At 57.7% G+C, this 57,671-nt stretch carries 51 protein-coding genes (1 of these 51 only partly in view); 36 read left to right on the forward strand and 15 right to left on the reverse strand.

What is annotated here, in order from left to right:
- The 6 genes from ACMYSN_RS23210 to ACMYSN_RS23235 form a co-directional block, all read left to right on the forward strand.
- Positions 1-524, forward strand: partial view of a mandelate racemase family protein gene (locus ACMYSN_RS23210; RefSeq protein WP_426617530.1) — the 3' portion only. It extends 631 nt beyond the left edge of the window; only the last 524 of its 1,155 coding nucleotides appear in the window; the start codon falls outside the window, past its left edge; its stop codon occupies positions 522-524.
- 105 nt (positions 525-629) lie between these two features.
- Positions 630-2,252 carry an ABC transporter substrate-binding protein gene (locus ACMYSN_RS23215; protein ID WP_462496316.1) on the forward strand — a complete coding sequence of 541 codons (1,623 nt, stop codon included), beginning with the start codon at positions 630-632 and terminating at the stop codon, positions 2,250-2,252.
- Positions 2,249-3,286, forward strand: coding sequence for an ABC transporter permease (locus tag ACMYSN_RS23220; protein WP_123755094.1), 1,038 nt, complete (start codon positions 2,249-2,251; stop codon positions 3,284-3,286). Before ACMYSN_RS23215 ends, ACMYSN_RS23220 begins: the two co-directional genes overlap by 4 nt.
- On the forward strand, positions 3,283-4,188 hold the full coding sequence (locus tag ACMYSN_RS23225; RefSeq protein WP_462496317.1) for an ABC transporter permease: 906 nt from the start codon (positions 3,283-3,285) through the stop codon (positions 4,186-4,188). The genes ACMYSN_RS23220 and ACMYSN_RS23225 overlap by 4 nt, the downstream gene beginning before the upstream one ends.
- A complete protein-coding gene (locus tag ACMYSN_RS23230; RefSeq protein WP_462498319.1) occupies positions 4,160-5,023 on the forward strand; it encodes an ABC transporter ATP-binding protein in 864 nt (287 codons plus the stop codon). The genes ACMYSN_RS23225 and ACMYSN_RS23230 overlap by 29 nt, the downstream gene beginning before the upstream one ends.
- A gap of 10 nt (positions 5,024-5,033) precedes the next feature.
- A complete protein-coding gene (locus ACMYSN_RS23235; protein WP_462498320.1) occupies positions 5,034-5,807 on the forward strand; it encodes an ABC transporter ATP-binding protein in 774 nt (257 codons plus the stop codon).
- A gap of 45 nt (positions 5,808-5,852) precedes the next feature.
- Here the strand turns inward: ACMYSN_RS23235 and yegS are convergent, their stop codons facing one another.
- The 8 genes from yegS to ACMYSN_RS23275 all read right to left on the reverse strand — a co-directional run bounded on the left by yegS (position 5,853) and on the right by ACMYSN_RS23275 (position 19,821).
- A complete protein-coding gene (gene yegS, locus ACMYSN_RS23240) occupies positions 5,853-6,746 on the reverse strand; it encodes a lipid kinase YegS (protein ID WP_462496318.1) in 894 nt (297 codons plus the stop codon).
- Between the two features lie 362 nt (positions 6,747-7,108).
- Positions 7,109-8,470: a peptidase U32 family protein gene (trhP, locus tag ACMYSN_RS23245; protein WP_462496319.1), complete on the reverse strand. Its 1,362-nt coding sequence runs from the start codon at positions 8,468-8,470 to the stop codon at positions 7,109-7,111.
- A gap of 250 nt (positions 8,471-8,720) precedes the next feature.
- On the reverse strand, positions 8,721-9,443 hold the full coding sequence (gene baeR / locus ACMYSN_RS23250) for an envelope stress response regulator BaeR (RefSeq protein ID WP_123755090.1): 723 nt from the start codon (positions 9,441-9,443) through the stop codon (positions 8,721-8,723).
- Positions 9,440-10,951 carry a two-component system sensor histidine kinase BaeS gene (gene baeS / locus ACMYSN_RS23255; protein WP_462496320.1) on the reverse strand — a complete coding sequence of 504 codons (1,512 nt, stop codon included), beginning with the start codon at positions 10,949-10,951 and terminating at the stop codon, positions 9,440-9,442. Before baeS ends, baeR begins: the two co-directional genes overlap by 4 nt.
- Positions 10,948-12,372 (reverse strand): MFS transporter, encoded by a 1,425-nt coding sequence (mdtD, locus tag ACMYSN_RS23260; protein WP_462496321.1) that lies wholly within the window; start codon positions 12,370-12,372, stop codon positions 10,948-10,950. The genes baeS and mdtD overlap by 4 nt, the downstream gene beginning before the upstream one ends.
- A gap of 1 nt (position 12,373) precedes the next feature.
- Positions 12,374-15,451 (reverse strand): multidrug transporter subunit MdtC, encoded by a 3,078-nt coding sequence (gene mdtC / locus ACMYSN_RS23265; protein WP_462496322.1) that lies wholly within the window; start codon positions 15,449-15,451, stop codon positions 12,374-12,376.
- Positions 15,452-18,574, reverse strand: coding sequence for an MdtB/MuxB family multidrug efflux RND transporter permease subunit (locus tag ACMYSN_RS23270; RefSeq protein ID WP_154144237.1), 3,123 nt, complete (start codon positions 18,572-18,574; stop codon positions 15,452-15,454).
- Positions 18,574-19,821, reverse strand: a complete 1,248-nt coding sequence (locus tag ACMYSN_RS23275) for a multidrug efflux RND transporter subunit MdtA (protein ID WP_462496323.1) — start codon at positions 19,819-19,821, stop codon at positions 18,574-18,576. The genes ACMYSN_RS23270 and ACMYSN_RS23275 overlap by 1 nt, the downstream gene beginning before the upstream one ends.
- A gap of 347 nt (positions 19,822-20,168) precedes the next feature.
- Between ACMYSN_RS23275 and ACMYSN_RS23280 the strand changes: the two genes are divergently transcribed.
- From ACMYSN_RS23280 to ACMYSN_RS23300, 5 genes are all read left to right on the forward strand, one after another.
- Complete coding sequence (locus ACMYSN_RS23280; protein WP_462496324.1) at positions 20,169-21,710, forward strand: EAL domain-containing protein; 1,542 nt, start codon at positions 20,169-20,171, stop codon at positions 21,708-21,710.
- A 186-nt stretch (positions 21,711-21,896) separates the two neighbouring features.
- Positions 21,897-22,658: a dimethylarginine dimethylaminohydrolase family protein gene (locus ACMYSN_RS23285; RefSeq protein ID WP_123755082.1), complete on the forward strand. Its 762-nt coding sequence runs from the start codon at positions 21,897-21,899 to the stop codon at positions 22,656-22,658.
- Between the two features lie 29 nt (positions 22,659-22,687).
- The gene (locus ACMYSN_RS23290) at positions 22,688-23,461 is read left to right on the forward strand and encodes an ABC transporter substrate-binding protein (protein ID WP_123755081.1); all 774 of its coding nucleotides are present in this window, start codon (positions 22,688-22,690) and stop codon (positions 23,459-23,461) included.
- A 64-nt stretch (positions 23,462-23,525) separates the two neighbouring features.
- Positions 23,526-24,218 (forward strand): ABC transporter permease, encoded by a 693-nt coding sequence (locus ACMYSN_RS23295; RefSeq protein WP_462496325.1) that lies wholly within the window; start codon positions 23,526-23,528, stop codon positions 24,216-24,218.
- Positions 24,215-24,940, forward strand: coding sequence for an ABC transporter permease (locus ACMYSN_RS23300; RefSeq protein WP_462496326.1), 726 nt, complete (start codon positions 24,215-24,217; stop codon positions 24,938-24,940). The genes ACMYSN_RS23295 and ACMYSN_RS23300 overlap by 4 nt, the downstream gene beginning before the upstream one ends.
- Here the strand turns inward: ACMYSN_RS23300 and ACMYSN_RS23305 are convergent, their stop codons facing one another.
- Positions 24,941-25,396, reverse strand: a complete 456-nt coding sequence (locus ACMYSN_RS23305; protein ID WP_123755517.1) for an Lrp/AsnC family transcriptional regulator — start codon at positions 25,394-25,396, stop codon at positions 24,941-24,943.
- 14 nt (positions 25,397-25,410) lie between these two features.
- Between ACMYSN_RS23305 and ACMYSN_RS23310 the strand changes: the two genes are divergently transcribed.
- The 9 genes from ACMYSN_RS23310 to ACMYSN_RS23350 all read left to right on the forward strand — a co-directional run bounded on the left by ACMYSN_RS23310 (position 25,411) and on the right by ACMYSN_RS23350 (position 34,412).
- The gene (locus ACMYSN_RS23310) at positions 25,411-26,526 is read left to right on the forward strand and encodes a succinylglutamate desuccinylase/aspartoacylase family protein (RefSeq protein WP_462496327.1); all 1,116 of its coding nucleotides are present in this window, start codon (positions 25,411-25,413) and stop codon (positions 26,524-26,526) included.
- Positions 26,527-26,927: 401 nt separating this feature from the next.
- Complete coding sequence (locus ACMYSN_RS23315) at positions 26,928-28,991, forward strand: BglG family transcription antiterminator (protein WP_462498321.1); 2,064 nt, start codon at positions 26,928-26,930, stop codon at positions 28,989-28,991.
- Complete coding sequence (locus tag ACMYSN_RS23320; protein ID WP_331850280.1) at positions 28,988-29,245, forward strand: HPr family phosphocarrier protein; 258 nt, start codon at positions 28,988-28,990, stop codon at positions 29,243-29,245. Before ACMYSN_RS23315 ends, ACMYSN_RS23320 begins: the two co-directional genes overlap by 4 nt.
- Before the next feature lie 51 nt (positions 29,246-29,296).
- Positions 29,297-29,743, forward strand: coding sequence for a PTS sugar transporter subunit IIA (locus ACMYSN_RS23325; RefSeq protein ID WP_462496328.1), 447 nt, complete (start codon positions 29,297-29,299; stop codon positions 29,741-29,743).
- A gap of 13 nt (positions 29,744-29,756) precedes the next feature.
- Entirely contained in the window at positions 29,757-30,068 is a 312-nt protein-coding gene (locus ACMYSN_RS23330; RefSeq protein ID WP_331850279.1) for a PTS fructose transporter subunit IIB, read from the forward strand.
- Between the two features lie 26 nt (positions 30,069-30,094).
- Positions 30,095-31,168, forward strand: coding sequence for a PTS fructose transporter subunit IIC (locus ACMYSN_RS23335; RefSeq protein WP_174507907.1), 1,074 nt, complete (start codon positions 30,095-30,097; stop codon positions 31,166-31,168).
- A 42-nt stretch (positions 31,169-31,210) separates the two neighbouring features.
- Positions 31,211-32,929: a phosphoenolpyruvate--protein phosphotransferase gene (gene ptsP, locus ACMYSN_RS23340; RefSeq protein WP_462496329.1), complete on the forward strand. Its 1,719-nt coding sequence runs from the start codon at positions 31,211-31,213 to the stop codon at positions 32,927-32,929.
- 112 nt (positions 32,930-33,041) lie between these two features.
- A complete protein-coding gene (locus ACMYSN_RS23345) occupies positions 33,042-33,893 on the forward strand; it encodes a class II fructose-bisphosphate aldolase (RefSeq protein WP_217426870.1) in 852 nt (283 codons plus the stop codon).
- Positions 33,894-34,043: 150 nt separating this feature from the next.
- Entirely contained in the window at positions 34,044-34,412 is a 369-nt protein-coding gene (locus ACMYSN_RS23350; RefSeq protein WP_462496330.1) for a cupin domain-containing protein, read from the forward strand.
- Between the two features lies 1 nt (position 34,413).
- On the opposite strand, the gene ACMYSN_RS23355 is transcribed toward ACMYSN_RS23350, so the two are convergent.
- From ACMYSN_RS23355 to ACMYSN_RS23365, 3 genes are all read right to left on the reverse strand, one after another.
- The gene (locus ACMYSN_RS23355; RefSeq protein ID WP_462496331.1) at positions 34,414-35,625 is read right to left on the reverse strand and encodes a pyridoxal phosphate-dependent aminotransferase; all 1,212 of its coding nucleotides are present in this window, start codon (positions 35,623-35,625) and stop codon (positions 34,414-34,416) included.
- Positions 35,626-35,688: 63 nt separating this feature from the next.
- Positions 35,689-36,612: a dihydrodipicolinate synthase family protein gene (locus ACMYSN_RS23360; RefSeq protein ID WP_174507912.1), complete on the reverse strand. Its 924-nt coding sequence runs from the start codon at positions 36,610-36,612 to the stop codon at positions 35,689-35,691.
- A 131-nt stretch (positions 36,613-36,743) separates the two neighbouring features.
- Entirely contained in the window at positions 36,744-37,520 is a 777-nt protein-coding gene (locus ACMYSN_RS23365; RefSeq protein ID WP_174507913.1) for a LamB/YcsF family protein, read from the reverse strand.
- Between the two features lie 125 nt (positions 37,521-37,645).
- Here ACMYSN_RS23365 and ACMYSN_RS23370 point away from each other — a divergent pair, with 125 nt between their 5' ends.
- The 9 genes from ACMYSN_RS23370 (at position 37,646) to ACMYSN_RS23410 (ending at position 47,018) form a co-directional block, all read left to right on the forward strand.
- Positions 37,646-38,695: an ABC transporter substrate-binding protein gene (locus ACMYSN_RS23370; RefSeq protein WP_174507914.1), complete on the forward strand. Its 1,050-nt coding sequence runs from the start codon at positions 37,646-37,648 to the stop codon at positions 38,693-38,695.
- 85 nt (positions 38,696-38,780) lie between these two features.
- Positions 38,781-40,490, forward strand: a complete 1,710-nt coding sequence (locus ACMYSN_RS23375; protein ID WP_462496332.1) for an ABC transporter permease subunit — start codon at positions 38,781-38,783, stop codon at positions 40,488-40,490.
- Positions 40,471-41,472, forward strand: a complete 1,002-nt coding sequence (locus ACMYSN_RS23380) for an ABC transporter ATP-binding protein (RefSeq protein WP_174507916.1) — start codon at positions 40,471-40,473, stop codon at positions 41,470-41,472. The genes ACMYSN_RS23375 and ACMYSN_RS23380 overlap by 20 nt, the downstream gene beginning before the upstream one ends.
- On the forward strand, positions 41,469-42,185 hold the full coding sequence (gene pxpB, locus ACMYSN_RS23385) for a 5-oxoprolinase subunit B family protein (protein ID WP_462496333.1): 717 nt from the start codon (positions 41,469-41,471) through the stop codon (positions 42,183-42,185). The genes ACMYSN_RS23380 and pxpB overlap by 4 nt, the downstream gene beginning before the upstream one ends.
- A complete protein-coding gene (locus tag ACMYSN_RS23390; RefSeq protein ID WP_462498322.1) occupies positions 42,185-43,144 on the forward strand; it encodes a 5-oxoprolinase subunit C family protein in 960 nt (319 codons plus the stop codon). The genes pxpB and ACMYSN_RS23390 overlap by 1 nt, the downstream gene beginning before the upstream one ends.
- Positions 43,141-43,818: a GntR family transcriptional regulator gene (locus ACMYSN_RS23395; protein WP_462496334.1), complete on the forward strand. Its 678-nt coding sequence runs from the start codon at positions 43,141-43,143 to the stop codon at positions 43,816-43,818. The genes ACMYSN_RS23390 and ACMYSN_RS23395 overlap by 4 nt, the downstream gene beginning before the upstream one ends.
- A gap of 16 nt (positions 43,819-43,834) precedes the next feature.
- The gene (locus ACMYSN_RS23400) at positions 43,835-44,773 is read left to right on the forward strand and encodes a dihydrodipicolinate synthase family protein (RefSeq protein ID WP_462496335.1); all 939 of its coding nucleotides are present in this window, start codon (positions 43,835-43,837) and stop codon (positions 44,771-44,773) included.
- Positions 44,773-45,558: an SDR family oxidoreductase gene (locus ACMYSN_RS23405; RefSeq protein WP_462496336.1), complete on the forward strand. Its 786-nt coding sequence runs from the start codon at positions 44,773-44,775 to the stop codon at positions 45,556-45,558. The genes ACMYSN_RS23400 and ACMYSN_RS23405 overlap by 1 nt, the downstream gene beginning before the upstream one ends.
- A 14-nt stretch (positions 45,559-45,572) precedes the next feature.
- Entirely contained in the window at positions 45,573-47,018 is a 1,446-nt protein-coding gene (locus ACMYSN_RS23410; protein WP_462496337.1) for an N-acyl-D-amino-acid deacylase family protein, read from the forward strand.
- Between the two features lie 60 nt (positions 47,019-47,078).
- Here the strand turns inward: ACMYSN_RS23410 and ACMYSN_RS23415 are convergent, their stop codons facing one another.
- Both ACMYSN_RS23415 and ACMYSN_RS23420 read right to left on the reverse strand, forming a co-directional pair.
- A complete protein-coding gene (locus ACMYSN_RS23415; RefSeq protein ID WP_462496338.1) occupies positions 47,079-47,981 on the reverse strand; it encodes an alpha/beta hydrolase family protein in 903 nt (300 codons plus the stop codon).
- Between the two features lie 83 nt (positions 47,982-48,064).
- Positions 48,065-48,817, reverse strand: a complete 753-nt coding sequence (locus ACMYSN_RS23420) for a helix-turn-helix transcriptional regulator (RefSeq protein WP_462496339.1) — start codon at positions 48,815-48,817, stop codon at positions 48,065-48,067.
- A 203-nt stretch (positions 48,818-49,020) separates the two neighbouring features.
- Here ACMYSN_RS23420 and ACMYSN_RS23425 point away from each other — a divergent pair, with 203 nt between their 5' ends.
- The 7 genes from ACMYSN_RS23425 to ACMYSN_RS23455 all read left to right on the forward strand — a co-directional run bounded on the left by ACMYSN_RS23425 (position 49,021) and on the right by ACMYSN_RS23455 (position 56,710).
- Complete coding sequence (locus ACMYSN_RS23425) at positions 49,021-49,920, forward strand: proline iminopeptidase-family hydrolase (RefSeq protein ID WP_123755075.1); 900 nt, start codon at positions 49,021-49,023, stop codon at positions 49,918-49,920.
- Positions 49,920-50,858 (forward strand): ABC transporter permease, encoded by a 939-nt coding sequence (locus ACMYSN_RS23430; protein WP_462496340.1) that lies wholly within the window; start codon positions 49,920-49,922, stop codon positions 50,856-50,858. The genes ACMYSN_RS23425 and ACMYSN_RS23430 overlap by 1 nt, the downstream gene beginning before the upstream one ends.
- Entirely contained in the window at positions 50,855-51,700 is an 846-nt protein-coding gene (locus ACMYSN_RS23435) for an ABC transporter permease (protein WP_462496341.1), read from the forward strand. Before ACMYSN_RS23430 ends, ACMYSN_RS23435 begins: the two co-directional genes overlap by 4 nt.
- Positions 51,697-52,677: an ABC transporter ATP-binding protein gene (locus ACMYSN_RS23440; RefSeq protein ID WP_462496342.1), complete on the forward strand. Its 981-nt coding sequence runs from the start codon at positions 51,697-51,699 to the stop codon at positions 52,675-52,677. The genes ACMYSN_RS23435 and ACMYSN_RS23440 overlap by 4 nt, the downstream gene beginning before the upstream one ends.
- Positions 52,678-53,712: an ABC transporter ATP-binding protein gene (locus ACMYSN_RS23445; protein ID WP_462496343.1), complete on the forward strand. Its 1,035-nt coding sequence runs from the start codon at positions 52,678-52,680 to the stop codon at positions 53,710-53,712. It abuts the gene before it with no gap.
- Positions 53,693-55,207, forward strand: coding sequence for an ABC transporter substrate-binding protein (locus ACMYSN_RS23450; RefSeq protein ID WP_462496344.1), 1,515 nt, complete (start codon positions 53,693-53,695; stop codon positions 55,205-55,207). Before ACMYSN_RS23445 ends, ACMYSN_RS23450 begins: the two co-directional genes overlap by 20 nt.
- Positions 55,208-55,483: 276 nt before the next feature.
- On the forward strand, positions 55,484-56,710 hold the full coding sequence (locus ACMYSN_RS23455; protein WP_462498323.1) for a dicarboxylate/amino acid:cation symporter: 1,227 nt from the start codon (positions 55,484-55,486) through the stop codon (positions 56,708-56,710).
- A gap of 368 nt (positions 56,711-57,078) precedes the next feature.
- Here ACMYSN_RS23455 and ACMYSN_RS23460 read toward each other — a convergent pair whose 3' ends face one another.
- Positions 57,079-57,216, reverse strand: a complete 138-nt coding sequence (locus ACMYSN_RS23460) for a small membrane protein (protein ID WP_462496345.1) — start codon at positions 57,214-57,216, stop codon at positions 57,079-57,081.
- Positions 57,217-57,671: the final 455 nt, after the last annotated feature.

Genomic DNA, 57,671 nt, shown 5'->3' on the forward strand with positions numbered 1-57,671 from the left:
ACAGCCGCGCCGAGGCGTTATGGATCGGTAAGGAGCTGGAAAAACTCGACTTCGCGTGGTTTGAAGAGCCGATGGAAGAGGACTCGATGTCGTCCTACGCCTGGCTGGCTGAAAATCTGACCATCCCGATCGTCGGCCCGGAAAGCTTCGGCGGCAAACACCATATGCGTGCGGAGTGGGTCAAGGCCGGCGCCTGCGACATTCTGCGTGCCGGGGCTAATGGCGTGGGCGGGATTACGCCAACCATGAAGGTGGCGGCGCTGGCGGAATCCTTCGGCATGGATTGCGAAGTTCACGGCAACGGCGCCGCGAGCCTTGCGGTGGTCGGGGCGATCCGCAACTGTCGCTGGTACGAGCGCGGTTTACTGCACCCGTTCCTCGATTATGACCAGCCGGCGGCGTACCTGAACAGCATCGTCGACCCGATGGACGACGAGGGCTTTGTGCATTTGTCCCAGCGTCCGGGTCTTGGCGAAGATATCAACTTTAACTGGATTGAAGCGCATACCGTCAGCCACGACTGAGTCATAACCAGCAGCACCCTATAACAATAAAACCAGCCCTCCTTGCTCGTGCAGCGTAACCGCAGGCATGAGCGACGGCGGGCATACCCTACAGGCGATACCGACATGAAAAGAACTTCCCTGATGGGAGCGTGTTTACTCGCGCTCGCCATAAGTATGGGGGGTGGGGGGGCGTACGCCAAAACGCCGCCCGACCAGCTCATTATCGGCATGAACATGAATAACCTGCTTACCCTCGACCCGGCGGCGATGACCGGCAACGAAGTGGTGGGGATCGTGGTAAACCTCTACGATTCGCTGGTGGAGCTCGACCCGCAGCAGCTGACCCATGTGCGCCCGGCGCTGGCGGAGTCCTGGGACATTGCCCCGGACGGCAGTTCCCTGACTTTCCACCTGCGCAAGGACGTAAAATTTCACTCGGGTAACCCGCTCACCGCCGCGGATGCGGTGTGGTCGATGCGGCGTATCCTGCACCTCAATCTTGCCCAGGCCTCGGTGTGGAAATCGTACGGCTTTAGCAAAGATAACATCGATAAGCAGGTGACGGCGCTGGATGACTACACCCTGCAAATCGCTCTGCCGAAAGCCAACGATCCGCAACTGGTGCTTTACTCGCTGGGCGCGCTGGGCAATCTCGGCGTGCTCGACAGCAAAACGGTGCAAAGCCACGAGAAGGATAACGACTGGGGCAACCGCTGGCTGACCACCCACGAAGCCGGTTCCGGGCCGTTTATGCTGGAAACCTGGCAGGCCAAAGACGTCCTTCGCATGCAGCGTAACCCGAACTACTGGCGCGGTGAGGCGAAGATGAGCCGGGTGGTGCTGCGCCATTTCCAGGAGTCGCAAACGCTGCGTCTGATGGTTGAGAAGGGCGATCTGGATATTGCCAGCAATATGGCGGTGTCGGATATCAATGCACTGCGCCATGACCCGGCCCTGAGCATCGATGCGGTCCAGCGCGGGACGATGTACTACGTGGCGATGAGCATGAAGGAGCCGCATTTCGCGAACCCGAAAGTGCGTGAGGCGCTGCGCTATCTGATTGACTATCAGGGCATAAATAAAGCGCTGATGCCGGGCTATGGCGTGTTGCATCAGCGCCCAATCAAAGCTGGAATGCCCTCGACGCTGCCGGACCCTGGCTATCGGCTGGATATTCCTCGGGCGAAAAAACTACTGGCCGAAGCCGGCTATCCCGAGGGGTTTGACACCACCTTGCGGGTACTGTCCGACCAGCCGTTCCTCAATATTGCTATCGCCGTACAGTCGACGCTGATGCAGGCGGGCATTAACGCCAAAATCATCACCGGTACCGGCAACCAGATCTACGGCGCGATGCGCGAGCGTCAGTTCGACCTGCTGGTGGGCCGCGGCGGCAGCGGCATGGAGCCGCATCCGCACTCCAGCCTGCGCGCGCTGGTCTACAACCCGGATAACAGCGATGCCGCCCGGCTGACCAACTTCCAGGGCTGGCGTACCGGTTTCTACGATAAGCCGCTCAACGAGATGATCGACCGCGCGTTGCTCGAACGCGATCCGCAAAAACAGGTCGCTGACTACCAGGCGATTCAGACCCGCTACGATCAGCTGGTGCCGGCCCTGATCCCGTTGTCACAAATGGTGGATTCGGTGGTGGTGCGTCATGAGGTCAAGGACTATCAGCCGCACCCCTCCGCCACCACTTTTTTACGCGACGTCTATAAAGTCAGCGAAGGAGAGAAAGGATGAGCACCATGCTGTTTTCCCCCGGCTCTCGCGCCCGGCGCTTTTCAACCCGTCTGCTGCAGGTTGCGATCACCCTGTTTGGCCTGCTGCTGCTGACCTTCACCATCGGTCGGGTGATGCCCATCGATCCGGTGCTGGCGATTGTTGGCCCGGATGCCGATCAGAGCACCTATCAACAGGTCTATCAGCAGATGGGCTTTGACCGCTCGCTGCCCACGCAGTTTGCGATCTACTTCTACAACCTGATGCACGGCGATTTAGGCAATGCGTTGCTGACCGGTAAACCGGTGATGGACGATATTATCCGCGTCTTCCCGGCCACCATGGAGCTGGCGACCATGGCGATTATCGTCGGCGCTGGCCTCGGTATTCCGCTGGGCGTGCTGGCGGCGGCGCGGCGCAACAGCCTGAGCGATTACGTGGTACGTATTATCAGCCTCGCTGGCTATTCGACGCCGATCTTCTGGGTCGGGATGGTGGGGCTGCTGGTGTTCTATGCCTGGCTGGGATGGGTCGGTGGTGCCGGGCGGGTGGATCTCGGCCTCGACGGCATCGTGCCGCGCCGCACCGGGCTGATGACCGTCGACGCGCTGCTGGCGGGCAACAGTCAGGTGTTCTGGAACGCCATCAACCACCTGATTCTGCCGGCTTCTTTACTGGGCTTTCACTCGCTGGCCTACATCAGCCGCATGACCCGCAGCTTTATGCTGGCGCAACTGTCTCAGGAGTTCATTATCACCGCCAGGGTGAAGGGCTTAACCGAGCGCCAGGTTATCTGGAATCACGCGTTCCGCAATATCCTGGTGCAGTTGCTCACCGTGGTGGCGCTGGCCTACGGCGCCTTGCTGGAAGGGGCGGTGCTGATTGAAACCGTCTTCTCGTGGCCGGGCTTCGGCTCCTATCTGACCGGCAGCCTGTTGCTGGGCGACATGAATGCGGTGATGGGCTGCGTGCTGCTGGTCGGGGTGATCTTCGTCATGCTCAACCTGCTCTCTGACATGTTGTATCAATGCTTTGACCCGAGGACCAAATCATGACCGTTTCTCTGGAGACGCCGCTGCAACGCGGCGGTACTGAAGGCCGCCGGCGGGTCATGCGTACCCTGGCGTGGGGTGCCGGATTCATCGGTAAAATGGCGTGCAATCCGCTGACAGCGGTGGGCGGCGGGATTATCAGCCTGCTGCTGATCGTGGCAATCTTCGCCCCGTGGATCGCCCCCTACAACCCGCTGGTTCAGGACCTGAACAATGCGCTCAGCGCGCCGGATTCTCAACACTGGTTCGGCACCGATGAGTTTGGCCGCGATATCTTCAGCCGCCTGGTCTACGGTTCGCGGATCACCCTGTATATCGTGCTGCTGGTGTCGGTCACCGTTGGGCCGCTGGGCCTGCTGTTGGGGGTGAGCGCCGGTTACTTCGGCGGCAAGGTGGATATGGTGCTGATGCGGGTGACCGATATCTTCATCTCCTTCCCGAGCCTGGTGCTGGCGCTGGCGTTTGTGGCGGCATTAGGGCCGGGGCTGGAGCATGTGGTGATTGCCATCACCCTGACCGCGTGGCCGCCGATTGCGCGTCTGGCAAGGGCTGAAACTCTGTCGCTGCGCCAGGCGGATTTTATCTCCGCCGTGCGTTTGCAGGGCGCTTCTCCGGCGCGGGTGCTGTGGAAACACATCGTCCCGCTGTGCCTGCCGTCGGTAATTATCCGCATCACCATGAATATGGCCGGGATTATTTTGACCGCCGCCGGTCTGGGCTTCCTCGGCCTTGGCGCACAGCCGCCGGAGCCGGAGTGGGGGGCGATGATCTCCAGCGGTCGCACCTACATGATGGAGTGCTGGTGGGTAGTAACGATTCCGGGGCTGGCGATTCTGATTAACAGCCTGGCATTCAACTTCTTAGGAGATGGCTTACGTGACATCCTCGATCCTCGCAGCGAATAATGCACCACTACTCGACGTCGGCGATCTGTGCGTCGATTTTGTCAACGGCGGCGCGGTGACCCACGCGGTGCGCGGCGTCACCTTCCAGCTGGGTCGGGAAAAACTGGCGATCGTCGGGGAGTCCGGCTCGGGAAAATCCACCGTCGGGCGGGCGCTGCTGCATCTGCACCCGAAAAAGGCGCGGATCACCGCCAGCCGCATGCAGTTTGGCGATATCGATTTGCGCCAGCAGAGCGAAGCGCAAATGCGCACCATCCGCGGCAAGCGCATCTCGATGATTATGCAGGACCCGAAATACTCGCTGAACCCGGTGGTGTGCGTCGGGGATCAGGTGGCCGAAGCCTGGCTGACCCACAACCCCGGGCGTAAAGCGCAGGCCAGAACCAAGGCGCTGGAGATGCTGGACGTCGTGCGTATCCGCGATCCGCAGCGGGTCTATCGCCTGTATCCGCACGAGATTTCCGGCGGCCAGGGGCAGCGGATCATGATCGCCATGATGTTAATCACCGATCCGGAGCTGATCATCGCCGATGAACCGACGTCGGCGCTGGACGTCTCCGTGCGCCTGCAGGTGCTGGGGCTGCTCGATGACCTCGTCAAGTCGCGCGGGCTGGGGCTGATTTTTATCAGCCACGACATCAACCTGGTGCGCAGCTTTTGCGACCGGGTGCTGGTGATGTACGCCGGACGGGTGGTGGAGTCCATTGCGGCCAACGAACTCGATAACGCCCGCCATCCCTACACACAGGGGCTGATTAACGCGTTACCGGATATGCAACATCGTCGCCCGGTGCTGCCGGTGCTACAGCGCCAGGCCAGCTGGCTTACGGAATAAGGAGCGGATGATGATTGAAGTTAACAACCTGAACCTGGTGTTTGGCGAAGGCGAGAAGCGTAACCAGGTGCTGTATGACGTCAGTTTTCAGGTGCAGCCGGGGGAGATTTATGGGCTGGTGGGAGAGTCTGGTTCCGGAAAGACCACCGTGCTGAAGTGCCTGGCGGGGCTGTTCACCCACTGGCAGGGCGCGCTGTCGATTGACGGTCACGCGCTGGATCATCAGATTCGCCGCGAGCGCTGTCGGCAGGTGCAGATGGTGTTTCAGGATCCCTACGGATCGCTGCATCCTCGGCATACCATCGGCGATATCCTCGAAGAGCCGCTGCAGATCCACGGCGTCGGCGATCGCGACCGGCGGGTGAATACCCTGCTGGATCGGGTGGGGCTGAACCGCGCTTTTCGTGACCGTTATCCGCACCAGCTTTCCGGCGGTCAGCGCCAGCGAGTGGCTATCGCCCGGGCGCTGATTCTGGAGCCGCAGGTGCTGCTGCTGGATGAGCCGACCTCGGCGCTGGACGTATCTGTGCAGGCCGAAATCCTCAACCTGCTGGCGGAGCTGCAGCAGGAGTCCCGCTTAACCTATCTGATGGTGACTCATGATTTAGGGGTGATAGCGCATCTGTGCCAGAAGGTGGCGGTGATGCAGCACGGCAAAATCCTTGAGACGCTGACGGTGGATGCCCTGGTCAACGGTGATGCGCAGACGGCCTATACGCAAATGCTGGTTACCGCCAGCCAGCGCTATACCCGGGAGATGGCGCGCGAAGTGGCCGCCTACTGAGGAGTGTGCCGGTGCATCAGGGATGAGGCACCGGCACAATTTGTGTTATTTCAGCAATGCACAGTCCGGCGGCAGGCGGCAGCGCAGGGCACCGGGCAGCACTTCCATGCGGAAATGTGTGCCGCTGAGCGGTTCACCGTCGAGGTTAAAAGTCATCTCATGGGGGGCGGAAATCTCAAACCATGACGATACGCCATCCACCAGGTTCGGGGAGTTGTCGGGGTTCGCCAGGGTGGTGAACAGCGCCGGAAGGAGCTCTTCGCCGGTAAAGACCCGCACGTGCAGCAGGCCGTCGTTAATCAGCGCCTGCGGGCAAAGCTGCTGGCCGCCGCCGGCCTGACGACCGTTGCCGATACCGATCACCAGCGCGTTCCCTTGCCAGCTGAAGTTCTCGCCGCGAATTTCGCAGCGGTCGGGCTTCAGGGTATCCATGCGCATCAGGCCATGAATCAGATAGGAGATGCCGCCGAGCGCGGCTTTAAGTTTTTCCGGCGTTTCGGTGGTGATCCGGGTACCAAAACCGCCGGTGGCCATATTAATAAAGCCGGTCTTGTCGTTAACCCGCGCGACGTCTATCGCCACTTCACGGCCAACAATTGCCAGCTTCAGCGCGCTGGCTAAATCCTGCGGGATGCCGACGCTGGTGGCGAAGTCGTTGGCAGTACCCAGCGGCAAAATTCCGAGTGCGGCCTGACATTCACGCTGGACCAGCGCGGTGGCGACTTCATTGATGGTGCCATCACCGCCGCCAGCAATCACCGTGCCGACCTCAAGCTGTATGGCCTCGTCGACATACCGGACGGCATCGCCTTTTTCCCAGGTCACGCGGACATGGATGTCGACGCCTTCTTCGCGTAACAGGGTGATTGCTTCACGTAGCTGGGGATCGTTCGCCCCTTTGCCGTTGAGAATCAGTAAGCTGGCTGGAAACGTGGACATGGGTATGGCTTCCTTTTTGCACAAGATGCAGAAAGTGTACCGCATGACGCCGGGGATGGATATTTTGCGCCACTTATGGTGAGAAGTACGACAGGCCTGGGTTGTGGCAGAGGGCAAAAAAATAAGCCCGCGTAAGGGAGATTACGCAGGCTAAGGAGGTGGTTCCTGGTACAGCTAGCATTTATGGGTTATGTTTTTCAGCAGACTGGATGATACCCGCTTCAAGCGAAGCGGTGTGTGATCCGTTTCTAATATCTTTGTTCCGTGAAAAAATAACCCTACTAAACCCTAAATAATTCGAGTTGCATTTGCGTTGGCTTTGCTCCTCGGCCTCCGCCTGCAGCTCGAATTATTCGGGTACCTTAGTTGCCGTGCGGGTTACGGGTGCTCTGTCCGGTAAAGTTACGCATCAGCAGCGCGTATTGCAGCTCCATCTCTTCCGGAACCGGCAGCCAGACGGTGTAGCCATCGCCAGGGGCGACCGGCATCGCTTCGCCTTTGGCATTCACCATATGTTCGAGGGTGAAATTGACATTGCCCTGCGGCGTCATCAGTTCCAGGCTGTCACCGACGGAGAACTTATTTTTCACCGCGACGGCCGCCAGTTGACCATTGCGCTCGCCGGTAAATTCACCGACAAACTGCTGGCGTTCGGAGAGGGAATAGCCGTACTCGTAGTTCTGGTAGTCGTCATGGGTATGACGGCGCAGGAAGCCTTCGGTATAGCCGCGGTGGGCCAGCCCTTCCAGAGTTTCCAGCAGGCTTTCATCAAACGGTTTGCCGGCGGCGGCATCGTCGATGGCTTTGCGGTAAACCTGAGCGGTACGCGCACAGTAGTAGAAGGATTTGGTTCGGCCTTCGATTTTCAGCGAATGCACGCCCATTTGGGTCAGGCGTTCAACGTGCGCAATGGCGCGCAGGTCCTTGGAGTTCATGATGTAGGTGCCGTGTTCGTCTTCGAAGGCGGTCATGTATTCGCCCGGACGTTTTGCTTCCTCAATCATAAACACTTTGTCGGTCGGTGCACCGACGCCCAGAGTTGGCTCGACGGTCTGAACCGGAATCGGCTCCTGCTGGTGGACGATGTTGCCGACGATATCTTCTTTGCCTTCCGAAACGTTATATTCCCAGCGGCAGGCGTTGGTGCAGGTGCCCTGGTTCGGGTCGCGCTTGTTGATATAGCCAGAGAGCAGGCAGCGGCCGGAGTAGGCCATACACAGGGCGCCATGGACGAAAATCTCAATTTCCATCTCGGGAACCTGGCTGCGGATCTCGGCAATTTCATCCAGCGACAGCTCGCGGGAAAGAATCACCCGGCTCAGGCCCATCTGCTGCCAGAATTTAACCGTCGCCCAGTTTACGGCGTTGGCCTGTACTGACAGGTGGATCTGCATCTCGGGGAAGTGCTCGCGCACCAGCATGATTAAACCTGGATCGGACATGATCAGCGCGTCCGGCCCCATATCCACCACCGGTTTGAGATCGCGAATGAAGGTTTTCAGCTTGGCGTTATGCGGCGCGATATTGACCACCACGTAGAATTTTTTGCCCTGCTGATGAGCTTCATTGATGCCCAGCTGCAGGTTTTCGTGGTTGAATTCATTGTTGCGCACGCGCAGAGAGTAACGCGGCTGGCCAGCATAAACGGCATCGGCGCCATAAGCGAAAGCGTAACGCATATTTTTCAGCGTTCCCGCCGGGGAAAGGAGTTCCGGTTTAAACATGATTTTCTCGTTCTGATGACAGGTCAGATTCGCCACACCTGATGCGGCGAGTTGGGGAGACGCTCTCGCAGGGAGAGTGCCCACACATTAAGGGCGGGCATTGTAGCGCTGTGGAGGAGGGGAGTAAACCGTAGGGTTTAATCAATGCGCAAGGTCGTGGCCGTTGGCGTTGACGTTTCCCCGGAGGCGGTGCTGCGCATCTGTCCGGGCTAGCGGATTGCAGGAACCTGTAGCCCGGTCAGGTGGCTCACTACGCCAGCCGGCAGGCGTCTGCTTCCCAACGATAGCCGACGCCATACACCGCACGAATAAACGACTGTTCGGTGTCCAGCGATTCCAGCTTGCGCCGCAGGTTTTTGATATGGCTGTCGATGGTGCGGTCGGTCACCACGCGATAATCATCATACAGGTGGTTAAGCAGCTGTTCGCGCGAGAAGACCTTGCCCGGCTCCTGGGAGAGGGTTTTCAGCAGGCGGAACTCGGCGGGGGTCAGATCCAGCAGCTTATCGCGCCATGATGCCTGAAAACGGCCTTCATCGACGATCAGCGGGCTTTCCGCATCCAGCGCCTGCAGATCCCGGCGCGGCTTGCAACGGCGAAGAATGGTTTTCACCCGCGCCACCACTTCACGTGGGCTGTAGGGCTTGCAGATATAATCATCGGCACCAATTTCCAGCCCGAGCAGCCGGTCGATCTCCTCAATTTTGGCGGTAACCATCACCACCGGCACATCGGAGAAGCGACGGATCTCCCGGCACAGGGTCAGACCATCGGTGCCCGGCAGCATCAGATCCAGCAGAATGAGATGCGGTGGGGTTTGACGAACGTAAGGCAGGACCTGATCGCCGTGATTAATCAGCGTCGGTGCATAACCTGCCGCGAGCAGATAGTCGAGCAGCAACTGACCCAGTTTGGGTTCATCTTCCACGACAAGAATGCGTGGGGTATTTTCATCAACAGGTAATTCACTCATACGTCTCTCGATATATCACGTTCCAGTGGTAACTCAACTTTAATGCTAACCCCGCCAAAAGGCGAATGGTCGGCGCGTAAGCTGCCGCCATGGGCAGCCACAATATTGACACAGATCGCCAGCCCCAGCCCAGAGCCGCCACTGGCACGATTGCGAGAACCTTCGGCGCGATAAAAGCGTTCGCACAGCCGCTCCAGTTGCTGGTCGCTGACCCCCGGACCGCTGTCGGCGAAATCCAGAATCAGGCGTTGACCGCTCTGGCTGGCGCTGATCAGCAGCTGTCCGCCGCTATCGGTATAGCGAAGGCTGTTTTCCAGCAGGTTATTAAACAGCTGCATCAGGCGATCGCCATCGCCAAAAATCATCGCGCTTTCCGGCAGCGACACCTTGATGCTCAGCCCCCGGCTGGCGAAACGTTCGCGGAAAGCGCCCGCCGCCACTTCCAGCAGGGTAATGATGTCGACCGAGGTTTTCTGATAGGCCAGCGCGCCTTCATCGGACATTGACAGCTGGTGCAGATCGTCCACCAGTTTGGTGAGGGTGGCGACTTCAGCCTGCAGCGACGGAATGGAGTCCGGGGTGAATTTACGCACGCCGTCCTGAATCGCTTCCAGTTCGCCGCGCAGTACCGCCAGCGGGGTTCGCAGCTCATGGGAGATATCCGCCATCAGGTCACGGCGCATCTGCTGGTTACGTTCAAGGGTGCTGGCAAGCTGGTTAAAATCCTGCGCCAGACGGCCGAGTTCATCGCTGCTGGTGGCGGTAACGCGGGTGCTGAAATCTCCCGCCGCCAGACGATGGGTCCCTTCAACCAGCCGTTTCACCGGTGCCAGCAGGCCGCGGGCCAGCGGGAAGGTCGCCAGCGCCGCCAGCAACGTGGCGAGGGCGACAATCAGCCAGCTGGTGCGCTTTTGCTGGCGATCGAAATTGATATCGGTATTGCGCGTCAGGCGCTCAACCGGCGAGGCCACCACCATGCCGACCCGCACGCCGTTGACCATAATGTCGCGTCGAGTACCATCTTCCGGCAGCTTTTCCGGCGGGCCGACCAGCACCCGGCCTTTCTGGTCGACAACCCAGAACATGGTACGCCAGCCGTGCGGCGGCATATCCGGGCCAGGACCGCGTGGGCCGCCAGGTGGTCCATCGGGGGGGCCTTCTGGCGGCGGGCCATCGTGGCCGGGGCGATCGTAGGGCGATCCGCCGCCGTTCATTCGGCGTCCGCCGGAGGCGCGATCGTCGCTCTCGCGGTCAAACGATTTTAAGATCTGGAAAATAAACCGATCGTTGTTGCGCAGGAATTTCCAGCTGCCGTGCAGAGAGTACTGCTCGCTCAGCGCATCGCCCAGCAGGGTCAGGCGCTGTTCGTTACCGCGCTTGATATAGTCGATGAACCCGCGTTCAAAGCTGATGCGCACCGCCCAGTGCATGCTGATAAGCAGCACGATACAGGTGGCTAAAATGGCCAGAAACAGTTTGCCGGTAATCCCCGGACGCCAGTACTTCACGGCTCACTCCTTTTATGACGGCTACGACGGGCGATGGTGGTGTTGCTGCCGGTCTCATCCGGTACACGGGAAAAAATAAACGCCGGGAGCGCAATGATCGCCGCCATGCACAGATAGGTATAGAAGAAGACCTGATGGACGGTAGCCGGGTCGGCGCTCAGATGCTGCTGGCCGAACATCCCGAGCAGGATCCCGGCGATGGTGACGCCGATACTCATCGACAGCTGCATGATCATCGACAACAGGCTGTTGCCGCTGCTGGCCAGCTCATCCGGTAGGTCTTTCAGGGTCAGAGTATTCATCGAGGAGAAACGGCTGGAGTTGATCATGCCTTGCAGCACCAGCACCACCGGCAGCAGCCAGTACCAGCCCGCCAGCGCGACGGCCATAAACAGCAGGCTGATCAGCGCCAGGCCGAGGGTCGCCACCACCAGCACGCGACGGTAACCAAAGCGGTTTACCACCTGCACCACAATGCGTTTCATCCCCATGCTGCCGAGGACCATAGGAATCATCATCAGCCCGGCGTGGAACGGCGTGAAGCCGAGGCCAATTTGCAGGAATACCGGGGTCATAAAGGGCAGCATGCCGCTACCGATGCGCCCGGCAAAGCTCCCGCCGAGCCCGAGAGAGAAGGTGCGGTTGCGAAACAGCTTCAGGCTGAACAGCGCGTTATCGTTGTCCCGGGCGTACCACAGATAGAGCAGGATTGAGGCGACGCCGATGACCACCAGCGCGCTGAGCAGCAGCGGAGAAATCCCCAGCCCTTTTTTACCGTCGAGGGCGAGAGTCAACGTGGCCATTCCCGCCGCCAGCAGAATAAAGCCAAAAATATCAAAACGCCGGGTTTGTAAGGTGTAGTTCGGCATCAGCCACAGGGTGGCGATGGCGCCGATAATCCCCACCGGGATGTTGATTAAAAAGATCCAGTGCCAGGAGGCATACTCCACCAGGATACCGCCGAGAGCCGGACCGAGCAGCGGCCCGACCTGGCCGGGGAGGGTCACGAAGGTCATGGCCGCCATATATTGCGAACGCGGGACGATTTTCATCACCGTCAGGCGACCTACGGGCACCATCATCGCGCCACCAACCCCTTGCAGCACCCGGGCCATGACCAGCTGATCGAGCGTGTTAGCCTGGGCGCAAAACAGGGAGCCGAGGGTAAACAGTACAATGGCAGTGAAGAAAATATTGCGCACGCCGACCCGGTCCGCCAGCCAGCCGCTGGCGGGCAGCATGATCGCCACCGTCAGCACGTACGAAACCACCACCATATGCATGTGCAGCGGACTCTCCCCCAGGCTGCGGGCCATGGAGGGGAGGGCGGTGTTGACGATAGTGGTATCCAGCGACTGCATAAAGAAGCCGAAAGCCACTATCCAGAGTTGCCAGCGTACGCTGGAGGGCAGTTCTGTCATGTTAATCGCTTACCGGCTGATTGGATTTGCGCGAAAAACGTAACCGCAGACGGTCGAAGAACAGATAGACCACCGGCGTGGTATAGAGCGTTAACAGCTGGCTCATCACCAGCCCGCCGACAATGGTGATCCCCAGTGGCTGACGCAGTTCGGAACCGTCGCCGCCGGATAACACCAGCGGCAGTGCGCCGAACAGCGCCGCCAGGGTAGTCATCATAATCGGGCGGAATCGCAGCAGACAGGCCTGGAAAATGGCCTCTTCCGGCGTGAGATTGCCGTTGCGCTGGGCATCCAGAGCAAAGTCGACCATCATGATGGCGTTTTTCTTCACTATCCCAATTAATAGCATAATACCGATAAGCGCGATCAGGCTGAACGGCGCGCCAAACAGCTCCAGCGCCAGCAGTGCCCCCACGCCCGCCGAGGGCAGGGTGGAGAGGATCGTTAACGGGTGCACGTAGCTCTCGTACAAGATCCCGAGCACGATATACACCGTCGCAATGGCGGCAAGAATCAAAATAACCTGCGAATTCATGGTCTCCTGGAACACCTGGGCGGTGCCGGCAAAGGAGCCGCGCACGCTGGAGGGTACCCCAAGCTGGGTCATGGTGCGGTCGATGGCCTCGCTGGCTTCCGACAGGGATTTACCGGTTGGCAGGTTAAAGGCGATCGTCGACGCTGCCGACAGTCCCTGGTGGTTCACCGACAGCGGGGCGTTGGCCGGCTGCCATTTGGCGAAGTAGGACAGCGGGACAGGTTTGTCTTCGCTGTTGATGACAAACATTTTATCCAGCGCGCTGACGTCCTGGGTATACACCGGGTCCACCTCCATCACCACTTTATACTGGTTAAGGGGTTGATAAATCGTCGAGATCTGCCGCTGACCGAAGGCGTTATTCAGCAGGTTGTTGGCGTCCTGGACGCTGATCCCCAGCCGCGACATGGTATCGCGATCGTAGATAAGGTCCATTTCCGCGCCGTTATCCTGCTGGTCCGAGTTAACGTCCGCCAGCTCCGGCAGGGCGGCGAGAGCTTTACGGATCTTCGGCTCCCATTCACGCAGCGCCGCAAGGTCGTCTGACAGCAGCGTGTACTGGTAGCTGGCGTTAGCCTGACGGCCGCCGACGCGAATATCCTGGACCGCCATTAAGAACAGATTGGCCCCCGGCTCTTTCGCCAGTTTTTGCCGCAGTCGGTCGATAATTTGCTGCGCCGTCTCGTGCCGTTGGTCACGGGATTTAAGGGTGATAAACATCATCCCGCTGTTGACCCTTGAGCCACCGGTAAAACCGGTCACGTTATCCACCGCCGGGTCTTCACGGATGATTTTCATAAAGTCCTGCAGCTTGCCGCGCATCGCCTGGAAGGAGATGCTTTGGTCGGCCTGAATGCCGCCCATCAGCACGCCGGTATCCTGTTCCGGAAAGAAGGTTTTCGGAATCGAAATATAGAGCCAGACGCTCAGCGCGATGGTGCCCAGCAGCACCAGCCCGGTAATGCGGCTGTGCTTGAGGACCCACTTCAAAGAAGTGCCGTAGCCGCCCTGAATCGCGACCAGCACCCGGCCAAAACCGCGGTTGCGCGTCGGCTGGGACGGTTTGCTGCTCTTAAGCAGCCAGCCGCACATCATCGGCGTCAGCGTGAGGGAGACCGCCAGCGAAATGCCGATCGCCACCGACAGGGTCACCGCAAATTCACGCAACAGCCGCCCCGGCAGCCCGCCCATCAGCAGCAACGGTAAAAAGACCGCCACCAGCGACAGGCTCATCGACAGCACGGTAAAGCCGACTTCGCGGCTGCCCTGAAGCGCTGCCTGCAGCGGTTTCATGCCGGCTTCAAGATGGCGGGAGATGTTTTCCAGCACCACGATGGCGTCATCCACCACAAAACCGGTGGCGATGGTCAGGGCCATCAGCGACAGGTTATTGAGACTGAAATCGCACAGATACATCGCCGCGAAGGTCCCAATCAGTGACACCGGAACCGCTACCGCCGGGATCAGCGTCGCCCGGCCGGAGCGCAGGAACAGGAACACCACGAGGATCACCAGCGCCACCGAGATAACCAGCGTCTGTTCCACCTCCTCCAGCGAGGCACGGATGGTCGGCGAGCGGTCCTGGGCAATTTGCAGGTCGATGGCCGCCGGAATGGTCTGCTGTAGCTCCGGCAGGCGGGCGCGAATGCTGTCCACCGTCTGGATGATGTTGGCTTCCGGCAGTTTGCGGATCATCAGCAAAATCGCCGGTTTGGCGTTGGTCATCCCGGCGTTGCGCACATCCTGTACCGAATCGCTGATGGTGGCGACGTCGCTGAGGCGAACCGCCGCGCCGTTATTGTAGTGCACGATCAGCGGCTGATATTCCGCAGCGGTTTTCAGCTCATCGTTGGTTTGTACCTGCCAGCGCTGGCTGTGGTCCTCCAGCGCCCCCTGCGGTTTGCGCACGTTAGCATCGGAGATGGCGGTGCGCACCGCGTCCAGCGAAACGCCCTGGTTAAACAGCGCCTGCGGGTTCAGATCCACCCGCACTGCGGGCAGCGAGCTTCCGCCTACGTCCACATCCCCAACGCCATCAATTTGGGCAATGGTTTGTGCCAGCTGGGTGGAGGCAAAATCGTACAGCTCGCCCTGGGAATAGGTGTCCGAGGTGAGCGTGAGGATCATGATCGGCGAGTCGGACGGGTTGGCCTTGCGGTAGGTCGGGCGGCTTGGCATACCGCTAGGCAACAGGCTCTGTGCGGCATTGATCGCCGCCTGCACATCGCGGGCCGCGCCGTTGATATCGCGGTCGAAATTGAACTGCATGATAATGCGCGTGCTGCCCAGCGAACTGGAGGAGGTCATCTCAGACACGCCAGCGATGCGGCCCAAAGAACGCTCAAGCGGCGTTGCCACCGACGAGGCCATGGTCTCCGGCGAAGCCCCAGGCAGCGAGGCACTGATCATGATGACCGGGAAATCCACCTGCGGCAGCGGGGCTACCGGCAGCAGGCGAAAACCCAGCACGCCGCACAGGGTGATGGCCAGCGAAATTAAAATCGTGGCCACCGGGCGGTAAATGAAGAGGGCAAAAAACTTCATTTACGCCTCCTCCTCATGTCGCGGGAAGCGGCTTTTAATGTACAGCGACAGGCGATCGAAGAGCAGGTAGATGACCGGCGTGGTAAACAGCGTCAGTACCTGGCTTAACATCAGACCGCCGACCATGCCGATCCCCAGCGGACGCCGCAGTTCGGCGCCTACGCCGGTACTGAGCATCAGCGGCAAGGCGCCGAGCAGGGCGGCGAGGGTGGTCATCAGAATCGGGCGGAAACGTAGCAGGCAGGCCTGGTAGATGGCTTCGCGCGGCGGCATTCCCTGCTCGCGCTCGGCGGCCAGCGCAAAGTCGATCATCATGATGGCGTTTTTCTTGACGATACCAATCAGCAGGATAATCCCGATGATCGCAATCACGTCCAGCTCGCTCCCTGCCAGCCACAGTGAGAGCAGCGCGCCGACGCCGGCGGTCGGTAAGGTCGACAGAATGGTGATCGGGTGGATGAAGCTTTCATACAACACGCCAAGCACGATATACATTGCCACCACCGCGGCCACCACCAGCCAGACGGTATTGCCGAGCGCCGACTGGAAGGCGAGAGTGCTGCCCTGGAACTGGGTGCGGATCTCGGAAGGGAAATCCAGCGCCTGTTCGGCGGCGAGGATCGCCTCCACCGCATCGCCCAACGAGTAGGTATCCGGCACGTTAAACGAGATGGTGGTCACCGGGAACTGATCGAGATGGTTAATCGACAGCGGGGCGAACCGCTGTTCGACGCTGGCGATGGATTTCAGCGGCACGATGCCGCCATCGCTGCTGGTCAGGCGAATATTGTCCAGCGCCGCCAGCCCCGGCGTCTCGCGGGTGTCGTGCTCCAGCACTACGCGATACTGGTTCGCCTGGGTGTAAATGGTGGAGATCAGCCGCTGGCCGAAGGCGTTGTACAGCGCGTTATCGACATCAGCCATGCTGATGCCGAGCCGGCTGGCGCTGTCGCGGTCAACCTTGATATAGGCTGCCAGACCCTTATCCTGCCAGTCGCTGCTGACGTCCGAAAGCTGCGGCAGCGCCTGAAGACGCGTCAGCAACTGAGGCACCCAGGTACTGAGGGCGTCGAGCGAGTTGGCCTGCAGGGTGAACTGGTACTGGGTTCGGCTGACGGTGGTATCAATCGTCAGGTCCTGCGTCGGCTGCAGATACAGTTCGATGCCCGGAATGCTATCGACCGATTTTTGTAGACGCGAGATAACCGCTTGGACGCGGTCGTCGCGTTCATCCAGCGGTTTGAGATTGATCTGCAAGCGGGCGCTGTTCAGTGCCGGGTTGGTCCCGTCAACCCCAACGAAGGAGGTCAGGCTCTCGACCGCCGGATCCTTGAGGATTGCGGCAGAGACCTGCTCCTGGCGCTGGGCCATATTGACAAAGGACGACGATTGCGGGGCCTGGAGGGTGCCCTGGATAATGCCGTTATCCTGAATCGGGAAGAATCCTTTGGGGATAAAGACCCACAGCATAATTGACAGCACCAGCGTGCCTAAGGCCACGCTCAGGGTCAGCCACGGGTGATTCAGCACCCGGCTCAGCACTCGGCCGTAGGCCGCAATGACGCGGTCGAAGAAACGCTCGCTGGCCTGGGAGAAGCGGTTCTGCTTACGCAGCGATTCGTGGCTGAGCATGCGCGCGCACATCATTGGCGTCAGGGTGAGCGACACCACGGCGGATATCAGGATCGCCACCGCCAGGGTTATCGCAAACTCGCGGAACAGACGGCCAACGATATCGCCCATAAACAGCAGCGGGATCAGCACGGCGATCAGCGAAAAGGTTAACGAGATAATGGTAAAGCCGATTTCACCGGCTCCTTTCAGCGCGGCGGCGAGGGGCTTTTCACCCTTTTCGATGTAACGGGAGATGTTTTCAATGACCACGATGGCGTCATCGACCACAAAGCCGGTGGCGATAGTCAGCGCCATCAGGGTCAGGTTGTTAATCGAGAAGTCGAGGAACACCATCACCGCGAAGGTCCCCACCAGCGACAGCGGTACCGCTACGCCGGGGATAATGGTGGCCGGGACGTTGCGCAGGAACAGGTAAATAATCATCACCACCAGCGCAATCGCCAGCATCAGCTCAAACTGGGTGTCGCTGACCGAGGCGCGGATGTTGTTCGTCCGGTCGGAGAGTACCTGGACCTTGACCGATTTCGGCAGGCTCTCGGTGAGCTGCGGCAACATTTCACGGACGCTGTCGGCTGTGGCGATGATGTTGGCCCCCGGCTGACGCTGAACGTTCATGACGATGGCCTGCTGGTTGTTCGCCCATGCGCCAAGCCAGCTGTTTTCTGCCCCTTGTTCAATGGTGGCGACATCGCCGAGGCGAATCGGCGCGCCGTTCTGGTAGGCGACGATCAGCCGACGGTAATCTTCCGCCGATTGCATCTGGTCATTTGCCGACAGGGTGACGGCACGGGTAGGGCCGTCCAGGCTCCCTTTCGCCGAGTTCACGTTAGCGCTGGTGATGGCGGTGCGGATGGTTTCGCTGGTCAGTCCGAGGGCGGCGATGGCCTGCGCGTTGAGCTTCACGCGTACTGCTGGGCGTTGGCCGCCCGCAAGCGTCACCAGCCCGACGCCGGAGACCTGGGAAATTTTCTGCGCCACCCGGGTTTCCACCATATCTTCGACCTGGGTCATCGGAATGGCGGAGGAGGTGACGGCGAGGGTCATGATCGGCGGATCCGCCGGGTTAACCTTGCTGTAGACCGGCGGGTTTGGCAGGTCGGAGGGCAGCAGGTTGGTGGCGGCGTTGATCGCCGCCTGCACTTCTTGCTCAGCCACGTCCAACGGGAGCGTCAGTTGAAACTGTAGCGTGACCACCGAGGCGCCGCCTGAGCTTTGCGACGACATCTGCTTCAGGCCGGACATCTGACCAAACTGGCGTTCCAGCGGCGCGGTAATCGCCGAGGTCACCACGTCCGGGCTGGCGCCAGGATAAAGGGTGATCACCTGGATGGTCGGGTAATCGACCTCTGGCAGGGCGGAGACCGGCAAAAAGCGATAGCCGATGATCCCGGCCAGCATAATCGCCACCATCAACAGGGTGGTGGCGACCGGGCGCATGATAAACAGTCGGGACGGGCCACCCGTGCTGCTCGGGGGTAACACTTGCATCAGGAGCGTGCTCCTTTTTTACCGTACTCACGGCTGGTGGCTTTTTCCGTGGAGGCAGGTGCGCTGTGCGGATCGACAACCTCCACTTTCGCCTCTTCGGTCAAACGGTCGATACCGTCGGTGACCACGCGGTCACCGGCGGAGAGCCCGGCGGTAATCACTACTTTCAGGCTGTCCTGGATCCCCGGCGTGACGGTATGCTTGCTGACTTTGTTTTCGTCGTTCAGGACCCACACAAAGTGGCCGTCGTTGCCCATTTGCAGGGCGGCGGTTGGGATGACGACCGCATTTTGTTCGGTATCCACCAGCATGCGGGCGTTGACGAACTGGTTAGGAAACAGCGCGTCATCCTGGTTGGTGAAGCGCGCTTTCAGCTTGATGGTCCCGGTGGTGGCGTCAATCTGGTTGTCCAGACTCAGCAGGGTGCCCTGGCTGATTTTCTGTTTGTTGGTCCGGTCCCAGGCATCTACCTGCAGCGTTTTCCCGGCTTTCTGCGCCTGGACGACGGTCGCAATATCATTTTCCGGCAGCGTAAAGACGACATCGATAGGGTGGGTCTGGGTTAACACCACAATACCGGTGGTGTCGCCGGTGGAAATCTGGTTGCCGATATCGACCTGTTTCAGGCCCACGCGCCCGTCAATCGGGGCGGTGATGCGGCTCCAGTTGAGCTGCAGCTGCGCGCTGGCGACCGAGGCTTCGTCGGCTTTAATGGTGCCTTCCGTTTCACTGACCAGCGACTGCTGGGTATCCAGCTCCTGACGCGAAACCAGATTGGTTTTCACCAGCTGTTGATAGCGGGTGAGATCGCGCCGGGCGTTGGCCAGCGTGGCTTTATCTTTAGCGAGCTGACCCTGGGCCTGGGCCAGAGCCACCTTAAACTGGCTGGGATCGATTTCGGCGAGGAGATCCCCCGCTTTGACCTGTTGGCCTTCCTGGAAATGGAGCGCCAGCAGCTGACCGTCTACCCGGCTGCGTACCGTGACCGTATTGGCCGCCGTAACGGTGCCGAGGCCGCTGAGATAACGCGGGACCGACTCGCTGGTGGCGGTCGCCGCCTGCACCGGTGCCAGCGTCGCGCCGAAGCGCCCGTGACGAGCGCCTCCAGGGGCCTGCTGAGGTTGACCATTCGTCGCAGACGGCGCACCGTTTGCGGTTTCACGACTATGCCAGAACCAATATGCTGCGCCGGCAACAATAATCACCGCCAGTGCGGTTCCCCAGCGAAGTGTGTGACTGCCTTTCATTTATTGTTATCTCATCCTGAAGCGTTTCGCGGAATGATACTATTTTAGTGAGCAAACGCCCCGCAAAAATGGAGGAATTGTGAAAAGTCTGTCCAGAACTGTCTGGAAAAAATGCTTTTCGATGAGCCGCTTACGTTGAAGAAAAGCGGGCGTTTTCTGACCGCAATCTGACGGTCAACAGCGCGTTCCCTCCTGATTTATAAGGGGGCCCATTCGCGTGCTGATGCCTGGTATAACCGCCGCTTTGTCATTATTATCGACATTATAGGTCTGCGTGACAGGGACTGTGACACCTGGCTTAAGAGTTTGCGAGGTGGATTCCGGTATCTGGCGTGGGTCGCGGAGGGATGATGAAATTTATTAAGAAACAGAAATGGCTGCTGACCGGCGGCGTCATCACTGTGCTTCTTTCCGCATTTCTGACCAACAGCCTGATGCTATCGCACCAGCGTACGCAGTTAACCGATATGAGTGATGAACTGCTCAGCCACGCTGAAGAGGTCACCACGCAAATTGTCTCAGCTATTAATCGGGTTCACACCCGAGAGATTGTGGGCTGTCGTAAGCAGGATATTGCCGCCCTGCGCGAGGTTATCTGGAAGTACGCTAATGTGGAGGACCTCGGCATTATTGAGAATGGCAGAATAGCCTGTACCGCCAACTGGGGCGTGCTCGATAAACCGCTGCTGCTGCCTGACGAAAAATATGTCGTGCCGAACGGCTTTAGCATTTACAAAGGGGTGCGCAACTATCTGCCATATGGCGTCGTTCTGGACATGAGCCAGTACGGCAATGTGGTCTCGTTTACCTCTTCGTTTGCCTTCAGTGGTTTTGTGCGTCGCTATAAAGGGCTCGATTTTTCATTAACCAGCCGTAATGGTCAGCACGTTTTTCTCAATGACGTCAGCGCTAATACCGCCGCCGGGTCAGAAGCGGTATCCCGTCTTTGTAGCCAGAAATACGATATCTGCGCCCGTCTGGCAGAAAAAGAGCAGGGCTTTTTATCGCTCCCGCCGCTGCTTATCGCCGCAATAGCGATCGTCGCCTTTATTCTAGGGGCCGCGCTGTTCTACGCCATTCTGAGCTATTTCTCGGAGCGGCGTTCGCTGGAATTTCGCTTGAAAAAGGCCATTATCAACCAGCGGATCGATCTGGAGTACCAGCCGTTAGTCTGCGCTAAAAACGAAAAGATCGTTGGCGTGGAGGCGCTGGTTCGCTGGCATGACAAGATCTATGGTCAGGTCCCGCCGGACCTGTTTATTTCGATGGCGGAGCAGCTTAATGTTTCCGACGATATTTCGGCGCTGGTGATTGAGAAGGCGACCCGTGAGCTGAAAACCATTCTGCAGGCCGATGCGGATTTCACCCTGGCGATAAATATCGGCAAAAGTGAAATCAACAATCCGCGTTTTTTAGATAATCTGATGCGGGTGCTTAAGCGTCATGATATTCGCCCGCAGCAGATTAAAATTGAAATTACCGAAAGAAGCGGCGAGTACTATAAAAAGATCGCGGCCTTTTCATTGCAGGCGATGAACCGGGGACTGCGGATTGCCCTTGATGATTTTGGGACCGGCTCTTCCAACCTGCAGTGGTTGACCGAGGTGTTCTACGATGAAATTAAGCTGGATAAGTTTTTCGTAAACGGCCTGAAGAATGAGTACAAGCGCACGATTCTGAGCTCGATTCTGGAGATCGTCTGTCAGCTCAATAAACAAATTGTCTTTGAAGGGGTGGAAAGCAAAACCGACTATGAGTTTGTCAAATCCTTCGATGAGAACGCCCTGATTCAGGGATGGTATTTTTACAAGTCGATGCCGATTGAAAAACTCCGCGCGCTGCTGCTGACTGAACCGCTTCCGCTGCGTGCGCAAAACGCGGAACCGTAGCGGGCGATAAAGGTCATCCGCCGACAGCGGAATGCGTCGTTTGCACACAATATACAGCGTAAATAGACAATCCTGACCGGCTATTCAGCCGGACCGGTGACAATATCTGTTTGATAATCAAGAAAACCCGTTGCTTTACCCGCGTGTCGGGAAGCGCAACGTTCATTTGTCACCTGAGGGTTCTCTATGCATTTCAACCAGGCTATTGCCCGTCTGCCCGCCGCCACCTGCGCCGCCGGCCAAACCACCGCCCGCCTCGGGGCGCCAGATATTGCCGGCACGACCCGCCAGTTCCTTGCCTACGTGGAAACCTTGCTGCAGCTCGGGCTGAAAGTCACCGTTCTGCCTGCCGCCGCGGATTACCCGGATGCCCACTTTGTGGAAGATACCGCGGTAGTGATGCCGGAGCTGGCGGTGATCACCCATCCTGGCGCGCCGAGCCGTCAGGGTGAAGTGGCGACCATCGCCCCGGTGCTGGCCGGTTTTCGCCCGCTGGTGCAGATGAGTGAACAGGGTCATATGGATGGCGGCGACGTGCTGCTGGTCGGCAAGCAGTTTTTTGTTGGCCTGACCGCACGTACCGACGAGCAGGGGATCCGCGAGTTTGCCGCCGCCGTCGAACCGCACGGCTACCAGGTCACCGCGATTGAAGTGAGCGCCGGGCTGCACCTGAAATCGATTGTGAACTACGTCGGGCGCAATACGCTGCTGCTGACGGAAGGCTACCTGCATCACCCGGCCTTTAGCGGCTTCAACACCATTGTGATCCCGCAGGAAGAGGCGTATGCCGGCAATACTTTGTGGATTAACGACACCTTGATTACGCCTCAGGGCTACCCCTATACCCTCGGCGAAATCAGCAAGTTGGGGATGCCGGTGGTGCAGCTCGACACCAGCGAATTTAAGAAAATGGACGGCGGCCTGACCTGCCTTTCACTGCGCTTTTAGCCACACCGTTGACATCAGGGGTAACCGATATGAAAACACGCATTGCCGCTTTACTGGCCTGTATGGCGCTGAGCGCACCGCTGGCCGCACAGCAGTTTGATACCATCAGCTTTGGGGTGGATGGTGGCTATCCACCGTTTGATGTCCTTGCTCCCAGCGGCGAGATCACCGGTTTTGACATTGATATTGCCAACGCCCTTTGTACGCAGCTAAAAGCGAAATGCGTCTTCGTGAAACAGCCGTTTGAGAGCATGATTGCCGCGCTCAACGCCCATAAATTCGATGCCATTATCGCCTCGCTGAACATTACCGATGAGCGCAAGAAAGAGGTGGATTTCACCGACCGCTACTACCGCAGCGCGGCGCAACTGGTGGCACGCAAGGGTAGCCCGCTGCAGCCAGATGCCGCCAGCCTTAAGGGCAAGACCGTCGGGGTACAGACCGGTTCAACCCATGAAGCCTACGCCAGAACCCACTGGGCCAACCATGGCGTGAAAATCGTCGGTTACGCCAACCAGGATAACGTCTACCTCGATCTGCTCTCCGGGCGTATCGATGCTTCCCTGCAGGATAATATTCAGGCGGCCACCAGCTTTATCGATACCCCGCGCGGGCAGAAGTTTGCCTTCGCCGGCCCGGTTATCAGCGATGGCAGTATCTCGTCCGACGTCGGCATTGCGGTGAATAAAGACAATCCGGCGCTGCGCGATGCCCTGAACGGTGCGATTAAGCAAATCCGCGCCGACGGCACCTACGAGGCCATTCAGAAAAAGTACTTCAGCTTTGATATCTACGGCAAATAAGCCGTGAAGGGGAGGGCGCGGTCGGCGATTGGCGCCCCTTTACGACACGGGTGGAAGACAGAATATGGTTGCAGACTATTTACCGTTACTGCTGCGCGGCGCGGGGCTTTCGCTGTGCGTGATGCTGGTTTCGCTGCTGGTGGCGCTGTTGTTAGGGCTGGTGAATGCGCTGATTAAGCTGTTCGGGCCGCGCTGGCTACGCTGGTTTTCGACCGGCTACACCACGCTGGTACGCGGCATTCCGGAGCTGGTCATTATGTTGCTGCTGTTTTTCGGCGGCGAGATGCTGGTGAATACACTGCTGGGGCTGGTCGGGCTCGGGCCGGTTCGCTTCAATACCTTTATTTCCGGGGTCCTGGCGATTGGCTTTGTGTTTGGTGCCTACTACACCGAAACCTTTCGCGGGGCCTTTCTCACCGTCGACCGGGGCCAAACCGAAGCGGCACAAGCGTACGGCATGCGTCCGTGGACGGTCTTTCGGCGTGTGATGCTGCCGCAGATGCTGAGTTTTGCCATTCCAGGCATCAATAACAACTGGCTGGGGCTGATGAAAGCATCGGCGTTGGTGTCGATCCTCGGTTTAGAAGATATGGTGTGGCTGGCGGAACAGGCCGGGCGCGCCACGCAGAAGCCGTTTTTGTTCTACTTCCTCGTGTCGCTGATTTATATGGTGATCACCGCCTTGTCCAGCTGGCTGTTTAATCGTCTGGCGAAGCGCTACGCGCTGCGCTCTTCGACGGCGGGGGCGGCACTATGAACCTGCAGACTTTTATCGATGCGCTACCGGGCTACCTGTGGAGCGACGGCAACGGCTCGGCGAGCGGTCTGGCGGTGACGGCGGAACTGTTTTTACTGTCCATCGTTCCCGGCATGGTGCTGGCGGTACTGATGGCGGTCATCCAGGTGTACGGCCCGCGACTGCTGGCCTGGCCGATTCGCGGCTGCACCTGGTTCTTTCGCAGCACGCCGCTCTACCTGCAACTGATGCTGATCTATTACGGGCTGTCGCAGTTCGATATCGTCCAGTTGGGCTGGCAAAACGATCGGCCGTTCTGGCTGCTGTTCCGCGATGCCACCTTTTGCGCCACCTTAGCGTTGGTGCTGAATACGGCCGCTTACGTGGCCGAGCTGCTGGCAGGGATGATGATGACCTTTCCGCGTCAGGAGTGGGTGGCCGGTGAAGCCTATGGCATGAGCAAAGGACAAATTATCCGTCGTCTGGTGCTACCGGCGACGCTGCGGCGGGGCATTCCGGCGCTGAATAACGAGATGGTGTTTTTACTGCATGCCACGTCGCTGGCCAGCACCGTCACGCTGCTCGATATTACCGGCGTCGCGCGGGCGTTCTATGCCATTACCTATTCACCGTTTATTCCGTTCCTGATGGCCGCCGCGCTCTATTTGCTGTGCACTTTTTTACTGATATTCGCTTTTTCGCGCGCCGAACGACGCTGGCTGGCGTTTGTCCGCCGCTCGTGATCAGGAGCGTTTGATCGCCTGAAGTTCGGTCAGGGTCACGATTTTATCGACGCGGAATTTTTTGCTGGTCAGCCAGGTGTCCGCCAGCTGGCAGTAGTGGGCCATGCTGCGGCAGCCAATGCGCACCAGAAAGTCAAAGCTGCCGCTGACCAGCCAGCAGTCGAGCACTTCCGGGGTCTGGCGCATCTCCTGTTCAAACACCGGCTGCGAGCGGCCGTGGTCGGCCAGCGCAATCTGCGCCTGCACCACGAAGGCATGCTCCGGCTCGGGGAGATCGATAATCGCGCTGTAGCCTCTGATAATTCCATCGCGCTCAAGGCCACGTACGCGTTCCAGGCAGGGACGGGCGGTGAGGTTTACCTGCTCCGAGAGCTTTTGATAAGAAATGCGGCCATCCCGGCGCAGGATTTCAAGGATCTTATGATCGATACGGTCAAGCCGGGCTTTCTTTTCCACAAAGAGGACGTCCAATGAAAATTAAACACTATACCTTACCCGAACATGCCCTGGGTGGGCAGCGGCAATTAACGCATTTTCATTTTGGCGAACCCGGCGTCGGGGAGAAAGTTTATCTCCAGGCAGGGCTGCATGCCGATGAAATCCCAGGTATGTTGGTGCTGCACTATCTTAAAAGATTACTGTGTCAGGCTGAACGGCGCGCCGAGCTGCGCGGTGAAATTATCCTCGTTCCGGTGGCAAACCCGCCGGGGCTGGCTCAGGTGATGCTCAACAGCGGCATCGGGCGCTTTGACCTCAGCAGCGGCCGCAACTTCAATCGTGATTTTCCCGACCTGGCCCGCCTGGCTCAACCCCAGCTGCAGGCTGCGGCGCCGCTGACGCACGATAATTACCGGCAGCGGGTACGCCAGGCGATGCGCGATGGGCTGGCCGCGGAGCCGGTACGTAGCGAAGTGCAGGCGCTGCGCCATCATCTGCTGAGCCTGGCCTGCGATGCGGATGTCGTGCTGGATCTGCACTGCGACGACCAGGCCATTTTACATATGTACGCCGATCCGGCCTGGCAGCCAGAGGCCGGGGTACTGGCCGCTTTTCTTGGGATTGGCACGGTGCTGCTGTCGCAGGAGAGCGGCGGTAACTCATTCGATGAGGCCTGCGGGCTGCCCTGGCAGCGTCTGACGACCCGGTTCCCCCAACTGCCACGGCAGCCCGGCTGCATGGCGGTGACCGTCGAGCTGCGAGGCCAGCAGGAGGTCAATCATGAGCTGGCGCGTCAGGATGCCGAGCGGCTCTATCGCTACCTGCAATTTCGTGGGGTGCTGGCCGGGGATCGTCCGGAGGTCCCGCAGCAGCAGACGGTGATGCTGCCGTTTAGCGCCGGAGAGATTGTCACCGCCCCGGCGAGCGGCATTCTGGTCCAGCTGAAACAGCCCGGCGAGTGGGTCAGCGCCGATGATGTGGTAGCCGAAATCGTCGACCCGCTGACCGATATGATCAAATCCGTCCGCCCACAGGCTGGCGGGCTGATCTACGCCAGCCGTCGGGCGCCGTTCGTGACCTTCGGTGCTGAAGTGATGAAAATCGCCGGTGAACAGCCTTTCAGCGGCGGTGGCGGGCTGGCGATGTAAGCGACAGCATTCTGCCTTCCCCAGGGCGGTTGTTGATTTCCGGTCATTAACCGCCATTTTGTCTTCCTGCCTGATCTCCGTCACTATTTGCTATCGCGAATTCAGATGTATTTTTTCCCTCAGCCGAAAGAAGCTGACACTGAAATGTGATGCTTCACGCTAAAATTTTTACTTTCAGCAAATAAACTGTGATGCATGGCGCATTAATTACCTTTAATTATATGCATTGCTAAATGTGATCTTGATCCACTGAATATGGAAAAAACGCAATAAAGGCCACTGGATTGTGTCATTTATTGGTTTTGATTAAAAAAATGCCGCTGCTAGTATTGATGTTAGTAAGATTGATACTGGGGCATAATATTGTAGCAATAATCATTTCTGATGGAGCCATTACCGTGATGCTATTTACTGTTAGACAACGTAAAATTTTTGAGCTGCTTTGGGTAATCAGAGATTATGTCACAGTAAAGGATATTGCTGATGAGGTGTCCTACTCAGAAAAAACCGTCAGGAGCGATCTTGATGTTATCAGGGATGAAATTGTTCATCATAATATAGGCCGTCTGGTGGCTAAAACGAATAAAGGTTTTTTTCTTGAGATGGAGAAAATAGCCTATGAAAAAATAGCCACGACATTTGTTGAAACTAATATTGATGAGCGTATAAAAAACCGGATGTGCCGATTGCTAATGATTCTGCTGGTACAGCCTGCGGTATCTGCTCAGGAATTAGCTGATTGTGTCTATCTGGATAAAGGGGCGATCAAAAAATACCTTTCTGAAGTTGAATTATGGCTGTCGCCTTTTGGTATTACGTTATCGAAGTCTAATGCCACCTATAGCCTGTTATGCAGTGAGTTTACCCGGCGACAGTTATTCTGGTATTTGTTTATTGAACTGAAGTTTTGTCAAAAAAAGGAGTCTGCCGGGCACCTTTATACCTCAGCGCATACTCATATAAAAAAATATTTTGATGATGCTGATTTTCTTACGCTTAAAATAATGTTCGCCAAAGAGATGCATCATTTTGAATCTATTATACAGGCGCTTGAGGCTCTGGAGAAAAAATGTCATGTGTCATATACCTATGACTCCTGCGTCTGGCTGGTATTTTCGGTCGTTCTGGTGATGCACCGCCAAAAGCTGGCCGAAGATTGCCCGGCGGTTAGCGTCACGCAAGCGATCGCTATATGCCCGGAGCAGGAAATGGCCCATTCTCTTTGTCAGCACTTACAGGCCGCCACCGGACGGGTATTTTCGGCCGATGATGTCCGCTATCTGACGCTGGTTTTACTGGCCTGCGAGTTAAATGATGTCAATGATGAGCTCCTCCGGGTGCAGGTTTGCGCTTCTCCACAACATCTCGAGGAGACCGTACAGACGTTTATTCTGTCGTTAAGTCACGTGGTTAGCCGCGGGTTGCAGAGGGATAAACAACTATTATGGCGTCTGATTTTACTCATTCGGCCGATGATCTATCGTCAACGCTTTGCGATGAACCGGTCCGAAACGGAGGCTTCTCAGTCATTGATCCGGCAGGTTAAATTTTCTTATCTTGATTTATATCTTGAAGTTGAACTGTGCAGCTTACTGTTTGAGCAGCGTTATGCTATGGCGCTAAATGAGCAAGAGATTAGCTTGATTACTCTGTGCATTAAGAACGCGCAAAGTTTAGCGCTGAAGAAAATCAGAGTCGCGATTGTCTGTAATTATGGTATGGGCATCTCTCAATTTGTTGCCCAAAAAATACAGCGGGCGATCACTCAGGTGGACATTGTCGGCATTCTGTCACTGCGAGACCTTGATCAACTGGATCATAATGACTGCGATCTGGTCGTCAGTACCGTGCCGCTGCAGCGCAGCAAAGAGACGGTTATTCAGGTCAATGATGTACTACTGCCCTACGATCTTTCCCTGATTAAAGAAACCGTCAAAAAGATGCAAAAAAGTAAGGTGCTGCAAACCTTACAGAAAAAAACGGATGGCAGAGCAAGAGGTTATCACCAGCATATATCGCCTGAAATGTTATTCGTTATCTCATCCGTTAAAAGTAATCCTGCGGTGCTGGAATTTATATGCCAGCAGGCGACGACCTCCGGCCGGTGTGACCAACGTTATTTATCCTCAGTATTAGAGCGAGAAAAAGTCTCCTCTACGGAGATTGCCCCCGGGGTGGTGCTTACTCACGGCGATCCCAGCCTGGTGAAGGAGAACTTTATCTCCCTGGCGTTACTCCGCGAGGCGGTTAACTGGGGAGGCGAACAGGATGTCGATGTCGTCATTATGGTTGGTTTTAAAAGAGCCGCGGATGGCAAAATTGACGGCAGCATCGCCGGTTTTTACACCATGCTGGCTGCCATGGTGGAAAACGATGAACTCATGAAATCGCTGCGGAGCTGTATTTCTGAGCAAGCGTTATATCAATTTTTAACAGATCAGAACAGGTATGAGGATATGCTATGAAAATGTGCGAGTTTATTATTGAAAGCGATGAGGGGTTGCACGCCAGACCGGCGGCAGACTTTGTAGATAAATCACTTTCTTACCTCAGCAAAATTACTTTTGAGAAGGATGGTGAGACGTTTAATGGCAAAAGTTTTACCTCTGTGTTGAGCATGGGAGCATGCAAAAATGACAAGGTTATTATTAAGGTGGAAGGTGAGGATGAAGATCAGGCAATTAATGAACTCGCCCGCTTTTTTTATACCTTAAATTGATCAGCAGAGATTATCGTCAACGACCAGGATGTAATAAGGATTATAATTTTTATGATACTTTCAGATGTGATCAATAAAAATGCCCTGCAAATTAATATGCCGGCGACGGATAAACGACAGGCCCTCGAGTCATTAATTGACCTGTTATATAAGGATGGTGCGGTTAATGATCCTAATGCTTTTATTGAGGATGTATATCAGCGTGAAAGTGAAGGTAAAACCGGAATTGGTGGTTTTATTGCGATCCCTCACGGTAAGTCAGACTTTGTTAATCATACCTGTATCGCTATCGGTCTATTAAAAAAACCAATTGAATGGGAGTCATTAGACGGAAACAGAGTCAAGGTGATTATTCTTTTTGCCGTCAATAAGAAAGATAAAAATGATTATTTTGTCAAAATGATGTCTCAAGTCGCGCGTCTGTTGGGTAAAGAAGAAACGTGCGAAAAATTACTCTCTGCCGCCTCGACGGATGAGCTGGTCTCTGCCTTTGAATAACCTGGAGTGTCTTATGAATATTGTTGGAATTACCGCCTGTACTGCCGGCATTGCCCATACCTATATCGCCAAAGAAAAACTGATTCAGGCCGCCTTGAGCCTCGGGCATAACATTAAAGTGGAAACTCAAGGGTCTATTGGTGTTGACGATAAACTCAGCCCGGAGGATATCGCTAAGGCGGATATTGTTATTTTTGCGACCGATATTGGTATTGGCGGTCTGGAGCGTTTTAAAGATAAGCAGGTCGTCGAAGTGCCTATTTCTACCGTCGTTAAATCACCGAAATCGTTGATTCAAAAAATACAAGAAAAAATGCAAAAATAATTAACCCTAAATATGAGGGCGATAGCATGTCTTACAATATCGGTTTCAAGAAGCATATGTTGACCGGCGTTTCCTACATGATCCCGGTGGTCGTCGCTGCGGGCCTCTGCATGGCGATAGCGAAAATATTTGGCGGCGCTTTTGTGGCCAACGCGACACAAACCTTACCCTGGTTTATTAACCAGCTCGGTGTTGTGGCAATGGGTCTGGTTGTCCCGGTTCTGACCGCTGGGATTGCCTATTCCATTGCCGACCGTCCAGGTATTACGCCAGGACTGATTCTGGGGTTTGTAGCGATAGAAATTAAAGCCGGGTTCCTCGGCGGGATGTTGGCAGGATTTCTTGTGGGCTACGTGATCCTGGCTATTCGTCGCTACTTAAAGCTGCCCTCCAGCATGCAGGGATTAATGCCGGTGCTTTTTATTCCTCTGCTCTCCACCCTGATTATTGGCCTGGCATTCTATCTGTTTTTGGGGCGCCCGGTGGCCCTTGCCCAGGCCGCGGTCATTGACTGGATGGGGGGACTGATGGGCGGTTCGAGGATGGTTCTCGGAGGAATTATTGGCGCCATGATGGGTTTTGACCTCGGCGGACCGGTAAATAAATCAGCGTCGCTGTTCTCGAATGCCATGTTGGCTCAGGGGATTTATGGTCCGGAAGCGGCCAAAATTGTTGCGGGTATGGTTCCCCCCATCGGCGTAGCGATTTCAGTGTTTATTTCCCGCCGTAAACGCTATTCGCAGGGTGAAATTGAAGCCGCAAAAGCCGCGTTTCCCCTCGGATTATGTTTTATCACTGAAGGCGTTCTGCCATTTGCTGCGGCCGATCCGCTGCGGGTCATTCCCGCCTGTATGGCCGGTTCGGCAACCGCTGCCTCGCTGACGATGCTGTGGAACGTCACCAGCACCGTACCCCACGGCGGGATCTTTGTGATTCCTATCATGGGACACCCTTGGGGATTTGTCGCCGCGTTAATTATCGGCAGCCTGATTACTGCCGCCGTGTTAACCATTCTCAAACCAGTACTAAAAGCATCCGATCAGCAAGACGGTGCTGAAGAGGAGCCTGAAGTTGATGATTTTGAAATCAGCATTAAATAACCCATTACTCACTCCAGCGTCTTCTCATTATTGAGGTCCGGTATGTATATTTTGAACGGCATTGCGGCAGCGCCCGGCATCGCATTTTGTCAGATTCAGGTCCTGCGCCATCACCGACGTTATGCTGAATATTCTGATGCTTGCGAACCCCCCCGTGAATGGGATCGGTTTTTAACCGCATTACAGCGCAGTATTGAAAGTATGGCGACATTTCATCAACAGGCATTACAGCAATATACCGATGAGATTGCCAAGGTTTATAAAGCATATTTGTTAATGCTCCAGGATGAAGATTATATTGCGCATATTCGTGAGAATATTTTCTCTGCGTTGTGTGCCGAGCGGGCGGTTATCAAAGAGACGGAGCGTCTGGCCGGGTGTTTATTAAAGGCTAAGTCGGCTTATCTGAATCAGCGGGTCGAGGATCTTCGTGCGATAGAAAAAATGCTGTTGAATGGTCTGGCGAATAAACCCATCGCCGGGCTTACTGGACATCCTCAAAAAATGATTATCGCTGCGGATGAACTGACGCCAGCAGATACGATCGTCTATCAACCAGAGCAGTTGCAGGGTTTCATCACCTGTGGCGGTGGGGTGACTTCCCATTCGGTGATACTGGCTAAAGAGTTGGGGATCCCGGCAATTGTCGGCGTCACGATGGATATTGACCGCCTGGTAGAGGGGCAATCAGCGATCGTCGACGGCGGCCGTGGCGTTATCTACGTTGACCCTGATGCCCAGTGTATTGCGAAATATCAACAGCTTATTGCTCAATCAGCGCAGCGCAAAGAGGCACTCAGAAGCTTTGTGATGGCTGCCGGCGCTACACCGGCAAACATTGCGGTATGCGCCAATATCACGGCGCTCAGCGAAGCGCAGAATGCGCTCGAACAGTATGCTGACGGCATTGGCCTGGTTCGGACCGAGTTTTTGTATATGAATCGGGACCACTTTCCGGATGAAGAGGAGCAGTTTCAGTTCTATCGATCGCTGGCCGTGCTGATGGCGGGCAAGGAGATCGTTATCCGCACCCTCGATATTGGTGGAGACAAACAGGCGGACTACATTGGCATTCCGGCGGAAGAGAATCCGTTTCTTGGCTATCGGGCTGTCCGCTATTGTCTCGGTAATACCGAGATTTTCAGGCAGCAGCTACGCGCGATAGTTCGCGCCTCGGCTTTTGGGCGGGTAAAAATATTAATCCCGATGATCGCCACGCTGGAAGAACTTCAGGAGACTAAGGCACTAATCGCGGATATTAAGCAGTCGTTATCTCAACAGCAGATTGCGTATGATGAAAATATTCCCGTTGGCATTATGGTCGAAACGCCAGCTGCGGCCATGCTAGCGGATGTCTTCGCCAGCCACTGTGATTTTTTCAGTATCGGTAGCAACGATCTGACCCAGTACATTACGGCCAGCGATCGCAACAACAGTAAAGTCCAGCATTTATATCAGCCGCACCATCCGGCAGTATTACGTGCGATTAAACAGGTCGTCGATGCGGCGAAGAAATATCTTATCCCGGTTCACGTTTGTGGCGAAATTGCCTCAAACGACAAAATGTTGCCTTTTTTGATTGCCGCAGGGGTTGACGAACTCAGCGTCACGCCGCTCAGCGTTCCACAAGTGAAATATACCGTGGCAAAAATGACAACGCTGAAATGCGAATCGTGGCTGGAATCTGTCTTAGCGACCCATGAAATGGCGCAGATCGATCGCTTGCTCAGCGAAATGGCGAATGAAATAGCCGCATTATAGATTTAGTTGTGAATTAAAGAATTCATCTGTCATGCCATATATTTCCAGAATGGCGCGGGTGACTATTGTGTAAAATCACTTTCTATGCAGAGGTAAAAATATGTATGTCACAATGAAAACTATTTTAGATGATGCCAATAAACATTATTACGGCGTGATTTCCGCCAGCGTGATTAATCTTGAGTTAGTCCGTGGTGCTATTCGCGCCGCGCAAGAAGAGAATGCCCCCATTATTATTAATATTGGTCAGGGGCAAATGAGCAAGCACGGTGATGGCGAAATTATCTCTAATATTGTGCGGACTCTGGCGGCGCGCGCGACCGTGCCGGTTGCGCTGAATCTCGACCACGGCAAGGATTATGAGCGCATCACCCACGCTTTCCGCCACCAGTTTTCGTCGATTATGATCGATGCCTCGGAATATCCAATGGAAGAGAATATTCGACGTACCAAAGACGTGGTGACCTTATGCCACTCACAAAATGTCACCGTAGAAGGTGAAATCGGTTTTATTGGTCAGGCCGCCAATGCGGATGATGAAAAATTTGACCTGTATACCCGCGTTGAAGATGCGGTTCATTTCTTTGAGGCCACCGGGGTGGATGCACTGGCGATTGCCGTGGGGACCGCGCATGGTAAATACCCGGCCAACCGCGCGCCTAAAATCGATTTTGATCGTATCAGCCAGATCAAACAGGCCACCCAGAAACCGCTGGTGCTTCACGGGGGGTCTGATTCCGGGGAGGAGAATATCCGCCAGGCCGTCATTTGCGGTATTAATAAAATAAACGTCTGTACCGATACGTTTGTTAGCTGCAAAGAGGGATTGAGAACGATGCTGCAGGAAACGCCGGATATCGATTTTATGTCAATGATGATCAACATGGAAAATCAGGCCAAAGAAACGCTGCAAAATTATATTCGCATTTCGGGTTCCAGTGGCAAAGCGAGTCATTTCAGATAACTCGTTACTTTTTTTATCACCAGGTTTTATCACTAATTATTTAAACAGCGCGCAGGCGTCGGGGTTTCTACGCCCGCGCGCGGCTCGGAGGAACAAATAATGCAATGCTCGGTAATAATTGGACAATATGATGGTACGGGCCTGCAGTGCATGGTTGAGAGCGCTGGGTGGTTTGTCGGAATTAAAAACTGGAAGCCTGAAAATGATATCCAGCATATTACTATGCTGGAGCGTCATTTATTGACGGATGAAGTGTTTATACTGCTGGACGGCAAATGTACGCTGCTGCTGCTCGACGGGGATGAGATGACTAACCCGCGCGTTCACTCTGTTCCGATGGAGCCCTATAAGGTCTACTGCATCCCGAAAGGGGCCTGGCACAATACGATTACCTGGCCAGGCGTCAAACTGGCGTTGATCGAAAACCGTGACACCAGCGCAGAGAACAGCGAATTCATGCCATTGAGCGGCGCCATGCGTGAGCAAATGATCGCTGCTCTGGCGTCACCCGTGGGTTAAGTCATCCTCGCAGCTCCCCGCAGGCCCGGGCAATGTTCTGGCAGGCGATGTCCAACAAGGCATCATCCAGCGCGTAGGCCAGACGCAGATATCCCGGCGTGCCAAATGCCGTTCCCGGCAGCGTCGCGACATGCGCCGCGGTGAGCAGGTAATCGGCGACCGCAACATCATCATTAAGCCGCTCGCCGGCGGGAGTCAATTTTCCGATAAGGCCGGCACAGTTAGCGAAGAGGTAAAATGCCGCCGGTGGCGTGGCGGCACTCAGCCCATCAACCTGATCTATCAGCGCCATCACCCGAGCGCGGCGTTTGCTGAGTACACAGAGCCACGGCGGCAGAAAATCGGCGGGCTGCGTCAGTGCGGCAACCCCCGCCGCCTGCGCCAGCGAGCAGGGGTTGGAGGTACTCTGCGACTGCAGAATGGTCATCGCGGAAATCAACCACGCCGGGCCGGCCGCATAGCCCAACCGCCAGCCGGTCATAGAGAAACCTTTTGAGAGCCCGTTCACCGTCAGGATCCGTTCACGCAGCGCGGGGGCGATCTGGGCCAGCGTGCAGAACGCCGCGCCATCGTAGCGCAACGCTTCATAGATATCGTCTGCCAGAATCAACACCTGCGGTGCTGCCAGCAGTACTTCCGCCAGCGCCTGGAGCTCCTCGCGGCTGTACAGCGCTCCGGTTGGGTTGCCCGGTGAGTTGAGGATCAACCAGCGGGTGCGGGGAGTGATGGCGGCGGCCAGCGTCTGCGGCGTGAGCTTCCAACCCTCCTGTTCCCGGGTTGACACTATCACAGGTTCACCGTCTGCCAGGGCTACCATATCGGGATAAGAGACCCAGTAAGGGGCTGGAATAATGGCTTCCAGACCGTGGCTCAGCGTCGACTGGAACGCATTGAAGATCAGCTGTTTGGCCCCCGTGCCGGCAATAATCTCCTGCGGTACGAAGTGCAGGTCATTGTCGCGGGCGAATTTATCAATAATGGCCGCTTTCAGGGCATAGGTACCGCCGACCGCGGTGTATTTGGTTTCCCCATGACGGATGGCATCGATAGCGGCCTGACCAATTGCCGCAGGCGTGGCAAAGTCGAGTTCACCGAGCCCGAGGCTAATAATGTCGATCCCCTGCTGCTGCAAGGCACGCACCCGGTCGGCGATGGCGGACGTTGGCGACGGGCGGACTCGCCGCATTCGCGGCGCGAGAAAGTGTGCTGACATAGTGCTCTCTTTGGTTAGACGCCGCGTGGAATCGGGCGGCGTATTCATCGGTTTCAGGGGGTATCAGGCCGGAAAGGTAACGCCGCTGCGCGCGTCGGTGGCAAGACGCTGGAGCTCTGCCAGGGTTTCAGCGATGACCTCCGGGGTGACATCAATCAGCGGCGAACGCACATGACCACCGTTGAAGCCGCGCAGATTCATGGCGGCTTTCACCAGCTGCGGCTGGCCGTGACGACGCGCGAGCGCGCGGAAGCCGTACCACAGTCGGTGAAGCTCTCTGGCGGCGACGGCATCGCCTCGCTCCAGCGCCCGGAAGCTGGCTAACACCAGCTCCGGCAGCGCGCCGCTGTTAGTGGTGCTGATCCCGTCGAAGCCGCACATCATCGGGCCTAAAAACGCCAGGTCGGAGGCACAGAACAAGCGCAGACGGCCAGACAGCCGGTTGGCGATTTGGTCAATAACGGTCGGATTCAGGTCGCCCTGTTTGATCCCCACCACCTCCGGGATGTCCGCCAGCTGCTCCAGAAGCGCAGGGGGCAGGGTAATGCCGATACCCGGTGCGTTGTAGACCAGAATCCCGGTCTTAGATAACGGTGCCATCTGCTGGAAAAAACTGACGATTTGCGCATCGGTGACTTCGGAAACAAAAGGCGGCGTCACCATCGGCAGGCCGCCAAGCTCGCCTGCCAGCGTGGTCAGGTCGCGCACCACCCGGGCATCGGAGCCCGCGCTGCACAGCATCACCGGAACGCGATCGCCCACGACCGCCATCACGTGGCGGAAAATGTCGGCACGCTCCTGGACGTTCAGCGCCGGGAATTCACCGTAAGTACCACCAATCAGGATACCGTCGTAGCCGAGGCTAATGACCCGCTCGATATTGGCGGCCAGCCCGGCGAAATCAATATCGCCTTGTGCAGTAAAAGGGGTCACGGTGATATTGAAAATCCCACGCAGTCTTTCACGGCATTCGATTCTGTCTTTCATCTCTCTCTCCTTAATGTGTCATGCCGCTGCGGCACGACGATGGTGTGGTGATTAATGACAGGCCTGTGCCTGTCGATGGTGCAAGTGCGCACGATGAGTGCGCATCATTTGTTCAGTGATGTGGCAACGGCTTACAGATGACTGAGCTGGCTGAGCGGACGCAGGGTTACCCCCGCGGTGGTCAGACGTTGGCGCAGCGTACGTGCGATAGCCACGCCTTGCGGGTTATCGCCGTGAACACAAATGGTGTGCACGGGCATCGGTATTTTGACTCCGCTGATGGTGCGAATAGCTTGTTCTTCAATCATTTGCAGCGCGCGACTGGCGGCACGCTCAGGGTCATGAATGATGGCATCAGGGAGGTGTCGCGGCAGGGTCAGCCCGTTTTCGCCGTAGCTACGATCGGCGAAGACTTCGCAGGCGACGCGCAGTCCGGCCTTGCGTGCCGCGCGTTCCGTCGCATTATGCGGCGTAGTGACCAGCACCAGTTGACGGTCCACGGCGTGAATGGCGCCAATGATGGCTTCCGATAAGGCATCGTCGGTAAAGGCCTGGGTGGCCATCGCACCATGCAGCTTGACGTGAGTCATGGCATGCCCGCATACCCGCGCCACGGCCTGCATGGCCCCCAGTTGATAGACCACCATTTTGCCAACGTCCGCCGGGCTATCGCCGGTAATGGTGCGCCTGCCGAAACCCCACAGGTCAAGAAATCCGGGATGGGCGCCGACGTCCAGCCCGCGTGCTTTGGCGTGGGCAACGGTGCGGTGCATTACCAACGCGTCGCCGGCGTGAAAGCCGCAGGCGACGTTGGCTGAGGTCACCAGATCCAGCATGGCGTCATCGTCGCCAACGGTGAACTGGCCAAAACTTTCACCCAGATCAGAATTCAGGTCCACTTCTTGCATGATTGCTCCTCGAGACACTTGGTATACCAAATGAATGCAATGAGAATGCCAAAGGGTTGAAACCAAAATTACGCCGCTGGCGAATGCGCCGATGAGCGAATGTTTAACCAGGAGAGAGTGAGCAGATGAAACCATCGATAAAAGCAGGCTGTCTGACATTGGGCCTGTTGACCATGAGCTACAGCCTGTCCGCCAGTGCGGATGAGCTCTATTTTGCCAGCTGGGGTGGCGCCTACCAGGACGCGATCCGCGACGCCTGGCTGAAGCCCTTTACTAACGAAACAGGTATTGATGTCGTCGAAGATACCGACCCGCAGGTCAGTAAGCTCAAAGCGATGCAGGATACCAATACCGTCTCATGGGATGTGGTGACGGAAAACAGTTCGCGACTGGCTCGCGGCATTAAGCTGGGGGTCTTTGAAAAGATCACCCCTGACATGGTCAACCAGCAGCACGTCATTCCCGGCGCGCGCAACGATTACGGCGTCCCGTCTGAAATTTTCTCCACCCTGATTGGCTTCTCCAGTAAAGCCTTCCCGGATGGCAAGCCGCAGCCGAAAACCTTTGCTGATTTTTGGGATGTGAAGAAATTCCCTGGTAAACGCACCCTGCAGGATGAGCCAGCCACGGTTATCGAAGCGGCACTGATTGCCGACGGGGTGAAGCCTGAAGATGTTTATAAAACGCTGAGCACGCCGGAAGGGGTCGACCGGGCGATGAATCAGATTAAGAAAATCAAACCCTACGTGGCGAAATGGTGGAAGAGCGGTGCGGAGCCGGTGCAGGCGCTCTCCAGCGGCGAAGTGGTGATGGCGCTGGGCTGGAACGGTCGTTTCCAGTCGGGCATTGATTCCGGCGTCCCCATCAAAATGTCCTGGGATGATTCCGTCGCGCAGGTTGGCTACTTCGCCCTGGTCAAGGGGGCGCACAACCGCGACGCGGCGCTGAAATTGCTCAACTACATTATTACGCCGCAGCACCAGGCGGAGTTCAGCAAGTACATCGCCTATGGCCCGACCACCGGCGAAGCGATGCAGTATATCGATAAAACGCGCCAGCAACGTTTGCCCTCTACTCCGGAGCGGCTGCAGCACACCCTGTTTATGGATGCCGGATGGTGGGACAAAAATGGCCCGGCGATCATTGAGCGTTACAACCAGGTCCGTGCGCAGTAACGGCGTACGAAACATTAGTTGATTCAGTGAGTAACTGGGCGGGCGAGGGGTCTATGACGGCGCCTCGTCCAGAACGGAGTATGTTATGGTGGCAACGATATTGACCGACAACCTTACCCCATCCCGGCGGATCCGATGGCCCGGGCTGGCCCTCGTGGCGACGCTACCGTTGCTGCTATTTTTACTGCTTTTTTTTGTCTGGCCGATTGCCGGTCTGCTTAAGCAGGGGTTCCTGGTGGAGGGGCACTTTAGCCTCGACAACTATCTCCACCTGTGGGATACCCCGATTTATCGCATCGTGCTGGAGAACACCTTTGTTATCGCGGTAGCGGTGACCGTCGGCTGCATTGTGATGAGCTATCCGCTGGCCTGGCTGATGGCGTCGGTGCGCCCGGCAATGGCGAAGCTGCTGTTTTTCGCGGTACTGCTGCCGTTCTGGTCCAGCGCCCTGGTGCGCACCTCGGCATGGATCGCGCTGCTGCAGCAAAATGGCCCCCTGAATAATCTGTTGATGACTCTGCAAATCACCTCGCAGCCGGTCGCCTTTCTTTATAATTTCACCGGCGTGCTGATTGGCATGGTACACGTCCTGATGCCCTTTGTGGTCCTGCCGCTCTACGCCTCATTTCGCTCGCTGGACAGCTCGCTGCTGCAGGCGGCGCAGAGCCTGGGAGCGGACTCGTTGAGCGTGTTCACTCGCATCATCCTGCCGTTAACCCGTCCGGGTGTGGTTGCCGGCGCGGTTATCGTCTTTATGAACGCCGTCGGTTATTACATTACGCCATCGCTGATGGGCGGACCGGCGCAGCGCATGGTGGCGGAGCTTATCTCGCACAACATCACCGATGAACTGAACTGGGGGATTGCCGCCGCGCTAGCCTGCGTACTGTTGATCACCACCCTGGTGGCGCTGTGGCTGTTTAATCGTCTGTTTGGTCTCGATAAGCTGATGGGCGGCTCCAGCGGTAAGGGCAGCCAGTCGGTTGTGGTCACACAGCGCAGCGGCGGTGGGCGCATCAGCGCAGGCGCCGGCGTGCTGGTGGCGCTGTTTCTTATTCTGCCGATTGTGGTGGTTATCCCGATGAGTTTCGGCACCGCCAGCTTCCCTACCTTCCCACCGGCAGAATATGGCGTGCGCTGGTACATCAACTTTTTCACCGACCGTAAATGGATGCTGGCGCTGGGCGAAAGCGTACGGATTGGGCTGATTGTCACTGTTCTGTCGATGGTGCTGGGTGCGACCGCCGCGCTGGGGATCCATAAGCTGCGCTCGCCGCGTAAAAGCTGGCTGGAGACATTGTTTATTGTTCCTATGTCGGTGCCCGCCATAATTACTGCGGTCTCGCTTTATTATCTGTGCGGCCCTCTGGGATTAATTAATAACTCGGTGGCGCTGATCCTCGGCCATACGGTACTGGCCACGCCTTATACCTTTATTACCCTGCGCGCGGCGCTCAAAGGATTTGACCCCAGCCTTGAGCTGGCGGCCTACAGCCTGGGGGCAAAGCCCTGGCAGATGTTCCGTCGGGTGATGTTGCCGATTCTGCTCCCCGGGATGATCGGCGGTGCGGTGTTTGCCTTTGTGACCTCCTTTGACGACGTGGTGATGTCGCTGTTCCTGACCACTATCCGTAATCGCACCCTGCCGAAGCTGATGTATGAAGGGCTGGCATTCGATTTCGACCCAACGGTGATTTCAGCGTCCTGCGTACTGATCGCGGCGACGGCGGGGATCCTGATTTTTCAGAGCCTGGTAAAACGTAATGGAGGCAAACATGCGTCAAATGCAGGGTAAAGATGTCACTCTCAACGCTATTCGCAAGACCTACGGTTCAACGGTGGCGCTGCCGCGTATCGACCTGCAGGTGGCGCGCGGCGAATTCTGTACGCTGCTTGGCGCTTCCGGTTCCGGTAAAACCACGTTGCTGAAAGTGATTGCCGGGTTTGAACATCCCGATGGCGGTAGCGTTCACATTGCCGGCAAGGATGTGACCCGCGAGCCGATATCCGATCGCAACATCGGCATGGTGTTCCAGAACTATGCGCTGTTTCCGCATATGTCAGTCTTCGAAAACGTTGCCTTTCCGTTGCGCATGCGTCGCCTGGCGAAGGTGGATATTGAACGCCGGGTTGGCGAGGCGCTGGCGCTGGTCAGTCTGGATGCGTATCACAAGCGCCTGCCCGGCGAGCTCTCCGGTGGACAACAGCAGCGCGCCGCACTGGCCCGGGCGTTGGTGTTCAATCCGGATATTTTGCTGATGGACGAACCGCTCGGCGCGCTGGATAAAAATTTGCGTCAGGCGATTCAGATTCAGATTAAACAGCTGCACCAGGAGCTGGGGCTTACGGTGGTGTTTGTCACCCACGACCAGGAAGAGGCGATGAACCTCTCCGATCGCATCATCATAATGGATAAGGGTGAAATTGTCGGGGATGGCTCTCCGCAAAGCCTTTACCGCCAGCCGGATAGCCGCTTTGTCGCCGGTTTTCTGGGCGAGTGTAATTTTATCCCCGGCGAGCACCACGGGATCCTGGGTATTCGCCCCGAGCATATCCTGGTTGGGCGCGCCAGCGAGAAAGCGGTTTGGCGCGGTCAGGGCAATATCGTGATGGCGACCTTTTGCGGCCTGCACTGGAAGTTGTTGATTACGTATCAGGGGCAGATGGTGGTGGCCTATGCGCCGGTAGATCTTCCTGCCGCGGAGCGTCTCTCAGGCCAGCCCATCAGCTTCGGCTTTCAGCCGGAACTGGCGATGACCTTCAGGGAGTCTGCGTGAACGGCTATCCACGTTTTATCGCCGTCGGGGAACAGGCGCTGTTAGTTGAATTTGGCGAGCGCATCGACGACCAGCTGAATGCGCAGGTTCTGGCGTTGGCGACGGCGCTTAACGGCACGATTGGGGTAAGCGAAATTATTCCTACTTATCGCTCACTGACCGTGGTGTTTGACCCGTTAACGGTAACTGGTGCTGCCTTATGCGAGCGGATTACGCTGGCGATTGCCCAACTTTCCACGACGCAGTCAGTGCGGCGGTGCTGGCGGGTGCCGGTGTGCTATGGCGGCGACTATGGCGAAGATCTGTTAGCGCTGGCGCAGGGGCACGGTCTGAAGCCGGATCAGGTGATTGACCTCCACAGCACCGCGCGCTATCGGGTGTATATGGTGGGGTTTATGCCAGGCTTCGCTTATCTCGGTGGGCTGCCTGAAAAACTGCATACTCCGCGAAGGACCTCGCCGCGGGCGATGACGCCAGCCTCCAGCATCAACATTGGCGGCCAGCAGACGGCAATCAGCTCGGTGCCCGGCCCCAGCGGCTGGCACCTGATCGGCCGGACGCCGTGGCGATCCTTTGATCCTCAGCGTCAGCGCCCCTTCTTATTTCAGGCCGGGGATGAGGTTGGCTTTGTGCCCATTACCCCGACTGAGTTTGCCCGCCTCAGCAACGAGTGTCGCGCGGCGGACTGGTACCCTGAGCCGGAGGTGGCGTGATGCGCTGGCTGGAAGTCATCTCTCCGGGGTTACTGACCACCGTGCAGGATCGGGGGCGATATGGTGTTGCGCATCTTGGGGTCCCGGCCTCGGGGCCGATGGACCTGATTGCGTTTCGCTTAGCTAATGCGGTCGTTGGAAACGACGCGGAATGTGCGGCGCTGGAATTAACGGCCCTGGGCGGGCGATACCGGGTGATGGGCGGCGAATGCATCCTGTGCCTCGGCGGTGCGGTCGAAGCCCAGGTCGAAGGGCGGGTGCTGGAACCCTGGGTTGCTCACCGGCTGGCGGCAGGCAGCGAACTGATGATTGGCCGCCTGCAGCGCGGGCTACGCGCCTATCTGGCGGTGGCCGGAGGTGTGGATGTCGTGCCGGTGTTAGGCAGTCGCGCCACCTTGACCCGTGCATCGCTGGGCGGCCTGGATGGGCGGGCGCTGGCAAAAGGTGACCGGCTTCCGCTGGGGGAGCCCGCTGATATTGGTCGACGTCGCTGTTCACACGCGCAGCTGACGTCGCTGTACAGTTCCGGCCCGCTGTGCGTAGTGATGGGGCCGCAGCAGGCGGCATTTACGCAAGCCTCGTTGCTGACATTTTTACATGGCCGCTATCGGGTGAGCGTCCATGCGGATCGAATGGGCTATCGGATGGCGGGCCCCGCGCTGGCGCATCTACACGGGGCCGATATGGTTTCTGATGCGGTGGTGCCGGGAAGCATTCAGGTCCCCGGAAATGGTCAGCCGATTATTGCTCTGCACGATCGCCAGACTACCGGCGGGTACCCGAAAATTGCCACGGTCATCGGGGCGGATCTGCCGCGCGTTGGGCAACTGAGACCGGGGCAGAGCGTGGCATTTCGTGCGATCGCCGTAGCGGAAGGCGTTGCACGCTGGCGGCGTTTGCAAGAGGGCATCGCCGCTTGTTTACAGCATATTCAATCAACGGAAGTGAGCTGGCTATGAGTGAAACACAGACTGATGTAGACCACATTTTCCTCAATCCTGGCAGCGAGGATCTGACAGAAGCGACCTACCGGCAGCTCCTGGAAATGATCCAGCAGGGACGAATCCCACCCAATACGCCGCTGCAGGAGCGGGCGCTGGCGGCGGCGCTGGGAGTCTCCCGCACGCCGTTGCGTGAAGCTTTCAGCCGCCTGGTCGGCGGCGGCTTCGCGACCCGGGTTGGGCGCGGGCAGCTGGTCGTGAAAGAGCCCACGCTGCGCGAGTATCTCGAGATCCTGCAGTTGCGCATTTTGCTTGAAGGGGAGGCGGCGTTTGCCGCCGCAACCCGTATGCCGACGGTGCAGGCGCAATCGGTGATTAGCGCACTCACAGCCCATCGCCAGGCGCGGGATTTTTCCGCCTCTGAAAACCATCGTATCGACAACCTGGTTCACCAGAGCGTGGCCGCCCACTGCGGTAACGCCATGCTGGAGAGCATGATTTTTGATTTACGTATTAAGGCGCGCACGTTTGACCAGAACGGCACCGTCGCGCGTTTCGAACCTGGCTGTCAGGAACATATCGCGCTGATGGAGCGTATTCACGTCGGTGATGCGTCAGGGGCAAGAGAGGCGATGGTCTTCCATCTGACCCAGGCGCGGGCCGGTATCGTGGCCCGATTTACGGTAATTTGAGCTGAGAAGACGACGCATGAACACACTGAACGAACAAGCTAATGGGGTTTACATTATTTCCGCCACGCCGTTTACCGACAGCGGGGAACTGGATTTAGCCAGCGCGGACAGCCTGACCGACTTCTATCTCGAAAAAGGGGTTAGCGGCATCACTATCCTCGGCATGATGGGGGAGGCGCATAAGCTCACTGAAGAAGAAGCGCTGAGCTTTATGCAACGGGTCCTGGCACGGGTGAACGGGCAGGTGCCGGTGGTGGTTGGGGTCAGCCACGCCTCCCACCGGCACGTAGAGCGTCTGGCGAAAACGGCAATGGATCAGGGCGCGGCGGGGATCATGCTGGCTCCGGGCCCGAATTTGACCACCGATCCGCAGGTCGAAAACTATTTTATGAGCGTGGCGAAACTGCTTGGTAAGGACGTGCCCATTTGCCTGCAGGACTTCCCGCAATCCACCAAAGTTCATACCTCTGTACCGGTGATGCTGCGTCTGATTGAGGCGTTAGATCAAATCGTGATGCTGAAGCATGAAGACCTGCCGGGTATGAGCAAACTCAGCCAGCTCCGTCGCGAGAGCGAGGCGCTGGGACTACGCCGCATCAGCGTGCTGGTGGGTAACGGCGGGCTGTTCTTACCGCAGGAGCTGGCACGCGGGGCCGATGGCGCGATGACCGGCTTTGCCTGGCCAGAAATGTTAGTGCAGGTGTGCCAGGCCTATGCCGAAGGGGATCCGGCACGCGGCGAGGATATTTTCGATTGCTACCTGCCGCTGCTGCGCCATGAGTTCCAGTACGGCATTGGGCTGGGGCTGCGCAAAGAGGCGCTGCGTCGGCGCGGCGCGATAAAAAGCGCCGCCGTCCGCCAGCCGGGACCGGTACTGGATAGCATCGACCTGCAGGAGCTGAGCGGACTGATGGCTCGCCTGGAACGTAAACTCGCAGACAAAGGGCTGAATTGATGGATTTTATGATTGATGGAAAAACGGCGCTGGTTTGTGGCGCAGGTAGTGGTTTAGGCCGGGCCATGGCTCAGGCGCTGGCCGCTGAAGGTGTAAAGGTGGCGGTGACCGGTCGCAATGAACAAAAGCTGGCGCAGACGGTGGCGCTGATTACCCACGCCGGCGGGGAAGCCGAGGCCTGGCCGCTGGACCTGGCCGCGCCAGAGACCTTCGATACGGTCCTCGACGCCATCCGTCAGCGCTTCGGTGCGATCGCTATCCTGGTGAATAACTCCGGTGGCCCCGCGCCCTCTACCGCCTCTGGTGTCGACGCGGCGATCTGGCAACAGCAGTTCAGCGCGATGGTCAGTTCATTGATTCAGCTAACCGATAAAGTGCTGCCCGACATGCGTGAACAGGGCTGGGGGCGCATTATCACCAGCACCTCTTCCGGCGTGGTCGCGCCGATTGCCACGCTGGGGGTGTCAAATACGCTGCGCATGGCGCTGGTGGGGTGGTCGAAAACGCTGGCCACGGAGGTCGCTGCCAACGGAATTACGGCCAACGTGCTGGTGCCGGGACGCATTGCCACCGAACGCGTGGGGCAACTTGATGCCGCCCGCGCCGGGCGTGAAGGCGTGAGCGTTGAGATGGTGCGCAGCAACAGCCAGCAGACGATCCCGGTCGGGCGCTACGGTCGCCCGGACGAGTATGGCGCGGCGGCGGCATTTCTGGCCAGCCAGCAGGCGTCGTTCATCACCGGCAGCGTATTGCGGGTTGATGGCGGCATGATCCCCTCTCTGTAACCTGGAAAATGCCGATGAATGAAGTTATGCACGCTACCACGTTGGTGATTTGTGACGTGTTGCTGTTTGATGGCGGCGATGAGCCGCCGGTACCGGCGGATGTCGCGATTGCCGGAGACGCGATCGTCGCCATCGGCGCAGCGGGCTCGCTGACCGGGGAGCATATCGTTGAGGGCGACGGTCTGGCGCTGGCGCCGGGGTTTATTGACGTCCATACCCATGACGACCGGGCGCTGTTAATGCCGGGGATGATGAACGCAAAGCTTTCCCAGGGCGTGACGACGGTGATTACCGGAAACTGCGGCCTGAGCCTGGCCCCGGCACAGATGGCGAGCGTTCCTGCACCGCTGGATCTGATAGCCACCCCTGAGTGGCTGCGTTTTCCCCATTTTGCCGACTATCTGGCGGCGTTGACCGCCAGCGGCATCGCCGTTAATGCCGCCTGCATGGTGGGACACACCACGCTGCGCGCCAGCGTGATGGGGGATTCGCTGGCCCGTAGTGCCAGTGACGATGAATGCCGCCGGATGCGGGAACTACTGGAAGCATCGCTGGCTGCCGGTGCGTTTGGCTTCTCAACCGGGACCTTTTATCCGCCCGCCCAGGAGGCAACGATTGATGAGATTGTCGCCGTGGCCGAACCGCTGGCTCGTTACGGGGCGTTCTATGCAACGCATATGCGTAACGAAGCGGAGGCGGTGCTGGCGTCGCTTGAGGAAACCTATGAGATTGGCCGTCGCCTGGGGGTGAGAGTATTAATCTCTCACCATAAACTCGCGGGGGTGAAAAACCATGGGCGTTCGCGGGAGACGCTACTCAGTATTCAGGCCGCCCGCGCTCGCCAGCCGGTTTCGCTGGATTGCTACCCTTATAACGCGTCATCCACGACCCTGAACCCGGCCTTTGTCGCCCGCGCGGCAAAAGTGCTGGTGAGCTGGTCGACTCCCTATCCGCAGCTTGCCGGGCGGTTACTGGCCGATATCGCTAACGAATGGGGCATCAGCGATGAGGCGGCGGCACAGCGGCTGATGCCCGCGGGCGCTATCTATTTCATGATGGATGAGGACGATGTCCAGCGCATTCTGGCTTTCCCGCCAACGATGATCGGCTCTGACGGCATGCCGCACGATGAGCATCCGCACCCACGCTTATGGAGCACCTTCCCCCGGGTGCTGGGTCATTACAGTCGCGAGCTGGGGCTGTTCCCGCTGCACACGGCGGTCAATAAGATGAGCGGCCTGCCCGCCGCTGAACTGGGGATCGCCCGTCGCGGGCGGATTGCTGTCGGCAATTATGCCGACATGGTGCTGTTTAACCCGCAGACGGTGCAGGATAGCGCCACGTTTGCGCAACCGCGTACCCGTGCCGCGGGCATTGAGAAAGTATGGGTCAATGGTCAGCTGGCCTGGGCCGACGGTGACATCCGCCATCAGGGGGCGGGGCAGGTGATCCGCCGCTAAAACCCGCCGTTCACCGTGTCGGGACCGCGTTGATGGCGTGACATGGATGAACGGCAGATATCAGATACCAGGAAGCACGTCGTCGAGAAAATCGTTCACCGTCTGCATGCAAAACGCACGCTCTTCCACGTGCGGCATATGGCTGGACTCTTCGAATATTGTCCAGCGCACGTCGGGAATGTGGTCCATAAAGGGCTGCACCACCTCCGGCGTGGCCTCGTCGTAACGTCCGGAAATCAGCAGGACCGGAACCTGGATGTGCGCCAGACGGTCGATAATGGTCCACGCTTTCATGCTGCCGATGACGTGAAATTCGGTGGGGCCGTTCATCGCGTGATACACCGTCGGGTCGGCATCCATCGCGTCAAAGGTGCGCCGCACTTCCGCCGGCCAGGGATCCAGGCGGCAGACGTGGCGCTGATAAAACACCTGGCTTGCCGCTTTATACGCCGGGCTGTCCAGCGTGCCCGCCGTTTCATGTTCCAGTAGCGTCTGCTGGACCTCAGCGGGCAGTTGCGCCCGTAGGGCCGCCGCCCCCTGTAGCCACAGCGCCATTGAGGCCGGAGAGTTGGCGATTACCAGCGCCTTTAGCCCCGGCGGCTGCGTCACGGCGTGTTCCGCCCCCAGCATTCCACCCCACGATTGACCAAGCAGGGCGTAATTATCGGCAATCTCCAGATGCTGCAGCAGGTTAGCCAGTTCATCGAGAAACAGCGCCGGCTGCCAGAAGTCGGCGGGCTGCTGCGGAAGATGGGTCGAGCGCCCGTTGCCTAACTGATCGTAGTGGATCACCGCCCGCCCGCTGAGGGCGATATCGCGAAACGCGTCGACATAATCATGCGTACACCCCGGTCCGCCGTGGGCAATCACCAGCGGCGTCAGGCCGCTATGGAGATCGCCGCAAACACGAAACCAGGTTTGATACTGCCGAAACGGCGCGTAGCCTTCGCTAATGGTGTACATGAATGTTCTTTCCCTGCTCAGTGGACCGGCTTTCAGGGTAAAGGCTGGTCACCGCGGCTGAACACTAGCAAAAATGCTAGTTCTTAGCTGTCGAGCAGGCGGTAGTGCAGGGCGCGGACCACCGCCTGCACGCGGTTGCTGGCGCCGAGTTTTTTCGCTGCGGTATTCAGATGCAGGGTCACCGTCGCTACCGAGCGATGCAGCTTGCGGGCAATCTCTTTGGCGGTCAGCCCCTCGGCAGACCACGCCAGGCATTCACGCTCGCGGTTGCTTAACTTCACGTGACGACAGGTCAGCATGGTGCTGTCGAACAGCGGGAAGGCGGACTCCTGAAACTGGTGGGCCAGCAGCATCAGCTGTGCGAGGGTCGCGTTGATTTCCCGCTCCTGACGCTGGCCGGTATGGATGCCGGTGAGGGTCACAAACCCGCCGTTAGGCAGATGCAGGGGAACCGTGGCGCCGCAGGGCATATTGTGTTCGCGCATATAGTCGGTAACGGCGGCGGCGTCGGTATCCAGCCTGCCGCGCAGCATACTGTTATCCGGGCGTTGATAGGACCAGACAAACGGCGCGCAGCTCGCCAGCGCGCAGTGCTGCACCGGATCCAGCTGGTAATAGCCACGCTCGCACCACAGCTGGCGCATATCTTCCGGCACGTTGTACGTCTTCAGTAATGACGGCGTAATCAGCTCCCCCTCCAGCGAGCGCGGGACCGGCGTGTAGTCGTAAATGACCGCGTCGAATCCCAGAGTGCGGGTGTGCTGAAAAAGCCCGCCGAATGCCTCATCCAGGCTGGTCGCCCGGGCGCTGCCGGGGCGTTCAAACTCCAGTCGCATAAAACCCCCTTCAGGTTAAAGCGAGATCCGCGACGGGCACGATTTGTGCAAAACCGTCCGGTGCTCGCTCAAAGGTATGCAATTCCGGTGCCGTCCCGACGCGGCGTAAAACTAGTATTTTTGCTAACTGTTCAGCTTCCGGCGTTGCCGTTAGCGTTAATGCAACGCCAACAGCCGGCACCATCGACGACGAGGAACACACCATGTGGAGCGAAATAGCACCCGACCAGTGCCATCACATTGCGGTGGATGGATATAACGTCGTGGCGTATCAATTCGGCGACGGCGACGAGACCATTTTGTGTCTCAATGGCGGGCCGGGGCTGCCCTGCGACTATCTGCGCGAGGCCCACTCTTTTCTGAAACTGCACGGCTACCGGGTGATCGCCTTTGACCAGTTGGGTACCGGAAAATCCGATCGGCCGGATGACGCCAGCCTGTGGACCATGGCGCGTTACGTGCGGGAGGTGGAAACCGTCCGCCAGACGCTGGGGCTTGGCAAGGTCCATCTGCTTGGTCACTCGTGGGGCGGCTGGCTGGCGATTGAAGTGGCGTTGCACCATCCTGGCGCAATTCGCTCGCTGATTCTGGAAAACACCGTTGCCGATATGCCGCATCTGGTACAGGAGCTGAACCGTCTGCGCGGCGCGTTGGGTTCCGAAACCGTGGCGATGATGCAGCGTTATGAAGCGCTGGGCTGGCTGGATCACCCGGCCTATCAGGCGGCTATTACCCTGCTGAACTATCGCCACGTCTGCCGCCTGGACGTGTGGCCCGAGCCGGTTAAGCGATCGCTTGAGGACTGGAATATGGCGCCCTATGTCACCATGCAGGGGCCGAATGAATTTCTCTATACCGGTAATTTAAAAGCGTGGAACCGTAGCGCCGAACTGGCCTCTATCCACGTACCGTGCCTGATCACCAGCGGCCAGCACGATGAGCTGACGCCCGCCTGCGCCTTGAAAATGAAGCAGGGGCTGGCGAATGCCGAGATCGCGATTTTTGCCAACAGCAGCCATATGCCGTTTTACGAAGAGCCGCAGGCGTACTACCCGGTGCTGCTCGACTTTCTGGCGCGCCAGCGCGACCCGGGAGGCCGCTGATGCACCGTTACCGTTTTCTGTTATTTCGTCCGCTACAGCTGCTGCCGGTGCTGCTGGGCATCAGCCTGATCACCTTCATGATGGTGCGCGCCATCCCCGGCGATCCGGCGCGCATTCTGCTGGGAGTCCGCAGCACCCCGGCGGCGCTGGCCCGCGTTCGAACGCAATTTGGCCTCGATGAACCGCTGTGGGTGCAGTACGGCTATTTTCTGCGCAACTTGCTGCAGGGGGAGCTGGGGAAGTCGATTGTCTACCGGGTGGATACCCTCAAGCTGATCGGCTCGCGGCTTGAACCGACGCTGTGGCTGGTGCTGGGCAGCGTGCTGCTGGCGATAGCGCTGACGGTGCCGCTGGCAACCACCGCCGCTCGCCAGCGCGGGCGCCTCGCCGACCGGCTGATTCGCCTTTTTACTACCGCCGGGCTTGGCTTTCCGGCGTTCTGGCTCGGCATCATGCTGATCCTGCTGTTCAGCATCGTGCTCGGCTGGTTTCCGGTCTCAGGCTACGGCAGCGATTTTGTAGACCAGCTGCATCATATGGTGCTGCCGTGTCTGACCGTGGCGCTGGCGCTGTCGGCGGTATTGATTCGTAACCTGCGCGCCAGCTTGCTGATGGAGATGAACAGCGACTATGTCGTCGCGGCCCGGGCGCGCGGACAGCGGGAGCGTCGGATTTTCTGGCGTCACGTGTTGCCGAACTCGCTGGTACCGACCATCAACCTGCTGGCGGTGAATATCGGCTGGCTGATCGGCAGTACGGTGGTGATCGAAAGCGTGTTTGCCATTCCCGGCCTCGGGCAACTGCTGGTGAAGGCGATCTTCAGCCGCGATTACATGGTGGTCCAGGGGGTGGTGATGGTGTTTGCCCTCGCCACCGTGGTGGTGAGCCTGCTGGCGGATATTCTGACCGTGGCCCTCGACCCGAGGATCTCATTATGAAGGCGATAGCGACCTTTTCCCGCCTGCGTCAGCGGGCGATCCCGCGCCAGCAGGCGCTGTGTGCCGGGCTGGCGATTGTCGGGCTGTGGCTGCTGGTGGCCTGTCTGGCACCGTGGATTGCGCCGTTCGACCCGATCGTTCAGGACCCGGCCTCCAGCCTGCTGGCGCCGGGGGGGAGCCATCCGTTCGGTACCGATAACTTTGGCCGCGATGTCTTTTCCCGCGTGCTGTGGGGGGCGCGGGTCGATCTGCAAATCTGCCTGCTGGGGGTGCTGTTTCCTTTTATGCTCGGCACCACCCTGGGGGCGCTTGCGGGCTATCTCGGTGGGGTGGTGGATGCGCTGGTGATGCGGGTGATTGATATCGTGCTGGCCTTTCCGTTTCTGGTGCTGATGCTGGCGATCATCGCCATCCTCGGGCCGGGACTGAGCAGCTTTTATATCGCCATGGCGATGGTGGGCTGGGTCTCCTATGCCCGCCTGGTGCGCGCTCAGGTGCTGACCCTGAAACAGCGCGATTTTATTCTGGCGGCCCGCAGTCTGGGCTACGGCCATCTGCGTATATTGTTCCGCCACCTGCTGCCGAATGCCTTGACCGGGGCCATCGTCTTTTCGATGTCCGACTGCGTGCTGGTGCTGCTGAACGGCGCGTCGGTGAGCTATCTCGGGCTTGGCGTACAGCCTCCCACCGCCGAATGGGGGGTGATGGTGGCGGAAGGACAAAGCTTTATTACTACCGCATGGTGGATAACCACCTTTCCCGGTCTCGCCATCGTGCTGCTGGCGATGGGGTTCAGCCTGCTGGCCGACGGGCTGGGCGATAAGTTAGGAGAGCGCGTATGAGTCTGCTGACGGTGAACAATCTGACGGTCACGCGCGGTGCAGATATCGTGCTGGTGGATAACGTCTCGTTCACGCTTGCGGCCGGGGAGATGCTCGGGCTGGTGGGCGAGAGCGGGTCGGGAAAAACCGTCACCTGCCGGGCGCTGATGCGCCTGCTGCCGGGGGCCGGATTACGCATCACTGCTGGGGAAGTGCGGCTGGGCGGACGGGATATTTTGTCCCTCAGTGAAGGACAGATGTCGGCGGTACGCGGGCGGGAAATCGGCATGATATTCCAGAACCCCACCAGCCATCTCAATCCGGTGATGACCATCGGCGAACAGATTGCCGAAAGCCGCCGCCTGCACTTTGGCGCCAGCCGTCGTCAGGCGCGGGAGGATGCGCTGGCGCTGCTGCGCCAGGTAGGGATCCCCGACCCGCAGAACCGGCTCAATAACTATCCGCATGAGTTTTCCGGCGGTATGCGCCAGCGGGCGATGATTGCCGTCGCCCTCGCGCCGGAACCGAGGCTGCTGATTGCCGATGAACCGACGACCGCACTGGACGTGACCGTGCAGATGCAGATTCTGCGCCTGCTGAGCGACCTGCGTGGGGAGCTGGGGCTGGCGGTCATTATGATCACCCATGACCTTGGCGTGGTGGCGCAAACCTGCGACCGGATCGCGGTGATGTACGGCGGGCGACTGTGTGAAGTGGGTGGCAAGCGCGAGGTGCTGGCCGGGCCGTTACACCCCTATACCCGCGGGCTGATTGACTGCCAGCCGGTGAGTGAAGGTGGGCAGGGCAGACTGACAACCATCGACGGCCAGCCGCCGGTTGCCGACCATTTTCCGCCAGGCTGTCGCTTTCACCCGCGCTGTCGCCGTGCCGACGAGGCCTGCCAGCAGCAACCGGTATTGCATTACGGGCAGGAGGGCCGAACTCACGGTGCCGCCTGCCATCACATATTGCCGACGCTTACCCGGCGGGAGGGTTAAATGGTTCACGCTCGCTGGCCGCTGCTTGAGGCCGATAATCTTTCCGTCACCTTTCCGGTTTCCGGCGGGCTGTGGCAGCCGAAACTGCGGGTACACGCGGTCAATCAGGTGTCGCTGCAGATCCACCCCGGCGAGACCCTGGGGCTGGTGGGCGAATCCGGCAGCGGCAAAAGTACGCTGGGGCGGGCGCTGTTACAGCTGGAGCGGGTTGCCGGCGGAGAGGTGCGGTTCGAGGGGCAGCGCATCACCCATGGTTTAACCGGCGATATTGCCCGGCTGCGCCAGCAAAGCGCGATGATTTTTCAGGACCCCTTTGCCTCGTTGAACCCGCGTCAGACCGTGGGGGAGAGTATCGCCGAGGTGCTGCGGGTGCATAAGAAAGTACCGCGCGGGCAGGTCGCCCAGCGGGTCGAGGCGTTGCTGGTCCAGGTTGGCCTGCGTCCGGAGCAGGCCAGCGCGAAACCGGCCCAGCTAAGCGGCGGTCAGTGCCAGCGTGCCGGTATTGCCAGAGCGCTGGCGATGGAGCCGCGGCTGATCGTCGCGGATGAGTGCGTGGCGGCGCTGGATGTCTCTATTCAGGGGCAGATCGTCAATTTACTGATGGATCTGCGTGAAACCATGGGGCTGGCGATTCTGTTTATCGCCCACGACCTGGCGATTGTGCGCCGGCTGTGCGATCGCGTTGCGGTGATGTACCTCGGGCGGATCGTCGAGGAGGGGCCGGCGGAAGCGGTCTTCACCCGACCACTGCACCCTTACACTGCCGCGCTGGTTTCGGCGATCCCGGAAATCGACCCGGATAAACCGTTGCCGAAGAGCGGTCTGGGGGGCGAACCACCCAGCCCGGTCGCGGTTCCACAAGGGTGTGCATTTCATCCGCGCTGCCCGTATGCGCAGGTGCAGTGTCGCACCGGCGCACCACCACCAACCCGGCAGATTGCCGACCGCGCTTATGCCTGCATTCTCAACCATGCGGGCCATGAGACCGTTTTTCCTTTGACAGGGGGATCTTTTGATGAAGCACAGGCATGTTAAATTACTGGCGGCCAGCGTATTTCTGGCGTTAAGCGTGGTCAGCGAAATGGCGCAGGCGGCGGGGGTATTGACCATTGGTCGCCGCGAGGACAGCACCACCTTTGACCCGATAAAATCGGCGCAAAACGCCGATAACTGGGTCTTTTCCAACGTGTTCGACCCGCTGGTGAGGGTGGATAAAAGCGGGACAAAGCTGGAGCCTGGCGTGGCTGAGAGCTGGACCATTTCCGCGGATGGTAAGGTCTACACCTTTAACATTCGCGATACCCAGTTTTCCGATGGGACGCCGCTGACCGCCAGCGATGCGGCGTTTAGCCTGCTGCGCATCCGTGATGATGAGGGCTCACTGTGGCGCGACTCCTACAGCATCATCGCCAAAGCCGAGGCCACCGACCCGCGTACCCTGGTGGTGACCCTGAAATCGCCTTCCGCGCCGTTCTTATCGCAGCTGGCGCTACCGAACGCTTCGGTGATTTCAGAGAAGGCGATGAAAGCCGAAGGCGAAGAGGCTTTTGCCGAGAAACCGGTCGGCTCCGGCGCGTTTAGCGTGAAGGAGTGGCAGCGCGGGGAGAAAATCGTGCTGGTGAAGAACCCTCACTTCTGGCAGGCGAAAAACGTCAGCCTCGATGGCGTGGAGTGGCTAACTATTCCTGACGATAATACCCGGATGCTGAAAGTGCAGGCCGGGGAGCTTGATGCCGCCCTGACTGTGCCTTTCTCGCGCATCGCGTCGCTGCAGAAGGATGCGAATCTGAAAGTGGCGCTGGATCCCTCCACCCGCGAGGATCATCTGCTGATTAACCATTCCCACGGCGCGCTGGGCAAAGTGGAAGTGCGCCAGGCGCTGGACTTCGCGATTGATAAAGACGCCATCGTCAAGACTGTGACCTTTGGCTACGGTCAGGTGGCGAACTCGTATATTCCTGCCGGGGCGCTGTATCATTACGCCGACAATCTGCGTCGCCCCTACGATCCGCAAAAGGCAAAAGCGATGCTCAAAGCAGCGGGCGCCGCCGACCTGAAGCTGAACTATGTGGTCAACGCCGGGGATGAGGTGGATGAGCAAATCGCCATTTTGCTGCAGCAGCAGCTGGCGAAAGCCGGGGTGACGGTCAACTTACAAAAAGTCGATCCGAGCCAGAGCTGGGATATGCTGGTGGCCGGGGATTACGATATCTCGGTGATGTACTGGACCAACGATATTCTCGACCCCGACCAGAAAACTACCTTTGTGCTGGGGCATGACAGCAACATGAACTATATGACCCGCTACCATAACGAGCAGGTCAAAGCGCTGGTGGCCGCCGCGCGCGTCGAAATGGACAGTAAAAAGCGCGAGCAGATGTATATCGACCTGCAAAAAATGGCCAAAGCCGACGTCAACTGGGTTGACCTGTATTACAGCCCGTACCGTAACGTCAGCCGTAAGAATATCGACGGTTTTTACCAGAATCCGCTGGGGCGCTTCTTCCTCGAGGATACCGTGAAACACTAATGCCTCTTTGCGTCGGTTGACCCTGGTCACCGGCGCTTTTTTTCCTCTCCGGACCCCCGTGGTGGATTGATATGCGTCAACCTTTCCTTCAACTACAGAGATAAATAACTAAAAAAGAGTTGTAACCCTTGCAGCTTTTATTCAATTTATGTGACGAATGTTTAATGTGTAATTATAAATAAAATACATACACGTTAAAAATCAATACGTTAAATAAATCAGGGGTTCATTTTTGTGGCAAGTGCAAACAAACTCACGCTGTTCATCGTCATTTTCATGCTGCTGGGGATCCTCTCCGGCGCGGTGATTCATGAATATGCTTCCCCAGGGGCGGTTGCCTCCTGGTCGGAAAATATCACGCTGTTTACCGACATGTTCTTACGACTGATTAAAATGGTGATTGCGCCGTTGGTCTTTAGCACCCTGACGGTGGGCATCATGCGGTTGGGTGAAACCGCGACCATCGGGCGGGTTGGCGGTAAGGCGATGGTGTGGTTTATCACCTCGTCGATCCTCTCTATTCTGGTGGGCCTGGTGATCGTGACCCTGCAACATCCGGGCGCTGGGTTAAATCTGGCGATCCCGAAAGAAGCGGTGGATACCGGTCTGGCGGTGAGCGGGATGAGCCTGAAAGGCTTCCTGTCGCATACCATCCCCACCAGTATTACCGATGCGATGGCGAACAACGAAATTCTGCAAATTGTGGTGTTCTCGATGTTCTTCGGGATTGCCGGGGCGTCGCTGGGCGAGAAATTCAATGCGCCGCTGGTGGCTGCGCTGAACGTGGTGTCGCACATCATGCTGAAGGTGACGGGCTATGTGATGTACGTGGCTCCGCTGGCCATTTTTGCCGCCATTTCTTCGGTCATTGCCTCTCAGGGAATGGGGATTTTGCTCAACTACGCCTCGTTTATCGGCGGTTACTACCTGGCCGTGCTGCTGACCAGCGGAGTGCTGCTGGCGGTAGGTTACATGGTGCTGAAGAAAGAGGTCTTTCGTCTGCTTAACATGCTGAAAGACCCGGTGCTGGTCGCTTTCACCACCAGCAGTTCTGAGGCCGCGTATCCGAAGACCCTGGAACGACTGGTGAGCTTTGGCTGTTCGCGCAATATCGTCTCCTTCGTCCTGCCGATCGGTTACTCCTTTAACCTGGTCGGGTCGATGGTCTACTGCTCCTTTGCCTCGATGTTTATTGCCCAGGCCTATAACATCCACCTCAGCTTTAGCGAAATTACCGTCATGATGCTGACGCTGATGCTGGCCTCCAAAGGCATTGCCGGGGTACCGCGTTCGGCGCTGGTGGTGCTGGCGGCGACAATCCCGAGCTTCAATATTCCGGTCGCCGGGATCCTGCTGCTGATGGGAATTGACCATTTCCTCGATATGGGGCGTTCGGCGATTAACGTGCTGGGCAACGGGATCGCCACGGCGATGCTGTCGAAAAATGAAGGGCAGTTACAGGAAGAGGTCCCGGAAGCGGAGCCGCAACAGGTTCAGGCCTGATAAAGTGATGCCCCGGTAAAGGGGCATCAACTTAAGGAAAGCTTAAATATGGCGGAAAAAGAGGCCCCCAACAGGCACGCAAGGGGCAATGTAACGAAATGGTCGCACTTGTAATAAAAGCATTATTCTGAGGGTACAAAAATACACGGTAGTATCGTTATACCCAGGTGCCGGATAATATTACCGGTTAGCGACCGCCGCTGCGCTATTATTTTACCCTTGGCCGACTACTTTCAGAATATGCTCCCTGAGCAACCCGTTATAATCCTAATTTTCCCGCTAATTGTACCTGCGGGTATTAACCCTGCCTCCTTGAGTAGATGAATAAACTGAAAGAAGCCAGAGTGATTATTCAGCCCGTATTCGGATTATCGTTTACGATTATTTTTATAGAATAATGGGATTTTTTGTCTTTTCCGGTCTTTGATATAAGAAATAAGACTATAAACAGAGACGCCCAGCAAAAATATACACAGCAGTAAAGCTAACCACGTTTGCAAAACCATGCTTAAGATCCCTTAACTGATATTGATGGTGTCATATACCCGTCATACTTCAGGTTGCCTGGGTGTTGGCTGCACCCGCGCACCCCAGTCGCTTACCTGAGTAAGCCTCTGGGGATTTACGGCTTTGCCGCCTACCAGCAACTCGAATTATTTAGGGTATAAACGTGCCTCGGTGCGGGCACGAAAATGGGTATTCCGTATAAAGCTTTTATTATCGCGTCGTACATTCATTCGCGTAACGTCGCCGCGCGGAATAATATCCCTGAAGGTGATAAATCAGGGATACCCGGAAAGTGGCTAGACCGGAGAGTGGGCGCTTCACTCTCCTGTTGCATGGCTGTTTTCGGACAAGACCTTCACGGCGTCAGTTCAATGTAAGAAAATTCTTAGTTTACCGTCAGTCTCATTTATCTCATTCCTCTCAAAAAATGAGATAAATTAACAATAACAGCTAA

The sequence above is a fragment of the Klebsiella sp. R445 genome, assembly GCF_051131755.1.
GTDB classification, from domain to species: domain Bacteria; phylum Pseudomonadota; class Gammaproteobacteria; order Enterobacterales; family Enterobacteriaceae; genus Klebsiella; species Klebsiella lignicola.

Excerpts from the sequence above, each read along its gene's own strand:
- ACMYSN_RS23215 (WP_462496316.1), top strand. The coding sequence starts at position 630 with ATGAAAAGAACTTCCCTGATGGGAGCGTGTTTACTCGCGCTCGCCATA.
- ACMYSN_RS23220 (WP_123755094.1), top strand. The coding sequence starts at position 2,249 with ATGAGCACCATGCTGTTTTCCCCCGGCTCTCGCGCCCGGCGCTTTTCA.
- ACMYSN_RS23225 (WP_462496317.1), top strand. The coding sequence starts at position 3,283 with ATGACCGTTTCTCTGGAGACGCCGCTGCAACGCGGCGGTACTGAAGGC.
- ACMYSN_RS23235 (WP_462498320.1), top strand. The coding sequence starts at position 5,034 with ATGATTGAAGTTAACAACCTGAACCTGGTGTTTGGCGAAGGCGAGAAG.
- yegS (WP_462496318.1), bottom strand. The coding sequence starts at position 6,746 with ATGTCCACGTTTCCAGCCAGCTTACTGATTCTCAACGGCAAAGGGGCG.
- trhP (WP_462496319.1), bottom strand. The coding sequence starts at position 8,470 with ATGTTTAAACCGGAACTCCTTTCCCCGGCGGGAACGCTGAAAAATATG.
- baeR (WP_123755090.1), bottom strand. The coding sequence starts at position 9,443 with ATGAGTGAATTACCTGTTGATGAAAATACCCCACGCATTCTTGTCGTG.
- mdtD (WP_462496321.1), bottom strand. The coding sequence starts at position 12,372 with ATGACAGAACTGCCCTCCAGCGTACGCTGGCAACTCTGGATAGTGGCT.
- mdtC (WP_462496322.1), bottom strand. The coding sequence starts at position 15,451 with ATGAAGTTTTTTGCCCTCTTCATTTACCGCCCGGTGGCCACGATTTTA.
- ACMYSN_RS23270 (WP_154144237.1), bottom strand. The coding sequence starts at position 18,574 with ATGCAAGTGTTACCCCCGAGCAGCACGGGTGGCCCGTCCCGACTGTTT.
- ACMYSN_RS23275 (WP_462496323.1), bottom strand. The coding sequence starts at position 19,821 with ATGAAAGGCAGTCACACACTTCGCTGGGGAACCGCACTGGCGGTGATT.
- ACMYSN_RS23280 (WP_462496324.1), top strand. The coding sequence starts at position 20,169 with ATGATGAAATTTATTAAGAAACAGAAATGGCTGCTGACCGGCGGCGTC.
- ACMYSN_RS23285 (WP_123755082.1), top strand. The coding sequence starts at position 21,897 with ATGCATTTCAACCAGGCTATTGCCCGTCTGCCCGCCGCCACCTGCGCC.
- ACMYSN_RS23290 (WP_123755081.1), top strand. The coding sequence starts at position 22,688 with ATGAAAACACGCATTGCCGCTTTACTGGCCTGTATGGCGCTGAGCGCA.
- ACMYSN_RS23295 (WP_462496325.1), top strand. The coding sequence starts at position 23,526 with ATGGTTGCAGACTATTTACCGTTACTGCTGCGCGGCGCGGGGCTTTCG.
- ACMYSN_RS23300 (WP_462496326.1), top strand. The coding sequence starts at position 24,215 with ATGAACCTGCAGACTTTTATCGATGCGCTACCGGGCTACCTGTGGAGC.
- ACMYSN_RS23310 (WP_462496327.1), top strand. The coding sequence starts at position 25,411 with ATGAAAATTAAACACTATACCTTACCCGAACATGCCCTGGGTGGGCAG.
- ACMYSN_RS23315 (WP_462498321.1), top strand. The coding sequence starts at position 26,928 with ATGCTATTTACTGTTAGACAACGTAAAATTTTTGAGCTGCTTTGGGTA.
- ACMYSN_RS23320 (WP_331850280.1), top strand. The coding sequence starts at position 28,988 with ATGAAAATGTGCGAGTTTATTATTGAAAGCGATGAGGGGTTGCACGCC.
- ACMYSN_RS23325 (WP_462496328.1), top strand. The coding sequence starts at position 29,297 with ATGATACTTTCAGATGTGATCAATAAAAATGCCCTGCAAATTAATATG.
- ACMYSN_RS23330 (WP_331850279.1), top strand. The coding sequence starts at position 29,757 with ATGAATATTGTTGGAATTACCGCCTGTACTGCCGGCATTGCCCATACC.
- ACMYSN_RS23335 (WP_174507907.1), top strand. The coding sequence starts at position 30,095 with ATGTCTTACAATATCGGTTTCAAGAAGCATATGTTGACCGGCGTTTCC.
- ptsP (WP_462496329.1), top strand. The coding sequence starts at position 31,211 with ATGTATATTTTGAACGGCATTGCGGCAGCGCCCGGCATCGCATTTTGT.
- ACMYSN_RS23345 (WP_217426870.1), top strand. The coding sequence starts at position 33,042 with ATGAAAACTATTTTAGATGATGCCAATAAACATTATTACGGCGTGATT.
- ACMYSN_RS23350 (WP_462496330.1), top strand. The coding sequence starts at position 34,044 with ATGGTTGAGAGCGCTGGGTGGTTTGTCGGAATTAAAAACTGGAAGCCT.
- ACMYSN_RS23355 (WP_462496331.1), bottom strand. The coding sequence starts at position 35,625 with ATGTCAGCACACTTTCTCGCGCCGCGAATGCGGCGAGTCCGCCCGTCG.
- ACMYSN_RS23360 (WP_174507912.1), bottom strand. The coding sequence starts at position 36,612 with ATGAAAGACAGAATCGAATGCCGTGAAAGACTGCGTGGGATTTTCAAT.
- ACMYSN_RS23365 (WP_174507913.1), bottom strand. The coding sequence starts at position 37,520 with ATGCAAGAAGTGGACCTGAATTCTGATCTGGGTGAAAGTTTTGGCCAG.
- ACMYSN_RS23370 (WP_174507914.1), top strand. The coding sequence starts at position 37,646 with ATGAAACCATCGATAAAAGCAGGCTGTCTGACATTGGGCCTGTTGACC.
- ACMYSN_RS23375 (WP_462496332.1), top strand. The coding sequence starts at position 38,781 with ATGGTGGCAACGATATTGACCGACAACCTTACCCCATCCCGGCGGATC.
- ACMYSN_RS23380 (WP_174507916.1), top strand. The coding sequence starts at position 40,471 with ATGCGTCAAATGCAGGGTAAAGATGTCACTCTCAACGCTATTCGCAAG.
- ACMYSN_RS23390 (WP_462498322.1), top strand. The coding sequence starts at position 42,185 with ATGCGCTGGCTGGAAGTCATCTCTCCGGGGTTACTGACCACCGTGCAG.
- ACMYSN_RS23395 (WP_462496334.1), top strand. The coding sequence starts at position 43,141 with ATGAGTGAAACACAGACTGATGTAGACCACATTTTCCTCAATCCTGGC.
- ACMYSN_RS23400 (WP_462496335.1), top strand. The coding sequence starts at position 43,835 with ATGAACACACTGAACGAACAAGCTAATGGGGTTTACATTATTTCCGCC.
- ACMYSN_RS23405 (WP_462496336.1), top strand. The coding sequence starts at position 44,773 with ATGGATTTTATGATTGATGGAAAAACGGCGCTGGTTTGTGGCGCAGGT.
- ACMYSN_RS23410 (WP_462496337.1), top strand. The coding sequence starts at position 45,573 with ATGAATGAAGTTATGCACGCTACCACGTTGGTGATTTGTGACGTGTTG.
- ACMYSN_RS23415 (WP_462496338.1), bottom strand. The coding sequence starts at position 47,981 with ATGTACACCATTAGCGAAGGCTACGCGCCGTTTCGGCAGTATCAAACC.
- ACMYSN_RS23420 (WP_462496339.1), bottom strand. The coding sequence starts at position 48,817 with ATGCGACTGGAGTTTGAACGCCCCGGCAGCGCCCGGGCGACCAGCCTG.
- ACMYSN_RS23425 (WP_123755075.1), top strand. The coding sequence starts at position 49,021 with ATGTGGAGCGAAATAGCACCCGACCAGTGCCATCACATTGCGGTGGAT.
- ACMYSN_RS23430 (WP_462496340.1), top strand. The coding sequence starts at position 49,920 with ATGCACCGTTACCGTTTTCTGTTATTTCGTCCGCTACAGCTGCTGCCG.
- ACMYSN_RS23435 (WP_462496341.1), top strand. The coding sequence starts at position 50,855 with ATGAAGGCGATAGCGACCTTTTCCCGCCTGCGTCAGCGGGCGATCCCG.
- ACMYSN_RS23440 (WP_462496342.1), top strand. The coding sequence starts at position 51,697 with ATGAGTCTGCTGACGGTGAACAATCTGACGGTCACGCGCGGTGCAGAT.
- ACMYSN_RS23445 (WP_462496343.1), top strand. The coding sequence starts at position 52,678 with ATGGTTCACGCTCGCTGGCCGCTGCTTGAGGCCGATAATCTTTCCGTC.
- ACMYSN_RS23450 (WP_462496344.1), top strand. The coding sequence starts at position 53,693 with ATGAAGCACAGGCATGTTAAATTACTGGCGGCCAGCGTATTTCTGGCG.
- ACMYSN_RS23455 (WP_462498323.1), top strand. The coding sequence starts at position 55,484 with ATGCTGCTGGGGATCCTCTCCGGCGCGGTGATTCATGAATATGCTTCC.
- ACMYSN_RS23460 (WP_462496345.1), bottom strand. The coding sequence starts at position 57,216 with ATGGTTTTGCAAACGTGGTTAGCTTTACTGCTGTGTATATTTTTGCTG.